The sequence below is a fragment of the Streptomyces gamaensis genome (genome assembly GCF_042656465.1).
In the GTDB taxonomy this organism is placed as follows: Bacteria; Actinomycetota; Actinomycetes; order Streptomycetales; family Streptomycetaceae; genus Streptomyces; species Streptomyces gamaensis.
The window spans coordinates 85,704-142,091 of the sequence record NZ_JBHSPB010000006.1 but is presented as its reverse complement, the minus strand read 5'-3'; the positions used below and the strand labels follow the sequence as shown (position 1 = coordinate 142,091).

50 protein-coding genes (2 of these 50 running past the window's edge) are annotated in these 56,388 nt (G+C 72.7%); 24 read left to right on the top strand and 26 right to left on the bottom strand.

All coding sequences use genetic code 11. From position 1 onward, the window contains the following. From ACFP1Z_RS11845 to ACFP1Z_RS11815, 7 genes are all read left to right on the top strand, one after another. Window positions 1–455: the 3' portion of a radical SAM protein gene (locus ACFP1Z_RS11845; RefSeq protein ID WP_390316045.1), read on the top strand. It extends 1,342 nt beyond the left edge of the window; 455 of the gene's 1,797 nt are visible here — the last part of the coding sequence; its start codon lies off the left edge, out of view; it ends in the stop codon at window positions 453–455. After that, a complete protein-coding gene (locus tag ACFP1Z_RS11840; RefSeq protein ID WP_390316044.1) occupies window positions 452–1,273 on the top strand; it encodes a nucleoside phosphorylase in 822 nt (273 codons plus the stop codon). The genes ACFP1Z_RS11845 and ACFP1Z_RS11840 overlap by 4 nt, the downstream gene beginning before the upstream one ends. A 77-nt stretch (window positions 1,274–1,350) precedes the next feature. Then, window positions 1,351–2,229 (top strand): glycosyltransferase family 2 protein, encoded by an 879-nt coding sequence (locus ACFP1Z_RS11835; RefSeq protein ID WP_390316302.1) that lies wholly within the window; start codon window positions 1,351–1,353, stop codon window positions 2,227–2,229. Between the two features lie 36 nt (window positions 2,230–2,265). Next, window positions 2,266–3,105 (top strand): class I SAM-dependent methyltransferase, encoded by an 840-nt coding sequence (locus ACFP1Z_RS11830; protein WP_390316043.1) that lies wholly within the window; start codon window positions 2,266–2,268, stop codon window positions 3,103–3,105. Between the two features lie 130 nt (window positions 3,106–3,235). After that, entirely contained in the window at window positions 3,236–5,080 is a 1,845-nt protein-coding gene (locus tag ACFP1Z_RS11825) for an ABC transporter ATP-binding protein (RefSeq protein ID WP_390316042.1), read from the top strand. Between the two features lie 9 nt (window positions 5,081–5,089). Next, entirely contained in the window at window positions 5,090–5,584 is a 495-nt protein-coding gene (locus ACFP1Z_RS11820) for an NUDIX domain-containing protein (protein ID WP_390316040.1), read from the top strand. A gap of 215 nt (window positions 5,585–5,799) precedes the next feature. Further along, a complete protein-coding gene (locus ACFP1Z_RS11815) occupies window positions 5,800–6,147 on the top strand; it encodes a hypothetical protein (protein WP_390316039.1) in 348 nt (115 codons plus the stop codon). A gap of 27 nt (window positions 6,148–6,174) precedes the next feature. On the opposite strand, the gene ACFP1Z_RS11810 is transcribed toward ACFP1Z_RS11815, so the two are convergent. Further along, the gene (locus ACFP1Z_RS11810; RefSeq protein ID WP_390316038.1) at window positions 6,175–6,420 is read right to left on the bottom strand and encodes a YbaK/EbsC family protein; all 246 of its coding nucleotides are present in this window, start codon (window positions 6,418–6,420) and stop codon (window positions 6,175–6,177) included. Window positions 6,421–6,594: 174 nt separating this feature from the next. Between ACFP1Z_RS11810 and ACFP1Z_RS11805 the strand changes: the two genes are divergently transcribed. Further along, on the top strand, window positions 6,595–7,194 hold the full coding sequence (locus ACFP1Z_RS11805) for an HAD-IA family hydrolase (RefSeq protein ID WP_390316037.1): 600 nt from the start codon (window positions 6,595–6,597) through the stop codon (window positions 7,192–7,194). Window positions 7,195–7,250: 56 nt separating this feature from the next. On the opposite strand, the gene narI is transcribed toward ACFP1Z_RS11805, so the two are convergent. From narI to ACFP1Z_RS11785, 4 genes are all read right to left on the bottom strand, one after another. Further along, window positions 7,251–7,946 carry a respiratory nitrate reductase subunit gamma gene (narI, locus tag ACFP1Z_RS11800; protein ID WP_390316036.1) on the bottom strand — a complete coding sequence of 232 codons (696 nt, stop codon included), beginning with the start codon at window positions 7,944–7,946 and terminating at the stop codon, window positions 7,251–7,253. Next, on the bottom strand, window positions 7,943–8,608 hold the full coding sequence (gene narJ, locus ACFP1Z_RS11795; RefSeq protein WP_390316035.1) for a nitrate reductase molybdenum cofactor assembly chaperone: 666 nt from the start codon (window positions 8,606–8,608) through the stop codon (window positions 7,943–7,945). The genes narI and narJ overlap by 4 nt, the downstream gene beginning before the upstream one ends. Beyond that, window positions 8,605–10,095: a nitrate reductase subunit beta gene (gene narH, locus ACFP1Z_RS11790; RefSeq protein WP_390316301.1), complete on the bottom strand. Its 1,491-nt coding sequence runs from the start codon at window positions 10,093–10,095 to the stop codon at window positions 8,605–8,607. Before narH ends, narJ begins: the two co-directional genes overlap by 4 nt. A gap of 61 nt (window positions 10,096–10,156) precedes the next feature. Continuing rightward, window positions 10,157–13,852, bottom strand: a complete 3,696-nt coding sequence (locus tag ACFP1Z_RS11785) for a nitrate reductase subunit alpha (protein WP_390316033.1) — start codon at window positions 13,850–13,852, stop codon at window positions 10,157–10,159. A 322-nt stretch (window positions 13,853–14,174) separates the two neighbouring features. On the opposite strand from ACFP1Z_RS11785, the gene ACFP1Z_RS11780 reads away from it, so the two are divergent. The 4 genes from ACFP1Z_RS11780 (at window position 14,175) to ACFP1Z_RS11765 (ending at window position 17,957) form a co-directional block, all read left to right on the top strand. Then, window positions 14,175–15,389: a TIGR04053 family radical SAM/SPASM domain-containing protein gene (locus ACFP1Z_RS11780; RefSeq protein ID WP_390316032.1), complete on the top strand. Its 1,215-nt coding sequence runs from the start codon at window positions 14,175–14,177 to the stop codon at window positions 15,387–15,389. Next, window positions 15,386–15,835 (top strand): hypothetical protein, encoded by a 450-nt coding sequence (locus ACFP1Z_RS11775; protein ID WP_390316030.1) that lies wholly within the window; start codon window positions 15,386–15,388, stop codon window positions 15,833–15,835. Before ACFP1Z_RS11780 ends, ACFP1Z_RS11775 begins: the two co-directional genes overlap by 4 nt. Window positions 15,836–15,933: 98 nt before the next feature. Further along, a complete protein-coding gene (gene hemG, locus ACFP1Z_RS11770) occupies window positions 15,934–17,334 on the top strand; it encodes a protoporphyrinogen oxidase (protein ID WP_390316029.1) in 1,401 nt (466 codons plus the stop codon). Further along, on the top strand, window positions 17,331–17,957 hold the full coding sequence (locus tag ACFP1Z_RS11765; RefSeq protein ID WP_390316028.1) for a vitamin K epoxide reductase family protein: 627 nt from the start codon (window positions 17,331–17,333) through the stop codon (window positions 17,955–17,957). The genes hemG and ACFP1Z_RS11765 overlap by 4 nt, the downstream gene beginning before the upstream one ends. A gap of 101 nt (window positions 17,958–18,058) precedes the next feature. Here ACFP1Z_RS11765 and ACFP1Z_RS11760 read toward each other — a convergent pair whose 3' ends face one another. The 5 genes from ACFP1Z_RS11760 to ACFP1Z_RS11740 all read right to left on the bottom strand — a co-directional run bounded on the left by ACFP1Z_RS11760 (window position 18,059) and on the right by ACFP1Z_RS11740 (window position 23,899). After that, window positions 18,059–19,576: a YfcC family protein gene (locus ACFP1Z_RS11760; protein ID WP_390316026.1), complete on the bottom strand. Its 1,518-nt coding sequence runs from the start codon at window positions 19,574–19,576 to the stop codon at window positions 18,059–18,061. Then, window positions 19,573–20,520, bottom strand: a complete 948-nt coding sequence (gene arcC, locus ACFP1Z_RS11755; RefSeq protein ID WP_390316025.1) for a carbamate kinase — start codon at window positions 20,518–20,520, stop codon at window positions 19,573–19,575. Before arcC ends, ACFP1Z_RS11760 begins: the two co-directional genes overlap by 4 nt. A 32-nt stretch (window positions 20,521–20,552) precedes the next feature. Continuing rightward, on the bottom strand, window positions 20,553–21,554 hold the full coding sequence (gene argF / locus ACFP1Z_RS11750; RefSeq protein ID WP_390316024.1) for an ornithine carbamoyltransferase: 1,002 nt from the start codon (window positions 21,552–21,554) through the stop codon (window positions 20,553–20,555). A 59-nt stretch (window positions 21,555–21,613) separates the two neighbouring features. Further along, window positions 21,614–22,837, bottom strand: a complete 1,224-nt coding sequence (locus tag ACFP1Z_RS11745; RefSeq protein WP_390316023.1) for an arginine deiminase — start codon at window positions 22,835–22,837, stop codon at window positions 21,614–21,616. A gap of 342 nt (window positions 22,838–23,179) precedes the next feature. Then, window positions 23,180–23,899 (bottom strand): response regulator, encoded by a 720-nt coding sequence (locus ACFP1Z_RS11740; RefSeq protein ID WP_390316022.1) that lies wholly within the window; start codon window positions 23,897–23,899, stop codon window positions 23,180–23,182. A 258-nt stretch (window positions 23,900–24,157) separates the two neighbouring features. Between ACFP1Z_RS11740 and ACFP1Z_RS11735 the strand changes: the two genes are divergently transcribed. Next, complete coding sequence (locus tag ACFP1Z_RS11735) at window positions 24,158–25,144, top strand: Acg family FMN-binding oxidoreductase (protein ID WP_390316021.1); 987 nt, start codon at window positions 24,158–24,160, stop codon at window positions 25,142–25,144. A gap of 63 nt (window positions 25,145–25,207) precedes the next feature. On the opposite strand, the gene adhE is transcribed toward ACFP1Z_RS11735, so the two are convergent. Next, window positions 25,208–27,880: a bifunctional acetaldehyde-CoA/alcohol dehydrogenase gene (gene adhE / locus ACFP1Z_RS11730; RefSeq protein WP_390316020.1), complete on the bottom strand. Its 2,673-nt coding sequence runs from the start codon at window positions 27,878–27,880 to the stop codon at window positions 25,208–25,210. Between the two features lie 313 nt (window positions 27,881–28,193). Here adhE and ACFP1Z_RS11725 point away from each other — a divergent pair, with 313 nt between their 5' ends. After that, complete coding sequence (locus tag ACFP1Z_RS11725; protein WP_390316019.1) at window positions 28,194–28,856, top strand: CBS domain-containing protein; 663 nt, start codon at window positions 28,194–28,196, stop codon at window positions 28,854–28,856. A 78-nt stretch (window positions 28,857–28,934) separates the two neighbouring features. Here ACFP1Z_RS11725 and pflA read toward each other — a convergent pair whose 3' ends face one another. From pflA to ACFP1Z_RS11710, 3 genes are all read right to left on the bottom strand, one after another. After that, window positions 28,935–29,711: a pyruvate formate-lyase-activating protein gene (gene pflA / locus ACFP1Z_RS11720; protein ID WP_390316300.1), complete on the bottom strand. Its 777-nt coding sequence runs from the start codon at window positions 29,709–29,711 to the stop codon at window positions 28,935–28,937. A 2-nt stretch (window positions 29,712–29,713) separates the two neighbouring features. After that, a complete protein-coding gene (gene pflB / locus ACFP1Z_RS11715; protein ID WP_390316017.1) occupies window positions 29,714–31,975 on the bottom strand; it encodes a formate C-acetyltransferase in 2,262 nt (753 codons plus the stop codon). Between the two features lie 229 nt (window positions 31,976–32,204). Further along, window positions 32,205–33,722, bottom strand: coding sequence for an IucA/IucC family protein (locus ACFP1Z_RS11710; protein WP_390316016.1), 1,518 nt, complete (start codon window positions 33,720–33,722; stop codon window positions 32,205–32,207). Window positions 33,723–33,770: 48 nt separating this feature from the next. Between ACFP1Z_RS11710 and ACFP1Z_RS11705 the strand changes: the two genes are divergently transcribed. Then, on the top strand, window positions 33,771–35,312 hold the full coding sequence (locus ACFP1Z_RS11705; protein WP_390316015.1) for an IucA/IucC family protein: 1,542 nt from the start codon (window positions 33,771–33,773) through the stop codon (window positions 35,310–35,312). Window positions 35,313–35,409: 97 nt separating this feature from the next. After that, entirely contained in the window at window positions 35,410–36,120 is a 711-nt protein-coding gene (locus ACFP1Z_RS11700; protein ID WP_390316014.1) for a response regulator, read from the top strand. Window positions 36,121–36,169: 49 nt separating this feature from the next. Here ACFP1Z_RS11700 and ACFP1Z_RS11695 read toward each other — a convergent pair whose 3' ends face one another. Continuing rightward, entirely contained in the window at window positions 36,170–37,882 is a 1,713-nt protein-coding gene (locus tag ACFP1Z_RS11695) for a sensor histidine kinase (protein WP_390316013.1), read from the bottom strand. Window positions 37,883–38,156: 274 nt separating this feature from the next. Here ACFP1Z_RS11695 and ACFP1Z_RS11690 point away from each other — a divergent pair, with 274 nt between their 5' ends. After that, window positions 38,157–38,987: a peptidoglycan recognition protein family protein gene (locus ACFP1Z_RS11690; RefSeq protein WP_390316012.1), complete on the top strand. Its 831-nt coding sequence runs from the start codon at window positions 38,157–38,159 to the stop codon at window positions 38,985–38,987. Between the two features lie 19 nt (window positions 38,988–39,006). Here the strand turns inward: ACFP1Z_RS11690 and ACFP1Z_RS11685 are convergent, their stop codons facing one another. From ACFP1Z_RS11685 to ACFP1Z_RS11645, 9 genes are all read right to left on the bottom strand, one after another. Continuing rightward, complete coding sequence (locus tag ACFP1Z_RS11685) at window positions 39,007–39,354, bottom strand: antibiotic biosynthesis monooxygenase family protein (protein WP_390316011.1); 348 nt, start codon at window positions 39,352–39,354, stop codon at window positions 39,007–39,009. 255 nt (window positions 39,355–39,609) lie between these two features. Then, window positions 39,610–39,903 carry a hypothetical protein gene (locus ACFP1Z_RS11680; RefSeq protein WP_390316009.1) on the bottom strand — a complete coding sequence of 98 codons (294 nt, stop codon included), beginning with the start codon at window positions 39,901–39,903 and terminating at the stop codon, window positions 39,610–39,612. A gap of 207 nt (window positions 39,904–40,110) precedes the next feature. After that, window positions 40,111–41,250, bottom strand: a complete 1,140-nt coding sequence (locus ACFP1Z_RS11675; protein WP_390316299.1) for an MFS transporter — start codon at window positions 41,248–41,250, stop codon at window positions 40,111–40,113. 83 nt (window positions 41,251–41,333) lie between these two features. After that, a complete protein-coding gene (locus ACFP1Z_RS11670) occupies window positions 41,334–41,891 on the bottom strand; it encodes a GNAT family N-acetyltransferase (RefSeq protein WP_390316008.1) in 558 nt (185 codons plus the stop codon). Beyond that, window positions 41,888–43,090, bottom strand: coding sequence for a type III PLP-dependent enzyme (locus ACFP1Z_RS11665; protein WP_390316006.1), 1,203 nt, complete (start codon window positions 43,088–43,090; stop codon window positions 41,888–41,890). Before ACFP1Z_RS11665 ends, ACFP1Z_RS11670 begins: the two co-directional genes overlap by 4 nt. Next, entirely contained in the window at window positions 43,087–44,409 is a 1,323-nt protein-coding gene (locus ACFP1Z_RS11660; protein WP_390316005.1) for a DUF6271 family protein, read from the bottom strand. Before ACFP1Z_RS11660 ends, ACFP1Z_RS11665 begins: the two co-directional genes overlap by 4 nt. Next, on the bottom strand, window positions 44,391–45,500 hold the full coding sequence (locus ACFP1Z_RS11655; RefSeq protein ID WP_390316004.1) for a phytanoyl-CoA dioxygenase family protein: 1,110 nt from the start codon (window positions 45,498–45,500) through the stop codon (window positions 44,391–44,393). Before ACFP1Z_RS11655 ends, ACFP1Z_RS11660 begins: the two co-directional genes overlap by 19 nt. A gap of 290 nt (window positions 45,501–45,790) precedes the next feature. Next, the gene (locus ACFP1Z_RS11650) at window positions 45,791–46,744 is read right to left on the bottom strand and encodes a carbohydrate kinase family protein (protein WP_390316003.1); all 954 of its coding nucleotides are present in this window, start codon (window positions 46,742–46,744) and stop codon (window positions 45,791–45,793) included. Then, window positions 46,741–47,667 carry a pseudouridine-5'-phosphate glycosidase gene (locus ACFP1Z_RS11645; protein ID WP_390316002.1) on the bottom strand — a complete coding sequence of 309 codons (927 nt, stop codon included), beginning with the start codon at window positions 47,665–47,667 and terminating at the stop codon, window positions 46,741–46,743. Before ACFP1Z_RS11645 ends, ACFP1Z_RS11650 begins: the two co-directional genes overlap by 4 nt. Window positions 47,668–47,838: 171 nt before the next feature. Here ACFP1Z_RS11645 and ACFP1Z_RS11640 point away from each other — a divergent pair, with 171 nt between their 5' ends. The 3 genes from ACFP1Z_RS11640 to ACFP1Z_RS11630 all read left to right on the top strand — a co-directional run bounded on the left by ACFP1Z_RS11640 (window position 47,839) and on the right by ACFP1Z_RS11630 (window position 51,452). Continuing rightward, complete coding sequence (locus ACFP1Z_RS11640; RefSeq protein WP_390316001.1) at window positions 47,839–49,002, top strand: AAA family ATPase; 1,164 nt, start codon at window positions 47,839–47,841, stop codon at window positions 49,000–49,002. Between the two features lie 65 nt (window positions 49,003–49,067). After that, a complete protein-coding gene (locus ACFP1Z_RS11635; RefSeq protein ID WP_390316000.1) occupies window positions 49,068–49,802 on the top strand; it encodes a class I SAM-dependent DNA methyltransferase in 735 nt (244 codons plus the stop codon). Window positions 49,803–49,877: 75 nt separating this feature from the next. Continuing rightward, the gene (locus tag ACFP1Z_RS11630; protein WP_390315999.1) at window positions 49,878–51,452 is read left to right on the top strand and encodes a TIGR03086 family metal-binding protein; all 1,575 of its coding nucleotides are present in this window, start codon (window positions 49,878–49,880) and stop codon (window positions 51,450–51,452) included. A gap of 21 nt (window positions 51,453–51,473) precedes the next feature. Here ACFP1Z_RS11630 and ACFP1Z_RS11625 read toward each other — a convergent pair whose 3' ends face one another. Continuing rightward, window positions 51,474–52,367: a LysR family transcriptional regulator gene (locus ACFP1Z_RS11625; protein WP_390315998.1), complete on the bottom strand. Its 894-nt coding sequence runs from the start codon at window positions 52,365–52,367 to the stop codon at window positions 51,474–51,476. Window positions 52,368–52,473: 106 nt separating this feature from the next. Here ACFP1Z_RS11625 and ACFP1Z_RS11620 point away from each other — a divergent pair, with 106 nt between their 5' ends. Both ACFP1Z_RS11620 and ACFP1Z_RS11615 read left to right on the top strand, forming a co-directional pair. Next, window positions 52,474–52,839, top strand: a complete 366-nt coding sequence (locus ACFP1Z_RS11620; protein WP_390315996.1) for a DoxX family protein — start codon at window positions 52,474–52,476, stop codon at window positions 52,837–52,839. A gap of 137 nt (window positions 52,840–52,976) precedes the next feature. Beyond that, window positions 52,977–53,186 carry a ferredoxin gene (locus ACFP1Z_RS11615; protein WP_390316298.1) on the top strand — a complete coding sequence of 70 codons (210 nt, stop codon included), beginning with the start codon at window positions 52,977–52,979 and terminating at the stop codon, window positions 53,184–53,186. 24 nt (window positions 53,187–53,210) lie between these two features. Here ACFP1Z_RS11615 and ACFP1Z_RS11610 read toward each other — a convergent pair whose 3' ends face one another. After that, the gene (locus tag ACFP1Z_RS11610) at window positions 53,211–54,377 is read right to left on the bottom strand and encodes a VIT1/CCC1 transporter family protein (RefSeq protein WP_390316297.1); all 1,167 of its coding nucleotides are present in this window, start codon (window positions 54,375–54,377) and stop codon (window positions 53,211–53,213) included. Between the two features lie 60 nt (window positions 54,378–54,437). On the opposite strand from ACFP1Z_RS11610, the gene ACFP1Z_RS11605 reads away from it, so the two are divergent. Both ACFP1Z_RS11605 and ACFP1Z_RS11600 read left to right on the top strand, forming a co-directional pair. Continuing rightward, complete coding sequence (locus tag ACFP1Z_RS11605; protein ID WP_390315995.1) at window positions 54,438–54,827, top strand: effector-associated constant component EACC1; 390 nt, start codon at window positions 54,438–54,440, stop codon at window positions 54,825–54,827. Next, window positions 54,824–56,388 carry the beginning of a caspase, EACC1-associated type gene (locus tag ACFP1Z_RS11600; protein WP_390315994.1) on the top strand. The gene runs 3,025 nt beyond the window's last position, so 1,565 of the gene's 4,590 nt are visible here — the first part of the coding sequence; the start codon lies at window positions 54,824–54,826; the stop codon falls past the right edge of the window. Before ACFP1Z_RS11605 ends, ACFP1Z_RS11600 begins: the two co-directional genes overlap by 4 nt.

Below are 56,388 nucleotides of genomic sequence, written 5' to 3'. Positions count from 1 at the left end.
CACCGGACGCGAACGTCATCGTCAAGCTCCACCAGTTCATGCCCAAGCCCGGCACCCCCACCCAGCGTCTTCGCATGATGGACCCCGACCTCGTCAGGGAGTACGGCAACGAGATCGGCGCACGGCTGCGCGGCCTCGTCGGGGAAGCGGAGTACCAGGCGCACTACCGGGTGGAGCAGTTCCCCACCAGCCGCATGCACCTCGAAGTCGTCTGCTCCCGTGGCGACCGCCGTATCGGCCACGTCCTGGAAGACCTCTATGACGCCGGCACCGACCTCTCGTCCCTCACCAAGGACGACCTCGTCCAGGCGCTGGCCAAGCGCGGCCTCGACTACGACCGGCACCTGCGGCACATGGACGACCGTGTTCTGCCATGGCAGGTCCTCAACCACGTCAACCCCGGGGCCGAGGAACAGCTCGCCCAGTCCCTCGCGAAACGCGAGGCCGACCAGTGATCGCCGCCTCGTTCCCGCTGTTCGGGGGCAAGCACGCCCTGCCGGCGGCCACTGACCCCGGTGAGCACGCCGCGTACCTGCGCACCCGGGAACCGGACGCCTCCCTCGACCACCTCGGCGGCGTGGTGCTCGTCTACCAGCGCTCGCTCCTGCGCGACGTGCTCGCCGCCGAGAAGGCGAGCCTCCTGGACGGCTGGGTCCGCGGGGACCTGTGGCTCGTCCAGCACGACGGCCGGTGGGTGGGCGTCTGCGGAGGCTTCGGCCCCGGGGCCCCGGCGGCAGCTCTCGTGCTGGAACAGCTCGTCAGCCTGGGCGTCGCGCACGTCATCACCGTCGGCACGGCAGGAGCGCTCCAGCCAGACCTGCACGCTGGTGACCTGGTCGTGTGCACCCGGGCCCTGCGCGACGAAGGACTCTCCCGCCACTACCTCGCCCCGGCCCGCTACGCTCGCCCCTCCACCGCGCTGACCGATCACCTCGTGCGGACCCTCCAGACGACCGGTCTCGCCGTGCGGCAAGGGCCGGGGTGGAGTACCGACGCGCCGTACCGGGAGACCCACGGTGAGGTCCTGCTGTACAGCTCGGACGGGATCCTCACCGCCGACATGGAGGCCGCCGGAGTCTTCGCGGTCGCCGAGCACCGCGGCGTCAACGCAGCGGCTCTCTTCGTCGTCGCCGATTCCCTCCTCGACCGCCGGCCTCGCCAGGACTCGCCGGACACCCGCACCAGCCTCCTTACCGCTGCGCGGGCCAGCCTCACGGCGCTCGCCGCCGATCCAAGATCACCCCCGACGGCCTCATCCGGTGCATTACGGTGAGGCATCCACCGGATGACGTGACGATGGCGGGCTCGCCTCCCACGACCATGATCCACACCAGCAGAGAGGCCCAGACCGTGAGCAGCGGAGCACCACGCCCCACGATCGGCGCCGTCGTCCTGACCATGAACGACAGGCCGACCGAGTTCCCCCGGGCCATGGACTCGCTCCTCGCCCAGGAAGGTGTGGACCTCGACGTGGTTGTGGTCGGAAACGGATGCGAGCCCGCCCAGGTACCGGACCGTGTCCGTGCCGTCGCGCTGCCTGAGAACGTGGGCATCCCCGAAGGACGGAACATCGGCGCCGACAACGTGAAGGGGGACTACGTGTTCTTCTTCGACAACGACGCCGTCCTCCCCGCCACTGACGCCCTCGCCCGCCTGGCCGCAGAACTGGACCGCGACACCCACCTGTCGTACGTCCAGCCCCGCATCGCCGACCCCGATACCGGCGTCACCCTGCGCCGCTGGGTGCCCCGCTTGCGCGCCGGCGACGCCACGCGGCCGGGCACGGTGACCGTCATGGCCGAAGGCGTCGTGATGGTCCGCCGCAGCGCCTTCGAACTCGCCGGGGGGTGGCCAGGACACTTCTTCCTCTTCCACGAGGGCATCGACCTCGCCTGGCGGCTGTGGAACCACGGACACACCGGCCTCTACAAGCCCGACATCCTCGTCCACCACCCCGCGACCAACCCGGCACGCCACGAGCGCTTCTACCGGCTCAACGCCCGCAACCGCGTCTGGCTCGCCCGCCGCAACCTCCCCGCGCCCCTGATCCCCTTCAACCTCGCCACCTGGACCCTGATCACCCTGTGGCGCTTCCGCGAGCGCACCGCTCTGCGTGCCTCTCTCGCCGGCTTCCGCGAAGGACTGCGCACCGATCCTGGTACGCGGTCGCCGATGAGCTGGCGCACGGTCGCCCGGCTCACCGCAGCCGGCAGGCCGCCGATCTTCTGACCCCTTCGTCGTCTCCCGAGCGAGAGGACAGCCCTGTTGTCCGCAGACGAAACCCCCACCATCTGCCCGGAGATCATCGACTACTACACCAACGGCTACGAGGAAGCCGACCGGTTCGCACCTGGCACCGCGAGTGGCGCGAGCATGCTCGAATTCACGCGCATCCAGGAGCTGTTGCGCGCACACCTGCCCCAGCCGCCCGCCAGCGTCCTGGACGTCGGCGGCGGACCGGGCGCACACGCCCGCTGGCTCACCGCCGACGGACATACCGTCCACCTCATCGACCCTGTGCCCAAGCATGTCGATCAGGGCCGAGCCGTCGGCATCGACGCCGTCCTCGGCGACGCCCGCCGGCTCAACTGTCCCAGCCACACTTACGATGCGGTGCTCCTCCTCGGTCCGCTCTATCACCTGACCCAGCGGGCCGAGAGAGTCCTTGCTCTCAAGGAAGCCGTCCGCGTCGCCCGACCCGGGGCACTCATCGCTGTAGCGGCGATGAACAGGTACTCGCGCTTCCTCGACCAGGCGGCCAAGCACGCCCTCACAGATCCCGCCGTCTGCGGTGATGTCGTCGGCACCACAGACAGCGGGATCTGTACTTCGAGCGGCGGGTTCACCACCTCGTACTTCCACACCGTCGACGAACTCCGCACCGAACTCACCGACGCCGGGCTGTTCGACGCGGTGATCCGTGGGGCAGAAGGGCCCGGCTACTGGATCATCAAGGGCATCGAGCAGCACAACTGCACGCGCATAAGCACCAGTTCACAGGAATTCTCTTCAGCTCTCGCGGCCGCGCGGCTCGCCGACGCACGACCGGCTCTCCTCGCGGCCAGCGCTCACCTTCTCGCCATCGCTCACGCCCCGCAGGCGTGACCCAGCGCGCATAGAGCCCGTTAAACACCGGGTGCCTTCAACCAGACGCCTATTACCCAAGGGGAGGGAGAACAGGACGGTGGAAGCCTCGTCAGGCGGCAAACGGACCCGGACCGTGGAACGGCCTCCCATGCCGGAGCCGGCGGCGATCGGATACCAGGGCACGAAGGCCCGCAACGTGATGGATGAGCACAGCCTGTGGCACCTGGCCCGGCATTCGCCCCGGTTGCTGGGCCGGTTCCTCGCGATGGCATGGCAGGCGGACCGGTGCGCAGTGATCGTGCTGCTGGTCGCGGAAGTCGTGGGTGGGGCCGCGTCCGGGGTGCTGCTGGCGATGACCGCACAGGCCATGGCCCCGCTCGTCGGCACCGGTACCGTCGCGCACCGAGTGCACGAGGCGATGCCGTATCTGATCGGCGCCGGGGTCAGTGCGGCAGTGTCGCGGGGATCGCATGCCTTCGGGCAGTGGGCCGAGGACCGGCTACGCCCCCAACTCCTCACAGCAGCTGACCAGTCGCTGCTCGATGCCGTGCTACGGGTGCGGCTGGAGGTCTACCAGAACCCGGAATTCACGCAGGACCAGGAGCGGGCCGAAGCCGGCGTCGTGCGCTCGGAGCGCCTGGTCACCGAGATCCAGGTGTTCCTCGGTTCACTGATCCGGCTGGTGGCGGCCGGCGGGGTCCTGGCGGGCCTGCACCCGCTCATGCTCGGGGTGCTGCTGCTGGCCGTGGTGCCCTCGGGGGTGGGAGCGGTGCTGCGGGCACGCATCGAATACCGCACGTCGTTGACGGTGACGGCGGGCAGGACGATCAAGTCGATGATGCGCGGCTACGCCACATCCAAGTGGGTCGGCGACGAAGTGCGGGGCAACAGCATGGGCCCGTACCTGCGGTTCTGGTACGCCAGGATCAGCGCCAGCGTGGATGAGAAGATCCTCGCCGAGACCCCGAAACAGCTCCGCGTGGATCTGCTGTCCTACGCCACGAGCGGACTATGCCTCGCCGGGGCGTACGGAGCGCTGGGATGGCTGACCGTCACCGGTCGCGTGTCACTCGCGGTGTCGGCGACGGTGATCGTCGCGGTGCGCCAGGCCCTCGCCTCCATCCGTGACCTGCTCGCGTACACCATCGGCCTGTTCCGGCACTGCCTCTACCTCGCCGACTGGGAGAAGTTCATCGACAACTCCCGCACCCAGGCCCCGCGCACCACAGGCCCAGTGGTGCCGGAAGCGGTGGAAACGGTGAGGGCGGAGAAGGTCTCCTACTGGTACCCGAACAAGACCGCCCCGGCCGTCGACGATGTGTCGCTCACGTTCAACCGGGGCGAGGTCGTGGCGATCGTCGGGGAGAACGGCTCGGGCAAGTCCACCCTGATCCGGCTCCTCCTCGGCCTGTACACCACGGAGAAGGGCACCGTCACCTGGGACGGCATCGACCTGCGCGACGCCGACCAGGTAGCCCTGCGGGACCGCACGGGCGTGGTGACGCAGGCATTCTGCTCGTGGCCTCTGTCGGTGCGGGAGAACGTCACCCTCGGCCAGCCCCGCACCCACGACGATGTTCCTGTCTGGGAGGCGCTGAACCAGGTCGGCATGGTCGAAGCCATCGAAGAACTCCCGAACCGGCTCGACACCCTGCTGGCGCGGGAACTGTACGGTGGGGTGCTGCTCTCCGGCGGCCAGTGGCAGCGCATCGCGTGCGCCCGCGCCATGTACCGCCAGCCCGCACTCCTGGTCATGGACGAACCGACATCGATGATGGACGCCCGGGGCGAGCACCAGATCTTCACCGAGCTCAAGAAGATGGCCCAAGGCCGCATCACGATCGTGGTGACCCACCGGCTGGAGAACACGAAGATCGCGGACCGGATCGTCGTCATGGAACACGGCAAGGTCATCGAACACGGCACCTTCGGCCAACTCGCCACGGCAGGCGGTCTGTTCCAGGAACTGTACGAACTCTCACAGGACCGATAGGGGGCGGGTATGCCCGACGAGGGCTGGATCAGAAACGCGGCTACCGGGATCGTCGTCAAGGACCGGCATCTGCTGATGATCCGTGAGAACTGGCCGCGCCCGGACACGTTCTTCATCCCCGGTGGCGGACAGAAGCCCGGGGAAACGCTCGCTGAGTGTGCCGAGCGCGAAGTGTTCGAGGAGACCGGCGTCAGGGTGAAGGCCGAGCGGCTGGTGGTGCTGCGGGAGTACATCCCCGCCCGGCACCAGGACAGCGTGGCGATGCTGTCCGGGGCCACGCACCGGCTGGAGGCGATGTTCTGGTGCGACATCGTCGAGGAGCCCGCAGTGCTGGGCGGCCATCACGAGGACGGGCCGCAGACCGGCACCGAGTGGATTCCCCTGTCCAAACTCGCGCATATCCGGCTGTTGCCGCCGTCGCTGCCGAGGATCGTTCACGCCGTCCTCGACGATCCGGCCGAGGGGGCCGTCTACCTCGGAGAGGACTATGGCTACTTGAGTTGACTCAACCTCGACCAGTTCCGTACCCCGGCGGGAATCTCTGCTGCTGCCCCCGCCTGCGGAGCCACGGCACAGCGTCGACGGCTGTGCCGTGGCGCGAAGAGCGCGTAGTGGCCATGTGACTCTTCGGTTCTCAAATCCGCAAAGCCTTCCCCGGCCCGGCCGGTGAGCCATAGGGTCGTTCCCGGACTGGCCACGCGGACCGGGGAGGCGGCGTCATGGAAGACTCGCAGACGAAGGCGGAGCAGGAGCCCCCTGCCGGCCCGAGCGTGCAGGAACTCAACCAGCGGATCATCAAGTTCATGCGCACGGCACTGGGCAACGAGGACGCCGAGGGCATCGCCGCTGCCGCGCAACAGCTGGCATGCGACGTCTACAACGAGCAGGCCGACCCGGAATCGGACGGGCCTGACGCGCTGGTGGGGTTGTTCACGGCGCTGGCGTGCTACTCCGTGGTCGCGATCGAGCACATCTCCGAGGCGAACGGGATGAAGACGGAGATGCTGCGGATGCTGCTGACGGCGGTGTTCGACGAGGAGGGCGAGTTCCGGGAGCCGGGGCCCTGAAGGCGGGCCACGCCCCTGCACACGGTTTCAAGCGCTCTTACCGATCGGAGCCAGGACGCGCTGGGGAGACAGAGCGACAATGTCGTCCACGTCCACCCACAGCGTGCGGTCCGCCCGGCCGCTGCCGCAGTACACCCGCCCCATGCCGGGCACCGAGGAGTCCACGACCACGGTGACATCAGCCCTTTCGGTGAACGGCATCACCCCGCCCCGCTGCGCACCCAGGCCGTCGAGGTCGTCTTCGCCGGCTGGGGCGAGCGCGCTGTGGGGCACCCCGACCGCGTCGGCGCAGCACCACGGCGCGCTCCACCCGCCTGCTTCGACGGTCTGGCCGATCGCTTAGGTGCCCGATGCCCGAGCAGTGAGACGCGCGTAGACCCTGCTGCAACTCCCCTTTAAGCCGTAGCCTTTGGGGATGGCGACGACCGAAGAACCGAGTACGACGGCTTGATCTTCGACTTCTTTGGGGTCCTGACCTTCAACATGGTCGAGGTGATCTCATTCTTCGAGGACAGGGAGAGGCTCGCCCGAGGAACCTTTCTTCGCGCCTGGGCCGACCCGCGAGGGCAGGAACTGTTCCGGCAGCTCGAACTCGGCCGGATCACCCAGACCGACTGGAACAACGGGTTCGCTCACCTGATCGGCGTCGCCTCCGACGACCTGATGGCCCGCTATCTCCACGACGCTTTCCCGGCCCACCAGGTTCTCAAAGTGGCCCGGCAGGCGCGGGCTGCCGGGATCAGGACCGCGGTGTTGTCCAACAGTCTCGGCCGGGAGCCGTACGACCCCTACGCGGGGTTCGACCTGCACGGCACCTTCGATGAGGTGGTGTTCTCCGCCGAGCATGGAGTGCGCAAACCCGACCCCGCCATCTTCCGCCTGGTGCTCGGCAAGCTCGGTGTGCCGGCCGAACGGTGTCTGTTCGTCGATGACAGCGAAGACAATCTCGCTGCCGCCCAGAGGCTGGGCATCACGCCGCTCCTCGCGCTGGACGAGAAGGTTGCGGCCGCCCGCCTCCGTAAAGTGCTTGGTCTACCCGAGCTGTAGGAACTCGCGTACGGCCGCGTGCGAGGCTCGACCCCGCGCCCAGGGACTGGGCAATCTCAGGCGTCCCCCCTCCCGCGATAAACAAGCGCCGGCCGCCTGAAATACCCCACCGGTGCGCTCCACACATGCACAAGCCGGGTGAACGGCCACACCGCGAAGAGCAAGAAGGCGCAGAGCACGTGGAGTTGGAACAGCAGGGGTGCCGAGGTCATGGCCTCGGGGTGGGGTTGCAGGGTGAACAGGCCACGGAACCATACCGAGATCGTGGCGCGGTAGTCGTAGCCGCCTCCGGTCACGTTGTGCACGAAGGTGGCGGCGACGCCCAGCAGGACGGTCGTGAACAGGACGGGGAAGAGGATCCGGTCGCTGCGGTCGGTGGTGCGGCGTATGCGCGCGGACAGCAGGCGGCGCGCGCTGAGCATGGCGAGTCCGGCGACCATGGCCGCCCCGGCAGCGGAGCCGAGGGTGACGGCCGTGGTGTGGTAGGTGTGTTCGCTGATTCCGGCGGCTTCGGTCCAGGAGGCGGGTACGGCGAGGCCGACGACGTGTCCGGCGATGACGGCGAAGGTCCCGAGGTGGAACAGGGGGCTGCCGAAGCGCAGCCAGCGGTGTTCGAGGAGTTGGGTGCTGCGGCAGGTCCAGCTGAAGCGGTCCCGCCGGTAGCGCCACACGTGTCCGGCGACGCACACCGCGAGGCAGGTGTAGGGGACGGCGACCCACAGCAGGACGGAGGTGGGGGTGAGGTGGTTCATCGGGGGGCTTCCGGGGTGGGGGGCGGCGTTCCGTAGGGGGTGAGGCCGACTTCCTCGACGGGCGGTCCGGCGGCGGCGAGGCGGCGTACGGCCTCCCGGTCGGCCGCCGTCGGCGGGGGCAGCAACGCGAGGAGGGCGGCGAGGAGATGGCGGTAGGGGGAGTCCAGGTCCCGCAGCGCGTGGTGGATGAGCTGGAGTCCGCGCCGGTGGCGGCGCAGGGGTGCCTCGCCGGGTCCCGGGCCGGCCACGGCCGCGAACTCCAGGGCGACCGGCAGGTGGTCGGGGAGTTCGCCGTCGGCCACCTCCCAGCCGAGGGCGCGGTAGGACTGGGCGAGGGCGAGCAGGGCCAGGCCCCGGCGGCGGGTGTCGCCGTGCAGGTAGTAGGTGAGGTGCAGGCCGGTTCTGCGGCGCAGGTCGAAGACGTCGACGTAGTGTTTCTCCCGCTCGTGCGCGGGCTCCTGGACGAACCAGTCGGTGAAGCGGGCCAGGTGCCGGGCCGCGGGCGTGGGCGGCAGTGCGGCGACGGCGCCGGCCAACTCGGCGGAGGCGGCGGAGAGTTCGGCGTCGGGGTACTGTAGCAGCAGGGACAGCAGCCGCAGCACCCGGGCGCGCTGCGCGTCCCGGTCGGCCCCGGCGGGCCGGATACGCGTGAACAGGCTCATGGTGTCTCTTCCTTGCGGCGTCGCGTCGGCATGCCGAGCAGGACGTGCCGCTGTCCCGGTGACGGTTCGTGCTCGCCGACCGGGCACTGGAAGCCGACGGTTCCCGGGCCGCGCGTGTCGGTCTCCCGGTGGGCGGCGGGGACGACGTAGCGGTCGGCGTACTTGGCGACGGCCAGCAGCCGGTGCAGGTCCACCGCCTGCTCGGGGGTGAGTCCCACGGGGCCGAGCGCGTCGGGGCCGCCGAGGGTGCGGGCCCGCATGTGGCTGCGCAGCGCGGTGAGTTTCATCAGGACGCCGGCGACGGCGTCGGTGTCCCCGGCGGTGAAGAGTTCGGCCAGGTATTCCAGGGGGATGCGCAGTCCGGTGACGGCGCCGAAGACGTGGTCGGGGCTGTCGGGGTCGCCGCCGGACGCGCTGACGGCGTCGAGGACCGGGGAGAGCGGGGGCACGTACCAGACCATGGGCAGGGTGCGGTACTCGGGGTGCAGGGGCAGGGCCACCTTGTACGTGCTGATCAGCGCGTGGACCGGGGAGCGCCGGGCCGCCTCCAGCCAGTCCTCCGGGATGCCCGATGCGCGTGCGGCGGCGGTGACTTGGGGGTCGTTGGGGTCGAGGAAGAGCGCGCGCTGGGCGTCCAGCAGGTCCTTCGGGTCGGGGACGGCGGCGGCTTCCCCGACGCGGTCGGCGTCGTAGAGGACGACGCCGAGGTAGCGCAGCCGGCCGACGCAGGTCTCGGAGCAGACGGTGGGCTGCCCGGCCTCGATGCGGGGGAAGCAGAAGGTGCACTTCTCGGCCTTGCCGGTGGCGTGGTTGAAGTAGATCTTCTTGTAGGGGCAGGCGGTCACGCACATGCGCCAGCCCCGGCAGCGGTCCTGGTCGGCGAGGACGATGCCGTCCTCGGCGCGCTTGTAGAGCGCTCCGGAGGGGCAGGCGGCCGCGCAGGCGGGGTTGAGGCAGTGTTCGCAGAGGCGCGGCAGGTGGAACAGGAAGGTCCGTTCGAACTCGAAGCGGACCTTCTCCGCGAGTCCGCCGGTGAGGTTGGGGTCGCCGGGTCCGTGTTCGGGGGTGCCGCCGAGGCCGTCCTCCCAGTTGGGTCCCCAGGTGACGGCGGTGGGGCGGCCGGTGAGGGCCGAGCGGGGGCGGGCGACGGGGGCGTCGCCGCCGGCGGGGGCGCTCAGGAGGGTGTCGTGGTCGTGGGTGACGGGCTCGTAGTAGTCGTCGAGCGTGGGGAGTTCGGGGTTGGCGAAGAGGCGGGAGAGCCGCTTGAGGCGGCCGCCGGAGCGCAGGGCCAGTCGGCCCTTGGCGTCGAGGACCCAGCCGCCCTTCCAGCGTTCCTGGTCCTCGTAGCGGTAGGGGTAGCCCACTCCCGGTTTGGTCTCGACGTTGTTGAACCAGGCGTACTCGACGCCGCTGCGGTTGGTCCAGGTCTGTTTGCAGGTGACGGAACAGGTGTGGCAGCCGATGCACTTGTCGAGGTTCATCACCATGGCGATCTGTGCCAGAACGCGTCCAGTAGTGACTTTGTCACGGGGCACGTCAGTACGCACGTCAGTACTCCACGTTCTGCGAGCGGCGGCGGATCACGGTGACCTCGTCGCGCTGGTTGCCGGTCGGTCCGTAGTAGTTGAAGCCGTAGGTGAACTGGGCGTGTCCGCCCGCGAGATGGGTGGGTTTGAGCAGCAGCCGGGTGAGGGAGTTGTGGGTGCCGCCGCGTCTGCCGCCGGTCTCGGTCTTCGGCACGTTCACGGTGCGGTCCTTGGCGTGGTACATGTACACGGTGCCCTCGGGCATGCGGTGGGTGACGACGGCGCGGGCGGTGACGACGCCGTTGCGGTTGTACGCCTCGATCCACTCGTTGTCCTTCACGCCGATGCGTGCGGCGTCGGCGGTGCTCATCCAGATGACGGGTCCGCCGCGGGAGAGCGCGAGCATGTAGGCGTTGTCCTGGTAGCTGGTGTGGACGGACCACTTCGAGTGCGGGGTGAGGTAGCGCACCGTCACCTCGGCGCGGCCGTCCTCGTGCAGGTGCTCGTCGCCGTGGTGGCGGCGGGCGTCCAGGGGCGGGCGGAACACCGGGAGCTGTTCGCCGAGTTCGGCGAGCCAGGCGTGGTCGGCGAAGAAGTGCTGCCGTCCGGTGAGGGTGTGCCAGGGCTTGCGGTGCTCGACGTTGATGACGAACGGGGAGTAGCGGCGTCCGCCGGTCTCGCTGCCGGACCATTCGTAGGAGGTCATGACGGCGCGGGGCTGGACGCGGGTGTCGGCGAAGGTGATGCGTTCTCCTTCGCGTTCGGTGGCGAGGTGGGCGAGCGGGGTGCCGGTGCGTTCTTCGAGGGCGTGGAAACCGGCGGTGGCGAGGCGGCCGTTGGTGGTGCCGGAGAGGGCGAGGATCGCCTCGCACATCTCGGTGGCTCCGGCGAGTGAGGGCCGTCCGGTGGCGATGCCTTCGCGGACGGTGCCGCAGCGGTGCCGCAGGTCCTCCAGTTCGGGGCCGACGCGGACGGTGACGCCCTTGGTGGTGGTGCCGAGTTCGTCGAGCAGGGGGCCGACGGCGCGCATCTTCTGTGCGACGGCCGGATAGTCGCGTTCGACGGTGACGAGTTTCGGCATGGTGCGGCCGGGTACGGGCGCGCATGCGCCGGTCCGCCAGTCGCCGACGGCCCCGTGGGGCTGGGCGAGTTCGTCGGGGGTGTCGTGCTGGAGGGGGACGGCCAGGACGTCGGTGCGGGTGCCCAGGTGGGTGGCCGCCAGTTCGCTGAAGCGGTCGGCGAGGGTGAGGAAGGTGTCGTAGTCGGTGCGGGCCTGCCAGGGCGGGGGGATGGCGGGGGTGAAGGCGTGGACGAAGGGGTGCATGTCCGTGCTGGAGAGGTCGTCCTTCTCGTACCAGGTGGCGGCGGGCAGGACGACGTCGGAGTACAGCCCGGTGGAGGTCATGCGGAAGTCGAGGGTGACGAGGAGGTCGAGCTTGCCCTCGGGGGCGTCCTCGCGCCAGTGGACGTCCCGGGGCCGGGCGTCGGGTGGTGATTCCTGTGAGCGGACGGCGGCGTCGGTGCCCAGGAGGTGGCGCAGGAAGTACTCGGTGCCCTTGCTGGAGGAGCCGAGGAGGTTGGCACGCCAGACGGTCAGGACGCGGGGGAAGTTGACGGGGTTGTCGGGGTCCTCGGCGGCGAACTTCAGGCGTCCTGCGGAGAGTTCGTCCGTGATGTGGTCGGCGACGGGCAGTCCCTTGGCGGCGGCCTCGTCGGCGAGGTCGAGGGGGTTGCGGTCGAAGCCGGGGTGGCCGGGGGTCCAGCCGGAGCGTACGGCCTGGGCGAGGCAGTCGGCGAAGGCCCGGCCGGTGAAGCGGCCTTCGCCGAGCGGTGAGGCGAGTTCGCCGGGGCCGAACGCCTCGTAGCGCCACTGGTCGGTGTTGAGGTACCAGAAGGAGGTGCCGGCCATGTGCCGGGTGGGGCGCTGCCAGTCGAAGGCGAAGGCCAGGTGCTGGAAGCCGGTGACGGGCCGGACCTTCTCCTGGCCGACGTAGTGGGCCCAGCCGCCGCCGTTGACGCCCTGGCAGCCGGTCATGGTGGTCAGTGCCAGGAACGCGCGGTAGATGGTGTCGGAGTGGTACCAGTGGTTGGTGCCGGCCCCCATGGCGATCATGGAGCGGCCGTGGGTGCGTTCGGCGTTGGCCGCGAACTCGCGGGCGATGCGCGCGGCCTGTCCGGCGGGGACGGAGGTGATGGTCTCCTGCCAGGCGGGGGTGTACGGGCGGGAGGCGTCGTCGTAGGAGGCGGGCCAGTCGCCGGGCAGTCCGGGGCGGCGCACCCCGTACTGGGCGAGCATCAGGTCGAAGACGGTGGTGACGAGGCGGCCGCCGACGCGTCGGGCGGGGACGCCGCGCACCATGACGGTGCCGCCCTCGGTGGGGCCGGTATCGAAGCGGGGCAGGGCGAGCTCGACGGTCTGCTCGGCGCGTTCCAGCAGGGTCAGTTCGGGGACGGTGTCGCCGAGTTCGAGGTTCCAGCGGCCCTCGCCGGTCTTGCCCCAGCGGAACCCGAGCGAGCCGTTGGGGACGACGGGCTCGCCGTCGTGCGCGTCGAGCAGGACGGTCTTGGACCCGGCGTGCTCCTCGTCCCGTCCGAGGTCGGCGGCGGTCAGGAAGCGGTCGGGCACGTACCGTCCGTCGTCGTGTTCGCGCAGGGCGACGAGGAAGGGGGCGTCGGTGAAGCGGCGCAGGTAGTCGGTGAAGTAGGGGGTCTGCTTCTCGACGAGGAACTCGCGCAGGATCACGTGGCCCATGGCCATCGCGAGGGCTCCGTCGGTGCCGGGGTGCGGGGCGAGCCACTCGTCGGCGTGCTTGACGTTGTCGGCGTAGTCGGGGCTGACGGCGACGGTCTTGGTGCCGTTGTAGCGGGTCTCGGTGAGGAAGTGGGCGTCGGGGGTGCGGGTGACGGGGATGTTGGAACCCCACATGATGAGGTATCCGGCGTTCCACCAGTCCGCCGCCTCGGGGACGTCGGTCTGATCGCCGAAGACCTGCGGCGAGGCGACGGGCAGGTCGGCGTACCAGTCGTAGAACGACAGCAGGGTGCCGCCGATCAGGGACAGGAAGCGCGAGCCGGCGGCGAAGGAGGCCATGGACATCGCGGGGATCGGGGAGAAGCCGGTGACGCGGTCGGGCCCGTAGGTCCTCACGGTGTGGACGTGGGCGGCGGCGACGAGTTCGGTCACCTCGTCCCAGTCCGCGCGCACCAGCCCGCCCTTGCCCCGGGCCCTCTTGTAGGCGCGGGCCTTGTCGGGGTCGCCGGTGATCTCGGCCCAGGCGGCCACCGGGTCGCCGAGCCGCGTCCGCGCCTCGCGCCACATCTGGAGCAGCGCGCCGCGTACGTAGGGGTGGCGGACGCGGCCGGGCGAGTAGGTGTACCAGGAGAACGAGGCGCCGCGCGGGCAGCCCCGGGGCTCGTACTCGGGGCACTCGGTGCCGATGGAGGGGTAGTCGGTGGCCTGGTGCTCCCAGGTGATGATGCCCTGCTTGACGTGGACCAGCCACGAGCAGGAGCCGGTGCAGTTCACGCCGTGGGTGGAGCGCACCACCTTGTCGTGCGACCAGCGGTCGCGGTAGAAGCCCTCCCAGGCGCGCTCGCCCTCGGTGAACGCGGCGCGGCCGTCGGGCGTCGCGTCCCGGCGCCGCAACAGCCGCCGGGAAGCGAGGAGTTCGCCCGGTTCCTCTCGGGCGGCGGGCTCGGCTGCGGTCTCGTTGTCCATGGTTCCGCACGCTAGACAAGAACGAAGCGGACAACTTGCTGCGAATAGGCCCGATCCGGGTGGCCGCCCGGTCCGGTCGACGAGGGACCATCGGCCCCGCACGAGGGCCGCTCGGCCGCCGCGCCCGCCGGGGGCGAGCGAGCATGCTGGGCACAACCGATCCGGAGGTGTTCGTGTACGACCGCACGCCGCGCCCGCCCAGCCGATCCCGTGCTCACCCGACCGGGCGGTCACGGCGCGCGGTTCCTCCGCTCGGTGACCGGCCGGTCCGCCCGGGCCACCCTGACGACTCCCGGGCGGCCGGTCCCGGCCGGGGCCGGCGGTGAGCCCCGCCCGCCCGGTGCGGGGCTGGCGCCAGGACGTGGCCGACCGCCCCTTCATCGTCATCTGGGAGTCGACCCGGGCCTGTCCACTGGCGTGCCGGCACTGCCGCGCCGAGGCCGTGCCCGACCGGGACCCGCGCGAGCTGGACACCGCCGCCGCCCGCGAGCTGCTGGACCAGGTGGCCGCCTTCGGCCGGCCCGCCCCCCTGTTCGTGATCACCGGCGGGGACCCGTTCCAGCGGCCCGACCTGCTGGAGCTGATCCGCTACGGCAGGCTGCGCGGCGTGCCCGTGGCGGTGGCGCCCTCCGGCACGCCGACCCTCACGCCCCAGAACCTGCGGGCCGTACGGGACGCCGGCGCGATCGGCCTTTCACTGAGCCTGGACGGCTCGACCGCCGCGCTGCACGACTCCTTCCGGGGGGTGCGCGGGGTGTACCGCTGGACCCTGGACGCCTGGGATGCCGCCCGTACGCTGGGCATGAAGGTCCAGATCAACACGACGGTCACCCGGCGGAACCTGCACGACCTGCCGGACCTCGTCGCCCTGGTGCGCGAGCGCGGGGCGATGCTGTGGAGCGCCTTCTTCCTCGTGCCCACGGGACGGGGCCGGCAGCTGGACCCGCTGACACCGGCGGAGGCGGAGGACGTGCTGAACTTCGTGCACGACGTGGGACTGGCCGTGCCCGCCAAGACCACCGAGGCGCACCACTTCCGCCGGGTCGCCCTGCAGCGGGCGATCCTGGGCGCCAAGGGCCAGGACCCGGTGCGGGTGCTGGGGCTGGGCCCGCTGTACGAGCGTCTGCGCGCGCGGTCCCGCGCGCTCGCCCTCGACGTCCCGGCCCGGCGTGCCCGCCGTCCTCCGCTGGACGTCAACGCGGGCCGGGGCTTCGCCTTCGTCTCGCACACCGGCAGCGTGCACCCCAGCGGCTTCCTGCCGCTGGGCGCGGGCAGCGTCCGTGAGCGTCCGCTGACCGAGATCTACCGCGACTCCGCCCTGTTCACCGGACTGCGCGAACCGGACCGGCTGCGCGGCCGGTGCGGGCACTGCGAATTCCGTACGGTGTGCGGGGGTTCGCGGTCCCGCGCCTACTGCGTCAGCGGCGACCCGTACGCGCAGGAGCCGTTGTGCGCGTACCGGCCCGGCTCGTTCCCGTACCAGGACGAGGTGGCGACCCTGCTGCACGCGGCGGCGGGCGCGGGGGGCCAGGAGTGAACAGCCTGGCCCAGCTGTGGACTTGGGTGCGCTTCGCGCACGTCACCGGCGCGGTCGTGTGGGTCGGCGGTCAGCTGGCGCTGTCGCTGGTGGTCCTTCCGCTGGCGCGCCGGCTGCTGCCCGAGGAGGACCGGGCGCGCTTCGCGGAGGCGGCCGGGCGCCGGTTCGGGATCCTCACGGGCGCGGTCTTCCTGCCCGTACAGGCCGTCACCGGCTGGGCGTTGGCCCGGCACCGGGGCGTCACCCTCGCCTCGCTGGCGGAGCCGGGGTACGGGCGCACGCTGGCGGCGAAGCTCGCGCTGTTCCTCGCGGTGCTGCTCGCGGCAGCGGGGCACGGCTGGGCGTACGCGCGGGGCCGGGCGGCGCTCGCCCGGGGGCTGGCGCTCGCCTCCCTCGTCGGCTCGGTGGGCGTCGTCCTGCTCGCCGCCGGGCTGACGGGCGGCTGACGCCCGTAGGCGTTCCACGGCGGAACGCCTCATCTGTCTTCGCGAGCACAACGGCTCGCAAGCACAACGTCTCCAAGCACAACGGCCGGGAGGCCCCCATGCGTTCAGTGATCATCATCGGCGGCGGCATCAGCGGGCTGGCCGCCGCCTGGCACCTGCGGTCACAGGCCGAGGTGACCGTGGTGGAGGCCGGTCCGCAGCCGGGCGGCATCCTGCGCACCGGCACCGTCGCCGGCATCCCTGTCGACGACGGCGCGGAAGCGATGCTCGCGCTGCGGCCCGAGGCCGTCGACCTCGCCAAGTCCGTCGGCCTCGGCGCGGACCTGGAGGTGCCCGCCCGGGCCCCCGTGACCGTGTGGACCCGCGACGCGCTGCGCCCGGTACCGGCGGGCCACGTCATGGGCATACCCACCGACCTGACGGCACTGCGGGAGACCGGGCTGCTGTCGGCCGAGGGGCTGGCCCGGCTCTCCCGCGAGGAGGAACTGCCCGCCCCGCCCGTCGAAGGCGACACGTCCGTCGCCGGCTACCTCGCCGAACGGCTCGGCCAGGAGGCCGTGGACCGGCTCGTGGAGCCGATGCTCGGCGGGATCTACGCGGGCCGCGCCGACCGGACCTCGCTGCGGGCCGCGCTGCCCGCCGTCGCCGACATCGCAGCCCGGGGCGGCTCCCTGCTCGCCGCGCTGCGCGACCGCGCACCGGCCGCGCCCGCCGCGCGGCCCGCTCCCCCTGTGATGCTCGGGCTGCGCGGCGGGCTGGCCCGGCTGCCCCGGGCGATCGCCAACACCTGCGGGGCGCGCGTCCTCACCAGCTGCCGGGTGCGCGAACTGCAGCGCACCGGCACCGGCTGGCGTGCCGTCCTCACCGGTGCCGGGCCCCGTGCCCTGGAGGCGGACGCCGTCGTCCTGGCCGTCCCCGCCTACGCCGCCGCCCCGCTGCTGCGGCCCCACGCCCTGGCCGCCGCCCGCGAGTTGGGCGCGATCGAGCACGCGACCACGGCGCTGGTGACGCTCGCCTTCGACCGTGCGCTGCTCCCCGAGGTGCCCGAGGGCAACGGCTTCCTGGTCCCGCCCGTCGAGGGCCGCGCCGTGAAGGCGGCCACGCTGCTGAGCAACAAGTGGGGCTGGCTCGCGGAGACCGCGCCCGACACGTTCGTGCTGCGGGCGTCGGTCGGCCGCCTGGGCGAGGAGTCCCTGCTCGGGCGGGAGGACGGTGAACTGGCCGCCGTGTGCCTGTCCGAACTGCGTGCGGTGCTGGGCCCGTTGCCGCGCCCGCTGGACTTCCACGTCTCCCGCTGGGCGCGCGGCCTGCCGCAGTACGCGGTCGGCCACCTCGACACCGTGCGGGCCGTCCGCACCGCCGTGGCCGGGCTGCCCGGCCTGGAGCTGTGCGGCTCCGCCTACGAGGGCGTCGGTGTCGCCGCCTGCGTCGCCGGGGGCCGCGACGCCGCCCAGCGGCTGTGCGCGGGTACGGAACCGGACGCGCGGGGGCGACGATGAACTCCCCGGCGGAGCACCCGAATTACGCGCGAAGCGCGCCGATCGGGGCCGGCCGCCCGCTGGCCTGGCTCGTCACCGTCACGGGCGGCCTGGGGCTGCTCGCCTCCTCGGTCCTGACCTGGGACCGGCTGCGCCTGGAGAGCGACCCCGGCTTCCGGCCCGCGTGCGACATCGGCTCCGTGCTGTCGTGCACCGACGTCATGCGCAGCGACCAGGCGTCGGCGTTCGGGGTGCACAACACCACGCTCGGGCTGGTGGCCTACGCGGTGGTGGTCGTCGTGGGCGTCGCCCTCGTCACGGGCGCCCGCCTGCCCCGGTGGGCGTGGGCGGCCCTGAACGCGGGGGCCTTCGCCGGTGCCGTCTTCTGCATGTGGCTGATGGGCCAGTCCCTTTACGTCCTGGGGGCGTTGTGCCTGTGGTGCTGCGTCACCTGGGCGGCGACGATCGCCCTGTTCTGGTACACGACGCTGTTCAGCATCGGCCACGGTGTGCTCCGCGCGCCGCGCCGACTGGCCGCGCCGCTGCGGGAGTTCCACTGGGCGGTGCCCGCCCTGTGGTACGCGGCCGTGGCGGGGCTGATCGCGGGGCGGTTCGCGGAGCAGTGGCAGGCCGTGCTCTTCTGACGCTGCGTCATCGCCGCCTTCTGCGCCGGCGCTGCCGGGCCGCACCCGTGGAACGGATGCGGCCCGGTGGTGTGTCCGGTACTGCCGGGGGCCGGCTGGGGTCAGTCGAGGACCGCCCCCAGTGCCATGAAGCCCGCGATCGCCACGAGCAGGACGCCCATCAGGGGTGCCATGAAGCGCAGATAGCGGTCGTAGCGGACCTTGGCCAGGGCCAGGCCGCCCATGACGACGGCGGAGGTCGGGGTGACCAGGTTGACCCACCCGGAGGCCGACTGGTAGGCGGTGACGACCAGGGCGCGGCCGACGCCGGCGAAGTCGGCGAGCGGGGCCAGGATGGGCATGGCCAGTGCGGCGTGGCCCGAGGAGGAGGGCACGAGGAAGGCCAGCGGCATGTTCACCAGGAACATCAGCACCGCGAACACGCCCGAGGAGGTGCCGGAGACCACGCTGTGCAGGCCGTTGAGGATGGTGTCGGTGACACTGGCGTTGTTCATGATGACGGTGACACCGCGGGCCAGCATGATGATCATGGCCGCGCCGATGAAGTCCCCGGCGCCCGCGACGATCGCGTCCGCCGTGCCCTTCTCGCCGAGACCGGCGACGAGGCCCACCACGATCGCGGCGACGACGAACAGGGCGGCGAGTTCGGGGAAGTACCAGCCCAGGGTCGGCAGGAACGGCACGTGCAGATCGGTCCAGGGGATCACCGCGAAGATCATGAACGCGAAGGTCGCGGCGAAGACGACGAGCACGACGCGCTGCCGCGCGGTGAGCGGAGCCGCTTCCTCCGCGTCCGGCCCGCCGTCGCCGTCGGCGGGCGGGACCAGGGAACGGGAGGGGTCGGCGTGGACGCGGTTGGCGTACCGCACCACGTACGCCGCGGCGAGCGCGGTCAGCACCGCCCACATCAGCAGCCGCAGCACGATGCCGTCGCCGGTGCCGATGCCGGCGCTGTCGGAAGCGACGCCGGTGGCAAAGGGGTTGACGGTGGAGGCGAGTGTGCCCACCCCGGCGCCGACCATGACGACGGTGGCGCCGACCATGCGGTCGTAGCCGAGGTTGAGCACGAGGGGCACGACGATCCCGTAGAAGCCGAGGGTCTCCTCGGCCATGCCGTAGGTGGTCCCGCCGAGGGAGAACAGGGTCAGCAGGACCACGAGCAGCAGGGTGCGGTGCCGGCGCAGCCGGGTCGCGAGCCGGCTCACCCCGCTGGTGAGGGCGCCGGTGCGCAGGGTGACGGTGATGAACGCGCCGACGGCGAGGACGAAGAGGAACACCCCGGCCGCGCCGAAGAACGCTCCGCTGCCGCCGGGGGCGGTGAGCCCGGAGTGCGCGTCGGTGACTCCGTAGAGGCCGTTGACGGGCGAGAGGAACAGGTCCTTCAGCCGGCTCCAGAAGTCCTGGACCGGCGCCACCGCGTGGTAGGTGCCGGGGACGGGGGCGCCGTCCTTGGTGTCGTAGCGGCCGGCGGGGATGACGAAGGTCAGGCCCCAGACGACGACGGTGACCGCGACGAGGACGGTGAAGGCGGAGGGGAAGCGGAAGCCGCGCCGTGGCCCGGCGGGTCCGGGTGCCGGGCCCGGGTCCGCGGGTGCCGGTGCGGGGGCTTCGGTGCTCATCTCGGCTCCCTGTGGGGCTCGTTGACGCTCCACCGGCCGCTGGGGGTCACCACGGTGCCGGCCGTGCCGTCGAGGAGGGCGGCGGCGTCGGCGAGGGCGCCGATGGCGGCCATGCCGCCGGTGAGTTCCACGAACCGGCACACGGCCTCCACCTTGGGGCCCATGGATCCGGCGGGGAACTCCTCGGCCCGCAGCCGGGCGGGGCTGGTGTGCCCGATCTCCTCGGCGTCCGGGGTCCCGAAGCCGCGCTGGACGCGGGGCACGTCGGTCAGGAGCAACAGGGCGTCGGCGTCGAGTGCTTCGGCGAGCAGGGCCGCGGTGAGGTCCTTGTCGACGACGGCCTCCACTCCTGTCAGCCGCCCTTGGTCGTCGCGGATCACGGGGACTCCGCCGCCTCCGGCGCACACGGCGACCGCGCCGGAGGTGAGCAGCAGCCGGATCAGCCGGGTCTCCACGACGCGCTGCGGGTGCGGGGAGGGGACGACCCGGCGCCAGTGCGTGCCGTCGGGTCCGACGGTCCAGCCGCGTGCGGCGGCGAGCCGTTCGGCTTCCTCGCGCGCGTAGACCGGGCCGACGAACTTGGCGGGTGCGGCGAAGGCGGGGTCGGCGGCGGAGACGAGGGTCTGGTTGAGCAGGGCGCACACCTGGCGGTCGGGCAGGGCGTTCTGCAGGGACTGCAGCAGCCAGTAGCCGATCATGCCCTGGGTCTCGGCCCCGAGGACGTCGAAGGGGTAAGGGGAGGTGAGGGATTTGTCGGCGGCGCTCTGCAGGGCGAGCAGGCCGACCTGGGGGCCGTTGCCGTGGGTGATGACGAGTTCGTGCCGGCGGGCCAGGGGGGCCAGGGCGGCGACGGCCGCCCTGACGTTGGCCTGCTGCACGGCGGCGTCCGGCCGGTCTCCCCTGCGGAGCAGGGCGTTTCCGCCGAGTGCGACGACGACGCGCATGATGTCTTCTCCTGGGTTCGCGGTCGGGGCGGTCAGTCGCCGAGGGTGGCCACGAGAACGGCCTTGATGGTGTGCATCCGGTTCTCCGCCTGGTCGAAGACGACCGAGTGCGGGGATTCGAAGACCTCGTCGGTGACTTCGAGGCCGGTCATGCCGGTGCGGGCCAGGATCTCGGCGCCCACGGTGGTGCCGCTGTCGTGGAAGGCGGGCAGGCAGTGCAGGAACTTCACCCGGGGGTTGCCGGTGGCTTCGAGGACGGCCGCGTTGACCTGGTAGGGGGCGAGGAGGGCGATGCGCTCGTCCCAGATCTCCTTCGGTTCGCCCATGGACACCCACACGTCGGTGTAGAGGAAGTCGACGCCGGCGACGCCTTCGGCGAGGTCCTCGGTGAGGGTGATGCGGGCCCCGGTGGTCTCGGCGACGCGCTGGGCCTCCTTGACGACATCGGGGTCGTTGCGCAGGCTCTCGGGTCCGACCATGCGCACGTCCATGCCGAACATGGCTCCCGCGACGAGCAGGGAGTTGCCGACGTTGTTGCGGGCGTCCCCGAGGTAGGCGAAGGAGACCTCGCGCAGGGGCTTGTCGGTGTGCTCCCACATGGTCAGCACGTCGGCGAGGGACTGGGTGGGGTGCCAGTCGTCGGTCAGGCCGTTCCACACCGGTACCCCGGCGTGGTCGGCGAGTTCCTCCACGACGGCCTGGCCGCTGCCCCGGTACTCGATGCCGTCGTACATCCGGCCGAGGACGCGGGCGGTGTCCTTGATGGACTCCTTGTGGCCGATCTGCGCGCCGGCCGGGTCGAGGTAGGTGACATGGGCGCCCTGCTGGTGGGCGGCGGTCTCGAAGGCGCAGCGGGTGCGGGTGGAGGTCTTCTCGAAGATGAGGGCGATGTTCCTGCCGCGCAGCCGCTGTTGTTCGGTGCCGGCGGTGCGGGCGGCCTTCAGCTGGGCGGCCAGGTCCAGCAGGAAGCGCAGTTCGGCGGGGGTGAAGTCGGTTTCCTTCAGGAAGCTTCGGTGACGCAGGTTGACGGCCATGACGGTATCTCCTGACAAATAGGGCAAGTTGGCCGAGTGGGGGTGGGGCGTAGGAGCGTTCAGGCGGCGTCGCGTTCGACGGGGCAGCTCATGCAGCGGGGTCCGCCGCGCCCGCGGCCGAGTTCGCTGCCGCGCACGGTGATGACCTCGATGCCGTTCCTGCGCAGGTGGGTGTTGGAGGTGACGTTGCGTTCGTAGGCGACGACGACGCCGGGCTCGACGGCGAGGACGTTGCAGCCGTCGTCCCACTGCTCGCGTTCGGCGGAGTGCACGTCCTGGGTGGCGGTGAGGACCTTGACCGAGGGCAGGCCGAGGGCGTCGGCGATGGCGTGGTGCATGTCCTGCGGGGCGTGGTCGGTGATGGACAACTCGCCCTCGTGCGCGCCGGGTTCGATCGTGCAGGAGGGCAGCATGCCCAGTCCGGCGTACTGGGTGAAGGTGTCGCCGCCGACCATCGTCATCACCGTGTCCAGGTGCATGAAGCTGCGTTTCTTGGGCATCTCCAGGGCCACGACGCGCCGTGCCGAGCCGGCGGCGAACAGCCGCAGGGCCAGGGCCTCGACGGCCTGCGGTGTGGTGCGTTCGCTCATGCCCACCAGGACCGCGGCGTTGCCGATGACCAGGACGTCGCCGCCCTCGATCGTCGCGGGGTGGTCGGCCTGGCCGCCGGTCCAGTGGTGGAACTCCTGCTTCTCGAACAGCGGGTGGTGCCGGTAGATGGCTTCGAAGTGCACGGTCTCGCGGCGGCGGGCCCGCTTCTTCATGGGGTTGACGCTGACGCCGTCGTAGACCCAGCAGGAGGTGTCGCGGGTGAACAGGTGGTTGGGCAGCGGCGGGAGGACGAAGTCGTCCGGGGCGAGGGTGTGCAGCCGCAGGCTGCGGGCGGTGCCGAGGTACGGGGTGGTCTCGCGCCGGGTGACGCCGCCGATGAGGCAGCCGGTCAGCTCCTCCGGCGGGAGCTTGTCGAAGGCGGTGCGCAGGGCGTCGACGGCCAGCGGCCCGAACTCCCGGGTGTCGAAGACGCGGTCGAGCACGAGCGTACGGGCGGCGGGGCGGGCGAGGGTCTCGGTGAGCAGGTCGCTGAGGTAGTGCACCTGCACCCCGCGGTCGCGCAGGGTGTCGGCGAAGGCGTCGTGCTCCTCGCGGGCCCGCTTGACCCACAGCACGTCGTCGAAGAGAAGGTCGTCCTTGTTGGTGGGGGTCAGCCGCTTGAGTTCCAAGTCCGGCCTGTGCAGGATGACGTGGCGCAGTCGGCCGGCCTCGGAATCGACGTGGAAGTTCATGGCTCTCCTGGAACAGGAGCGACGGGCGTCGGCTCCGGCGTGCCGGATGCGCTCGCCCTCCGGAGTCCGGTGTCCGCCTCCTTGGGGGACGTCACCGGCTGACACTTCAACCGTGTCACGCCCGCACCACGGGCAACGAGCGGCGAACGGGGCCCGGTCGGGGTCCGCGGGGCCCGCGTCGCCGGGCCCGCACGGCCGCCCGGGCCGGGACCTCCGGGACCGCGCCCGACGCGCCCGACGCGCCCGACGCGCCCGCCACGCCCGTACACGCCCGCCCCCGCCCGTACACGCGCGAAGAGGCGCACAGGGCGCCTCTTCGTCACCGACTACCGGTGCCGGCCGTCAGCCTCTGGGCCGGGGGATCACCACGCGTGCGGGCTGCTCGTCGCGCAGTTCCGGGAGCCGGGAGGCGATCACGGCGGCCTGCACCCGGCGTTCGACGCCGAGTTTGGCCAGCAGCCGGGAGACGTTGTTCTTGACGGTCTTCTCCGCGAGGTAGAGCCGTTCGCCGATCTCCCGGTTGGTCAGGCCCTCCCCGAGCAGTTCCAGCACCTGTAGCTCGCGCTCGCTGAGCTCGGGCAATTCCCGTTCCTCGTCGTGCTGTTGCCGCTCGCCCCGCAGCCGGGCCATCAGCAGGCTGGTGGTGCCGGGGTCGAGCATGGACTCGCCGGAGGCGACGACGCGTACGGCGCCGACGAGGTCGTTGCCGCTGATCTGCTTGAGGACGTAGCCCGAGGCTCCGGCGAGGATCGCGTCCAGCAGTGCTTCCTCGTCGTCGAACGAGGTGAGGATCAGGCAGGCCAGGCCGGGCAGTTGCGAGCGCAGTTCGCGGCAGACGGCGATGCCGTTGCCGTCGGGCAGCCGGACGTCGAGGACGGCCACGTCCGGGCGCAGGGCGGGGACGCGCACGAGCGCCTGCGCGGCCGTGGCCGCCTCCCCCACCACGGTGATGCCGGGTTCCGCGGACAGCAGGTCGTGGATGCCGCGCCGCACCACCTCGTGGTCGTCGAGGAGGAACACCGTGACGGTCTTCGGTGCTCCGGCCTTGTCGTGGTCGGTCATGACGTGCTCCGTACTCGGGTGCTCACCCCGCCGTGGCGGGGCCTGATCCATCCTGTCCGGGCCCGCCGCCCCGGGGCCAGGGGCCGAGCGGCCCCTTGTGCCCGCCGAGCGGCCCCGGGCGGGCCGCCCCGGCCCGGGGAGGAGGGCCGCTCTCCCGGCCGCCGGGGTCCCTGGTCCCTGGCCGCGGGGGTCTTCCGCGGCGGAGGCTGGGAGGCGCGCCCGGCCCGGTGACCGGGCCCCGGAGAGGAAGGACCGCCCATGCCCGTCCCGGACATCGACGCCGCCCGTGTCGAGAAGCTCCTGTGCGCGGCGGTGGCCGCGCCGTCGATCCACAACTCCCAGCCCTGGCGGTTCCGGCTCGATCCGCGCACCCCGGCCGTGGAGGTGCGGGCCGCGCCGCAGCGCCGGCTGCCGCTGGCGGATCCGGCGCTGCGCGCGGTCCATCTGTCCGTCGGGGCCGCGGTGTTCAATCTGCGGGTGGCGGCCGGGCACCTGGGCTGGGCGCCCGAGGTACGGCTGCTGCCGGACGCCCAGGACCCCGATCTGCTCGCCCGGGTCCTGCTGACCGACCCGGATGCCCAGGGTCCGGTGATGCCCGCCCTGTACGAGGCGATAGCGCGCCGCCGCACCAGCCGGCTGCCCTTCACGGGGCGCCCCGTGCCGGAGCAGATCATCGCGGAGATGGCGAGCGGGGTGCGCGTCGAGGGTGGCCGGCTGCATGTCCCCGACGTCGTCGAGACCAGGAGGATGCTGCGGCTGACCGCCGAGGCCGAGCAGCGCAACCAGGCCGACTGGCGGCGTACCGCCGAGAGCCGGGCCTGGGTCGTGCCCCGCGACTCCGGGCCCTTCGGTGTGCCCGTGGACGCGCTCGGGCCCGCCGACGCGGCACGGCGCATCCCGATGCGGGACTTCACCGGGATCCCCGTCCGTTTCCCGGCCCCGCGCCCGGTGCGCTTCGAACGCCACGCGCAGCTGGCCCTGCTGTGGACGCGGGAGGACGGGCCGGAGGACTGGCTGCGGGCCGGGCAGGGCCTGGAGCGCGCGCTGCTGCTGGCCACGGCGCGCGGCGTACGGACCTCCGCGCTGTACCAGGCCCTGGAATGGCCGGACCTGCGGGAGCAGTTGGTGCGCCGTCCGCGCCGCTGTCCGCAGTTCCTGATCCGCTTCGGCTACGGGCCCGAGGGCGCCCCGACGCCGCGGGCGCGGGCCCTCGTCGCGTCCGCCCGTGCCCGTCGCGCCTCGTAGCGCCCCGGCGCGCGGGTGGGCCCGACGCCCCGCTGCGGCGTCGGGCCCACCGGTGTGCGCGGTTCACCGCACGGGCTGTCCGTAGTAGGCGGCGCGCATGATGTCCTGCATGTCGTCGAGCATCGGCATGCGCGGGTTGGCGGGCGCGCACTGGTCCTCGTACGCGTTGAGGGCCTGGCGGGGCAGCGCGTCGGTGAACACCTTCTCGTCGATGCCGGCGGCGCGGAAGGAGGGCTCGATGCCGACGGCGTCCCGCAGCCGTTCCACGGCGGCCGCGTAGGAGGCCACGCCCTCGTCCGGGGTGTCCGCGGGCAGGCCCAGGGTGCGGGCGATGTCCTGGAAGCGTTCCGGGGCGCGGTAGTGCTCGTACTTGGGCCAGCCGGTGAGCTTGCCGGGGACGGTGCCGTTGTAGCGGATGACGTGCGGGAGCAGGATCGCGTTGGTGCGTCCGTGCGCGATGTGGAAGGTGGCGCCGAGCGTGTGGGCCATGGCGTGGACGATGCCGAGGAAGGCGTTGCCGAAGGCCATGCCGGCGATGGTGCTCGCGTTGTGCACCTTCTCGCGGGCCTCGGGCGAGGCGGCCCGGTCGCCCACCGCCCGCTCCAGGTTCTCGAAGATCAGCCGGATCGCGTGCAGGGCGAGCCCGTCGGTGAAGTCGCTGGCGTAGACGGACACATACGCCTCGGTGGCGTGGGTGAGGGCGTCGAAGCCGCTGTCGGCGGCGAGCGCGGGCGGCAGGTCCTTGGTCAGCAGCGGGTCGACGATGGCGACGCTGGGGGTGAGCGCGTAGTCGGCGAGCGGGTACTTGCGGCCGGTGGCCGGGTCGGAGATGACGGCGAACGGGGTGACCTCGGCGCCGGTGCCGGAGGTGGTGGGTACGCACACCAGCCGGGCCCGCTTGCCGAGTTCGGGGAAGCGGAAGGCGCGCTTGCGGATGTCGGAGAACTTCTGCCGCATGTCGTGGAAGTCGATGTCGGGCTGCTCGTACAGCAGCCACATCACCTTGGCCGCGTCCATGGGGGAGCCGCCGCCGAGGGCGATGATGGTGTCGGGGCGGAAGTCCCGCATCAGCCGCGCGCCGTGCCGCACGGAGTCGATGCTCGGCTCGGGCTCGACGTTGTCGATGATCTGGACGGTCACCGGCTGCTGCCGGTGCCGCAGGACGGCGGTGACGCGGTCGACGTAGCCGAGGCGGGTCATGGTGGCGTCGGTGACGACGGTGACCCGGTGCACGTCCGCCATGGCCGCGAGGTAGCGGATCGACTGCGGCTCGAAGTAGATCTTCGGGGGGACCTTGAACCACTGCAGGTTGTTGCGGCGGGCGCTGACCCGCTTGATGTTGAGCAGGTGGGCGGCGGAGACGTTGTCGGACACCGAGGTGCTGCCCCAGGAGCCGCAGCCGAGGGTCAGGGAGGGCAGCAGCTGGTTGTAGACGCCGCCGATGGCGCCCTGGGAGGAGGGGGAGTTGACGATGACGCGGACGGTCTTCATGCGCCGGCCGTACTCCTCGGCGAGCGCGGGGTCGGCGGTGTGGATGACGGCGCTGTGGCCCTGTCCGTGGAAGTCGACCATGGCGGCGGCGAGTTCGAAGCCCTCGGCCTGCGAGGAGGCGCGGAGGACGGTCAGGACGGGGCAGAGCTTCTCGCGGGTGAGGGGTTCGTCGGGGCCGACGTGCGCGGCCTCGGCGAGAATGACGGAGGTGTCGGCGGGCACGCCGAACCCGGCCTGTTCGGCGATCCACGCCGGGCTGCGGCCGACGGCCGCGGGGTTGACGCGGGTGCCGTCGGCGCCGTCCGGGCCGGCGGGGAAGAGGAACGCCTCCAGCTTGCGCTTCTCCTCGGGGGTGGCGAGGTGGGCGTGCAGGGTGCGGAACTCCCCCAGCGCGTCGTCGTAGATGTCCGCGTCGAGGATGACGGCCTGTTCGGAGGCGCAGATCATGCCGTTGTCGAAGGACTTGGAGAGCACGAGGTCGTTGACGGCGCGGCGCAGGTCGGCGCTGCGGTGGACGTAGGCGGGGACGTTTCCGGCGCCGACGCCGATCGCGGGCTTGCCCGCGGAGTAGGCGGCCTTGACCATGCTGTTGCCTCCGGTGGCGAGGATCAGTGCGACGCCGGGGTGGTTCATCAGTGCGCCGGTGGCCTCGACGGAGGGGGTCTCGATCCACTGCACGCAGTGCGCGGGGGCGCCCGCCGCGACGGCCGCGTCCCGTACGACGCGGGCGGCTTCGGCGCTGCAGCGCTGCGCGGAGGGGTGGAAGGCGAAGATCACCGGGTTGCGGGTCTTGAGCGCCAGCAGCGCCTTGAAGACGGTGGTGGAGGTGGGGTTGGTGACGGGGGTGACCGCGCACAGCACGCCGACGGGTTCGGCGATCTCGACGATGCCCTCGGTCTCGTCGCGGGCGACGACGCCGACGGTCTTCATGCGCGCCATGCTGTCGGTGACGTGCTCGCAGGCGAACATGTTCTTGGCCGCTTTGTCCTCGAAGACGCCCCGCCCGGTCTCCTCCACGGCCAGGCGGGCCAGTCCGGTGTGCTGGTCGAGGGCGGCGACCGAGGCCTTGGCGACGATGTGGTCCACTTGTTCCTGGGTCAGGGACGCGTAGTCGGCCAGGGCCTGCTGCCCGTTGGCCACCAGGCGGCCCACGGCGGTCGCGGTCCCGGAGGTCGCGGCCCCGGCGGGCTCGGCCTTCGCGGGCGCCTCGCCCGTGCTGCGGCGTGCGGCGTCGTGTCGTTTCATGAGGGGCTCCGTCATCGGAAGGTGCGGTGGCCCGGGCGTACGGCCCGTGGCCGGTGCGGGCGGCGGGGCGGGGACCGTTCACCGCCTCGCTCCCAGCCTCGCGCACGGGCCCGGCGCACCCGCTGGGCCGGTGGTCCCCGGCAACGGCCCGGTGGGCCATGATCCAGGGGCCGTTGCGGTCCGGTCGGCCCTGCGGACCGTCCCCCCCGGTTCGGGACGCCCGGCCCCTGTGCGGGAGCGGCTCGCGGGCCAAGCTGGAGGGGCGCGCCGCGAAGGGCGCCGCGCGCGGAACCGGCGAAGAGGAAGGCCAGCGGTGAAGTCCCGGACTGTCGGTGAGGTGATGACGCGCGACGTCGTCCACGCGTCCCGTGGCACCACGTTCGCGGATCTGATGCTGCTGCTGGACCGGCGGCGCGTGAGCGGGGTGCCCGTGGTGGACGACGACGACAAGGTGATCGGGGTCGTCTCCGAAGCGGACCTGATACGCCGTCAGGCCGCCGGGGTACGGGCGCGCCTGCGCTCCCGGCTGCCGCGGAGCTCCGCGCAGGCGGCACGCCGGGACCACGGCCGGCCGTGCACGGTGACGCTGGAGCGGCTGATGTCCTCGCCCGCCCTGACCGTGCACCCCGAGCAGCAGGTCGCGGCGGCGGCCCGGGTGATGGAACGCCACCGCGTCAACCGGCTGCCGGTCGTGGACGAGGAGGACCGCCTCATCGGCATCATCACCCGGCACGATCTGCTGCGGGTCTTCCTGCGCACGGACGAGGAGATCCGCGCGGAGGTCGCGGACGAGGTGCTCGGCCGCGCCCTGGGACTGCCGTCCGGCACCGTGACCGTGTGCGTCACCGACGGCATGGTGACCCTGGCCGGGCACGTCGGACACGCGGAGACGGTGGCCTCGGCGGTCCGGCGCGCGTGGCGGGTGGACGGGGTGATCGGAGTCGTCAACCGCCTGACGACGGACGGGTGTCAGTGACGCGGGGTCCCGGCGCACGGGACCGGCCTCCTTGCCCTTGCCCGGCCTCTTCGCCCGGCAAGGGCCTCCCGCCCGCGCTCAGTCCGCCCGCACCCCGTGTGCCCCGAACTGCCCGCGTACCCGCTCCACCAGTTCCCGGGACGGCGTGGGGGTGTCCCGCAGCGGGAAGGGGATGCCCAGCGCCTCGTACTTGGCGGCACCCAGCTTGTGGAACGGCAGCACGTCGACGCGCTCGACCACGGACAGTCCGGAGACGAACGCGGCCAGCGCGTCGACGTCGGCCTCGCCGTCGGTCCAGCCGGGGACGAGCACGTAGCGCACCCGCACCGGCACCCCGAGCCCGTCCAGCCGGCGGGCGAAGCGCAGGGTCGGGGCCAGGTCGCCGCCGGTGAGCCCGCGGTGGGTGGCGCTGTCGACGGACTTGATGTCGAGCAGCACCAGGTCCGTGGCCGCGAGCAGGGCGGAGTCGGCGCGGTCCCCGAGGTTCCCGGAGGTGTCGAGGGCCGTGTGCAGCCCGGCGTCCTTGCAGCGGCGCAGGATCTCGCCGGTGAACGCGGGTTGCAGCAGGGGCTCTCCCCCGCTGACGGTCACGCCGCCGCCCGAAGCGGTCAGGAACGTACGGCAGTTGCCGACCTTCTCCATGACCTCGTCGACGGTCATGGGACGGCCGTCGCGCCTGCGCCAGGTGTCGGGGTTCTGGCAGTACAGGCAGCGCAGCGGGCAGCCGCTGGTGAACAGCACGAAGCGGGTGCCGGGGCCGTCGACGCCCGTGGACAGGTCCCAGGAGTGGACCCTGCCCGTGTCCTGCCCGGCCCGGGCGGAGTGCGCTGCCGCCCGGGCCGGAGTGCGGTCGATGCTCACGCGGCACCGTGGAACGTACGGCTGATGACGTCCCGCTGCTGTTCGCGGGTGAGCCGCACGAAGTTGACGGCGTATCCGGAGACACGGATCGTCAGGTCCGGGTAGTTCTCGGGGTGTTCCATGGCGTCCTCCAAGGTGGCCCGGTCCAGGACGTTGACGTTCATGTGGAAGCCGCCGGCCGTCATGTAGCCGTCGAGGAGCCCCACCAGGTTCGTGATCCGGTCCTCGGGGGTGCGCCCCAGTCCGGCGGGGGTGATGGTCGAGGTCAGCGAGATGCCGTCGCGGGCCTGCTCGTAGGGGAGCTTGGCGACCGAGAGGGCGGAGGCGGCCATGCCGTGGTGGTCGCGGCCGTTCATGGGGTTGGCGCCCGGCGCGAACGGCTGCCCGGCGCGGCGCCCGTCGGGGGTGTTGCCGGTGTGCTTGCCGTAGACGACGTTGGAGGTGATGGTGAGCACGGACTGGGTGTGCTCGGCGTCCCGGTACGTGGGGTGCTTGCGGATCTTCTCCATGAAGGACCCGACCAGCCGGGCGGCGAGCTCGTCGGCGCGGTCGTCGTTGTTGCCGTACGCGGGGTACCCGCCCTCCACGGCGTAGTCGACGGCGAGCCCGCTCTCGTCGCGGATCACCTTCACCCGGGCGTGCTTGACGGCCGAGAGGCTGTCGGCGGCCACCGACAGGCCGGCGATGCCGCAGGCCATGGTGCGCCGCACCGGGTAGTCGTGCAGCGCCATCTCGATGCGCTCGTAGGCGTACTTGTCGTGCATGAAGTGGATGACGTTCAGCGCGTTGACGTACGTGGCCGCCAGCCAGTCCAGTACGCGGTCGTAGGCCTCCGCCAGCTCCTCGTAGTCGAGACAGTCGCCCTCCAACGGCGGCATGGGCGGGGTCACTTGCTCGCCGGTGAGCTCGTCGCGGCCGCCGTTGACGGCGTACAGCAGGGCCTTGGCGAGGTTGACGCGGGCGCCGAAGAACTGCATCTGCTTGCCGACGGCCATCGCGGAGACGCAGCAGGCGATCGCGGTGTCGTCGCCGGTGCACGGGCGCATCAGCTCGTCGGACTCGTACTGGATGGAGCTGGTGTCGATGGAGACCTGCGCGCAGTACCGCTTGAAGCCCTCGGGCAGCGCCGGCGACCACAGCACGGTCAGGTTCGGCTCGGGCGCCGGGCCCAGGTTGTACAGGGTCCGCAGGAAGCGGAACGAGGTGCGGGTCACCAGCGGGCGGCCGTCGGTGCCGATACCGCCGATGGACTCGGTGACCCAGGTCGGGTCGCCGGAGAACAGCTCGTCGTACTCGGGGGTGCGCAGGAAGCGCACGATGCGCAGCTTGATGACGAAGTCGTCGATCAGCTCCTGCGCGCGCTCCTCGTCGATACGGCCCTCGGCCAGGTCGCGCTCCAGATAGATGTCGAGGAACGTCGAGGTGCGGCCCAGCGACATCGCGGCGCCGTTCTGCTCCTTGACGGCCGCCAGGTAGCCCAGGTACAGCCACTGCACGGCCTCGTGGACGCTCGCGGCCGGGCGGGAGACGTCGCAGCCGTAGCCGGCCGCCATGCGCTTGAGTTCGTCCAACGCGCGCAGCTGCTCGGCGAGTTCCTCCCGGTCGCGGATCACGGACCCGGTGGAGGGCTGCCGGTCCAGGGCCGCCCGTTCGGCCCGCTTGGTCTCCATGAGCCGGTCGACGCCGTACAGGGCGACGCGACGGTAGTCGCCGATGATGCGGCCGCGGCCGTAGGCGTCGGGCAGGCCGGTGATGATGTGCGCCTTGCGGGCCTTGCGCATGTCGGGGGTGTAGGCGTCGAAGACGCCGTCGTTGTGGGTCTTGCGGTAGGTGCCGAAGACCTTGCTGACGAACGGGTCGGGTTCGTATCCGAAGGCGCGCAGCCCGTTCTCCACCGTGCGCAGGCCGCCGTTGGGCATGATGGCGCGCTTGAGCGGCGCGTCGGTCTGCAGGCCGACGACGAGTTCGCGGTCGCGGTCGATGTAGCCGGGGGCGTGCGAGGTGATCGTGGAGGGGGTGGCGGTGTCGACGTCGAGGACGCCCTTGCGGCGCTCCTCGGGGAAGAGGGCGGTGACCTTCTCCCAGACGGCCCGGGTGCGTCCGGTCGGCCCGGCGAGGAAGGCGGAATCCCCCTCGTAGGGCGTGTAGTTGGCCTGGATGAAGTCGCGTACGTCGATGTGCTCGCGCCAGCCCTGTCCGGCGAATCCGCGCCACGGCTGGGTGGAGGTGTCCACGGTCGGTTCGGCCACTGCGGTCATCACATGTCTCCGTATCGTCGGCGACGCCGGGCGCGGCGGTCGGGCCGGCGTCCACCATCGATGGTCGTCGCGCGGGTCCGCGCCGCACAGGGCCGCCGGGGTCCGCGGCGGCGCCGACCGGGTCCTCTTCGCGGCGTCTGCCGCAGGCCCCTGGTCCCGGCGTGGGCAGGACTTTCGTCCCGGCTGCGGGCCGCGTCCGGCTGCGGGCCGCGTCCGGGAGACGCGCGCGTCAGTTCCGCCGGTCGGCCGTGACGGGGTCGGCCACGACGGGGTTGGGCAGCAGCGCCCACTGCTCGCCGCCCGATGACATCCGCATCAACGTGAGAGCTTTGACCGGCAGTTCCTCGGTCCGCAGCGCCCGCAGGTCCGGGCTCGGGGGGAGGGCGCGGGTGGCGGTTTCGAGGAGGGTGCCCAGCGTCGTGGCGTTCCCGGCCAGGGGGCCCAGTGCGCCCGATATCAGACAGCCGAGCACCTTGCGGCGCAGGACGGTGGGGTCGTCGTCGAGGAGCCGGCCGGTCAGCGGCGGTGGCGGGAAGCCGTGCCGGACCAGCCGGGCCGGGCTGACGCGGATGTCGGCGAGGTCGCGGTAGACCAGCCGCCGGGGCCACCCGTGCGCGTCGACGACCGCGAGCAGGTTCTGCCCGTGCGCCTCCAGGGCCACTCCCAGGCCGAGCAGGTCGAGGCAGACACCGAGGGCCAGGCGCGCGAACGCGTGGATCCGTGCCAGGCGCTCGCGAGGGCTGTGGGAGGCGAAGTACGCGGGCAACTCGGCCACGGGTACGACCTGTTCGCCCGTTCCGGCGTAGACGTAGGGCGACTCCCGCAGCACCGCCGCCAGGTCCGGTGTGCCCGCCCCCGCCGCCGCCAGCGTCCTCGCGATGTGCAGCCGGCCGCCCAGGCGGTCCGCGACCCGCTCCACGAGCTCCGAGGTGGCCAGGGCCCAGTGCACCGAGTAGGCCGATATGTCCCGCACCGCCGAGGTGAGCTGGGTGGTCAGCGCCGTCTTGACGTGCAGCGTCCTGTCGAGCGCGAGCGTGCGCAATGACAGCAGCGGATGGGCCCGCGGCCCGTGGAGCAGGGTCCGGCCGCTCAGGACGTGCGCGCCCTGCCAGGGATGCACCGGGACGAGCACGGCGGTGCCGTCCCGCCATTCCGGGGGCCACGGGCCCCGTACCGTCGCCTCCGTCACGGGCGTGAGCCGCACACCCACCACGGGCCGGTGCTCGGGCGCGTAGGCCAGCTGCTCGGCGGCCGAGAAACCCGGCCGGGAGCGGCAGCCGGGATGGTACGGATGGCCGTCCGGTGACCGCTGCTCCCATTCCCAGGGCTCGACAGGGGGCCCGGCCGGACGCCGGGCCGTCCGGGACAGCGCCATGGACGCGACGCTGTGGTCGAGTTCGGCGGCGAACCGCGCGCCGCCCGGTACGCGCAGCGCTGCCATCAACCGGGCCGGATGGTCGTACGGGACACCGTCCAGCTCCAGGGCGGCGACCGCCGTTCCCGTCGCCCACGGATCCGACGGCGGACCGTGCAGCCGTCGCCCGTCGACCAGCCGCAGCGTGACACCGTCGCTCCCGGACACGCGGGCCACGATCCAGGGCAGCGGTTCATGGACCAGCCCGCGCCACAGCCGCGCCAGCACCGCCGGCCGCGCCCCGCGCAGGGCGGCCAGGTAGGCGGACGTCCGCTCGGGACGAACGCTCCGGAGTTCCTCGGCGATCTCCCGCTCGGCGGCTGTATGGGGCACGCGCTTGTCCTACCGCAGACAAACGTTCCCCACACATACTGGTGGCCGATGGATACCTTCGCCCGCGAAGCCGACGCCCTGGCCATGGCACCCTTGCTCAACTGCCTGCTGAGGGAAGCCGCCGCACCGGCCGGGGAACCGGCCGCCGGCCGCACCGTCCACCGCCTGCGCGTCACCGGCCGACTGCTGAGCGTCCGCACCGGCCACCGGCCCTCCGCTCCCGAGCTCTGGACCGGCGGCACCTGGCGGCCCCTGCGCCATCCCGGCCTCGTCGACCTCACCGTCCAGGAGATGCACGCGGTCACCGGACGCCGCAATGCCGCCCTGGCCGCCGAGATGGCCGCCGGCCGCGCGGTCGTCGAGGCCCTCCTCGCCGCCCGCGCCCGCACCACCGCGCCCGACGACCCTTGGCTGCGCTCCGAACAGGCCCTGGTCATGGGCCACCCCTACCACCCGGCCCCCAAGGCCCGCAGAGGCGGCGGCCCGCCCGGCACCTGGCTGCGCTACGCGCCCGAGGCCCGGGCCCGCTTCCCCCTCGTCCTGCTGGGCGTGCGCCAGGACGCGCTGCTCGACGACGGCGACACCCGCGCCCTCGACGCCCTGGGCCAAGCCCCTCCGGGCTACCGCCTGTTACCCGCCCACCCCTGGCAGTTCGGCCTCACCCACCGCCTGCCCGCCGTGCGCGCCGCCTTCGCCCAGGGCCGCCTCGTCCACCTGGGCCACACCCCCTGGAACGCCCGGGCCACGGCCTCGGTGCGCACCGTCCACGTCCCCGGAAGACCCGAACGCCCCGGAGCGGCCGGGGACTTGTTCCTGAAGTTCAGCCTCGAAGTGCGGATCACCAACGACGTCCGGCGGATCCGACGGCACGAACTGCGCCACGTGCGCCGCACCGACCCGCTGGTCACCGAGGCCTTCCGGGCCATGGACAGACCCGCGGCGTGGCTGAGCGAACGCGGGCACCGCACGGTCCGCGGCCTCGACGAGACCTTCCCCGTCCTCGTCCGCGACGGCCTGGACGACCACGTCCTGCCCGCCGCCACCCCGCTGCTGGCCGCCGCGCTCACCGAGGGCTTCGAGGGCAACCCCCTCGACCGCCTCACCGACCCGCTGCCGTGGTGGTCGGCCTATCTGGGCCGCGTCGTCCCGCCCGTCCTCGACGCCTACGCCCGGCACGGCGTCGCCGTCGAGTGCCACCTCCAGAACACCCTGATCGCCGTGGATCCGTCCGGCCACCCCGTCCAGGCCGTCTTCCGCGACACCGAGGGCGCCAAGGCCGTCCCCGCGACACCCCGCGAAGCCGCCTGGCGGCGCCTGGTGTACTGCCTCGTCGTCAACAACCTGACCGAGATCGCGCACGTCCTCGCCCACCGCTTCCCCCGGGCCGCCGAGTGCCTGTGGCCCGCGGCGCGACGGGAGTTCCGGCGGTGCGCCAAGGAGCACGGACTCCCGGAGATCGAGGCGCTGCTCGCCGCGGCGACGGTCCCGTGCAAGGCCAATCTCCTGTCCCGCTGGATCGACGCGGACGGCACCGACCCCCGCTACGTCCCCGTCCCCAACCCGCTGGCCGTCCCCGCGGGCTTCGAGTAGGGGCAGGGCCGGTCGGCCCATGGCGGTGCCGGGGGCTTTGGCCCATGATCGGAAGGAGGAGAAGCACGCGCGCGGTACGGACAGGGAGCCAGGAACGGTGGAGCAGTCAAGGGCGTTCTCGCCGGAGCATCCCGTCCGGGTGTTCCTGCTGGACGATCACGAAGTGGTACGCCGGGGCATCCGGGACCTGCTGGACGCCGAGGACGACATCACCGTCGTCGGCGAGGCCGGCACCATCGCGCACGCCCTCACCCGGGGGCCCGCGCTGCGGCCGGACGTGGCGGTGCTGGACATCCGGCTGCCCGACGGCGACGGCATCTCGGTCTGCCGGGAGCTGCGTTCGCGCATGCCGGACCTGGCGTGCCTGATGCTCACCTCGTTCGACGACGACGACGCCCTGCTCGACGCGATCATGGCGGGGGCTGCGGGCTACGTCCTCAAGCAGATCAAGGGCGCCGATCTCGTGGACGCCATCCGTACGGTCGCCGCCGGCCACTCCATGCTGGATCCCGCCACCACGTCGCGGCTGATGACCACGCTGCGCGGGGAGCAGGCCGAGAGCGAGCCCGAGGACCAGCGGCTGGCCGAGCTCTCCCCGCGCGAGCGCGACATCCTCGCGCTGATCGGCGACGGCCTGACCAACCGCCAGATCGGTGAGCGGCTGTTCCTGTCGGAGAAGACGGTCAAGAACCACATCTCCCGGCTGCTGGCCAAGCTCGGTGTCGAGCGCCGTATCCAGGCCGCCGTGATCGCCACGGAGGCGACGCGGGCGGAGGGCGCGGAGGGCCGGCGGCGGGAGCACCGCTAGCCGCAATCGGCAGAGGGGCTTCCCCCCGGGCCCCACCCCGGCCCTCCGCTCAGCTCAGCGGAACGCACCAGGTCAGGACGGTGCCTCCGCCGGGCGCCGCGGTCAGGTCGAGGCTGCCGCCGTGCTGCGCGGCCCGCTCGGCGAGGTTGCGCAGGCCGCTGCGGCGGCCGTCGCCCCCGGGTATGCCGACGCCGTTGTCGGCGACGGTCAGGGTCAGGCACGTGCCGTCGTTGACGACGGCGACGTCGACGGAGCTCGCCCGGGCGTGCCGTGCCACGTTGGCGAGGGCCTCCTCCAGGACGGCCGCCGCGTCGTCGACGACCGCGCGCGGCACCTGGGTGTCGAGCAGGCCCTCCATCCGCAGGCTCGGGGCGAAGCCCAGCACCCGGGCGGCCTCGTCGGTCTTCTGTACGGCGCGGGTGCGCAGTCCGTGCTGGGGGGCGGCCTCGCGGGCGCGCAGGCCGAAGATCGTCGACCTGATGATCTTGATGGTCTCGTCGAGGTCGTCGATGGCCCGCCGTACCCGTTCCGACGCCTGGTCGTGCTCGATGAAGCGGTCGGCGCTCTGCAGGGTCATGCCGGTCGCGAACAGCCGCTGGATCGCCAGGTCGTGCAGGTCGCGGGCGATGCGGTCGCGGTCCTCCAGCAGCGCCAGTTGCTCGGCGTCCGCGCGCCGCTCGGCCAGCTCCAGCGCCAGCGCGGCCTGCCCCGCGAACCGCAGCAGCGGCTCGGTCTCCTCCTCGGAGAACTCCGGGCGGCCGCCGGCCCGCACGAGGAAGAGCACGCCCCGCACCACGTCACCGGTCTTCACGGGCACGGCCACGGCCGGTCCAGGACGGGTGAGGGCCGTGGGGGACGCGCTGTCGCGCGGGTCCGTGGCGAGGTCCCGGCTGTGGACCGGCTCCCCCTGCCCGTACGCCGCTCCCACCAGCGTGCCCTCGGCCGGCAGCACCCGGCCCCGCAGGGCGTCGGCCCCGGCACCGACCGCGACCTCGACGGACAGCGCCGCGTCCCCGTCCACGGGCAGCGAGAACGTGGCCAGCTCGGCGCCCGTGATCTCCCTGGCCTGCTCGGCGATCACCACCAGCACATCGGCCTGCGGGCTGCCGGACATCAGCCGCGTGGTGACCTGCCCGCCGGCCCGCAGCCACCGTTCGCGGCGCGTCGCCTCCTCGTACAGCCGGGCGTTGTCGATGGCGACTCCGGCGGCCACCGCGAGAGTGGCGAGGACCGACTCGTCCTCGTCCTCGAAGTCCGCGCCGCCGCGCTTCTCGGTCAGGTAGAGGTTGCCGAAGACCTCGTCGCGCACCCGGATCGGCACGCCCAGGAAGCTGTGCATCGGCGGATGGTTGGGCGGGATGCCGTAGGACGCCGGGTGCTCGGAGAGCTTGGCCAGGCGCAGTGGCACGGGGTGGCGGATCAGCTCGCCGAGGATGCCGTGTCCCTGCGGGAACGGGCCGATCGCCTCGATCTGCTCTGCGCTCACGCCCACGGTCAGGAACTCCGAGAGGGTGCGGCCGTCGGGGCCGATCACCCCCAGGGCCCCGTACTGGGCGTCCACCAGGACCGTCGCGGCCTCCACGATGCGCCGCAGCACATGCTCCAGATCCAGCTCGCGCCCGACCGAGAGCACCGCCTCCAGGAGGCTGTGGACCCGGTCCCCGGTCCGGCGTGCCGCGTCCAGCCGCGACTGGAGCTCCTCCAGCAGCTCGTCCAGCTTGAGCTGCGGCAGCCGCACAGGCTCGTCCCCGGCGTTGTTCAACGCGCCTCCTCACCACCCGCGTCGGGCTCCCGAACAGCCGACTCGATGAGGCCACCGTACCGAGCTCCGGCGCCGGGAACGCCCCGGTGTACCCGAGATCTTCGCAATGCCCGCCTCCGGGCGGGATCCGGACGGCTCGCCCGGCCCCGCCCGGCAGTGGGCGGCAACCAGGACCGACCGGGGGCCGCGGTTTTCCCCAGGGGCTGTTCCGGGCACCGACAACGCAAAGGAGCGCCGTCCGGGACCACCGGTGTGCTCAGGAAGGGGTCGAGTGGTGACCGAACAGTCCGACGTACGACAGGTGGGGCGCCGTGGTCTGCTGAGCGGGGCGCTCGCCGGCGGGGCCGCCGTGGTGGCCGGGGGTGTGCTGTCCGCGCCGGGGGCGCAGGCGGCGCCGAGACCGGCGGTCGCCTGTCCCTTCCCCCGCCCCACCCTGTACACCCGCGAGCAGTGGAAGGCCGTTCCGCCGCAGGACCCCGCCGGTGTCAGGGTGGAGCCGTTCCGGCCCGCGCTGATCGTGGTGCATCACATGGCCTACCCGAACAGCACCGACTATTCGCTGGAGCACGCCTTCCAGTTGTCCCGGGACTGCCAGGACGACCACATGCGCCACAACGGCTGGAACGACATCGGTCAGCAACTGACCCTCAGCCGGGGCGGGTTCCTCATGGAAGGGCGGTACCGCTCCGCCGAGGCGATCCGCCGCCGCAAGCAGGTCGTCGGGGCGCAGGTCGCCAACTGGAACAGCGTGTGCCTGGGCATCGAGAACGAGGGCACGTACGTCACCGAGCTGCCGCCCGCCGCACAGTGGCGGGCCCTCGTCGCGACCTGCGCGTGGCTGTGCCACGGGTACGGGCTCGATCCGATGACGGCGCTCGTCGGGCACCGTGACCTCAACCAGCCGGGCACCCCGCTCGCCACCGAGTGCCCGGGCAACGCCCTCTACAAGCGGCTGCCCGGGCTGCGTGCGGAGGTCGCCCGGGCCATGGGCCTGCCGGTGGGCGGCGGTTCCCCCAACCATGTGGCGGAGGACGTCCCGGGCACGAGGGCGGGGCGGACCGGGGACCACGGGCCGGCGGTCGGGCCCCTGGATCCGACGCGCTGAGCGCGCTGCCCGGGCGGGGTCAGTCGGCCTTCGGTGCCGCCTGCTGCACGACCTCGAAGGACCACAGGGTGGAGTCGGTGGCGGCGGGCCTGGGCCGGCCGGCACCCTCCCCGCCGCCCTGGCCCTGTCCCTGGCCCTGGTGGGCGGCGCGCATCGGGCCGTTCATCCAGGCCTGGAAGTCCTCCTCGCTGCGCCAGCGCGTGTAGACGAGGTACTGGTCGGTGCCCTCCACCGGGCGCAGCAGCTCGAACCACTCGAAGCCGTCGGAGCTCTCCACCACGCCGGCGCGGGCGGCGAACCGCTGCTCCAGCACCTCGCGCTGCTCGGCCGGGACGGTCAGGACGTTGATCTTCACCACACTGGGCACATGACACCTCTCGTCAGAAGGGCGCCTGATCGGCGCCTCAATCTCGATCAAGTGCCAGCAGTTTCCTACATGCGCCAGTCAAAGCGGCGTGAAGACGATTCCCGCTCTCGCTCACCGTGGTCGGACTCGTCACCGGGCCGGAACGGGCGGTGGTGATGAGGCTGCCTGATGGCCGACCGACGCGGCGCACTGCTGTGGCACGTCGGAACGGCCATCAGTGTGCAGCTGTGCTGATGACCGGCGATCGTTCGAAGGTCAGCTGGTGAGGGTCATCGCATTCCTGATGTGGTCCTGGAGAAATCCCGGAAGGCTCTCCATCTTGAGATTCTTGAGCATCGGGTAGAACGGGTTGCTCTGGGTCTCCTGCCGAAGTGCGGTCGGCATCAGCTCGACGACATCTTCCAGAGAACGACCCTTGATCTGGTCCCAGGTGAGCATGGGACGGACTGCGACGGGAGCAGCGTCCATGGTGGAACCGGCGGCGTGAGCGGGCATCACGCCGGTGCTGAGAATGGCGGCGAAGAGGACGACGGCGGCGGTGCGGCGCATGAACTGTCCCTTCTGGAGCGAGTGTTGCCGTGGGACGTGCTGCCCGCACTCGGGTGGCCGCACCCGCCATGTCCCCCGTGTGGGTCCTGCCGTATCGATCCCCCGCCTCCTTGTTCGGAGGTGCCCCCCAGCCACTCTCCACCGCAGGCTGCGGCCTGCGGACGAATGGTGCCCCGGCCGCCGCCGGGCGGCGCGCAGGCCGTACCGTCAGCCGGTCACGGCCGTCCACCGGATACGCGTACCGCACAGCGCCACGACGCAGGCCGCGCCGGCGACGACCGCCATCCCCCACGTCAGGCCGCTCGCGTTGGCCACGAAGCCGATGAGGGGCGGGCCGGCCAGCAGGCCGGTCGTGCCCATCGCGGCGACGAGTGCCAGCGCGTCCGGTCCCTGGCGTGCCGCGGCCACGTACACGCACGGGGTGACGGCCGCGATGCCCAGTCCGACGCAGGCGAAGCCGATGAGGGCCGGGGCGACGCCGCCGCTCGCGAGGGCGAGGGCCAGTCCGGTGCCGGCGAGGGCGCTGCCGAGGAGGACGACGCGCCGGTCTCCCCACCGGGCGCGCCAGTGGTCGGCGAAGAGCCGGGCCAGGACCATCATTCCCGAGACGACGGCGATGCCGAGGGGGGCGAGTTCCGCCGGCGCCCGGGCGACGTCCTTGAGGTAGAGGCTGGACCAGTCGTTCATGGCGCCCTCGGTGACGGTGCCGAAGGCCATCGCGCAGCACATCCACCATGTCGTGCGGGAGAGGGCGGTCCATCGGGTCCGGGGTTTCTTCGGCCCGGGGCCGGGTGCCGCCGGGGCGTCGTCGGGCAGCAGTCCGGTGCGGGCGTAGGCGATCAGCAGGACGAGGACGGCGGCGGCCGCGCAGAAGTGCGCCGTGACCGACGGGGTCACGGCGGTGGTGCCGGAGGCCAGGAGCGCCGCGAGGAGGGAGCCGCCGCTGAAGGTCGCGTGCAGGCGGGCCATGGCGTTGCGTCCGAACCCGGCCTCCAGGGCGGCGCCTTGGGCGTTCATCGCGGTGTTCAGGCAGCCGACGAGGACGCCGTCGACGCACACGACCAGCAGGGCAGCCGGATAGCCGGGCGCCGCCGCGAGCGCCGGGAGCAGCGCGGTCAGGCCGAGGGCCGACAGCAGGGCGAGCCGCCGCGAGCCCAGGCGCCGCATGAGGACCGCGACGAGGGGGAAGGACACGCTCGCGCCGATTCCCGCCGCCATCAGCAGCACGCCGACCTCGGCGGCGCTCAGCCCGAGGTCCGTTTTGATCGCGGGGATCCGTGCGGCCCAGGTGGCGTACTGGAATCCGAGGGAGCAGAACAGCGCGGCGACGGCCGTCTGTCCTCGCAGGAAGCCCTGCGGGAAGGGTTTTTGGCCGGTGTCCGGGCGGACAAGCTTGTCTTCGTGAGTGGATCGACCGCGGGACACGCGCATCAGCTCTTTTCGTCGTGCGGGTGCGAGCCGCGCTGGTGCGCGCCGCCGCCCCGGGCGGGCGGCAGCGCTCTGGACATGGGGACGGCGTCCGCTCCGTAGCCGTCGGGGGCGGGGCCCGGGTGGGCGGTGAAGCCGTGTCGCGCCCAGTACGTGTCGCTGCCGCCGACGGCGATCAGGGACATGCGCCGGTAGCCGTTCTCCCGCGCCGTCAGGGTGAGATGGCGCAGCAGGTGCCGCGCCAGTCCCGCGCGGCGCAGGCCCGGTGCGATGACGAGGTCGTGCAGGTGCAGGTTGCGTGAGGGAGGGACGGTGGTCTGCGGCCGCCGCAGGTCCGGGTGGTGGAACGGCGGGTACGGCAGGGCCAGTACGTAACCCGCGAGCCGGCCGCCCGCGTCGAGGACGAAGCACGTGCCCGGTGAGGCGTCCGCCCGGGACTTGAGGACGGTCCGCTCCTCCGACAGGCCGAGCGGGGTGTAGGCGCGGGACTCCAGGGCCACGATGCCGTCCCAGTCCTGCTCGGCGATGGGGCGTATGCGCAGGGGTGGTTGGCCGGTCATCGGGCCGTCTCGCTGTCGGTGCCGCCGGTGCACTCGTACGGCAGTGGTGCGAAGCCGTTGAAGCCCCGGGTGGTGTAACTGGTGGTGTACGCGCCGCAGGACAGCACCCACACCGGATCGCCCGACGCCAGGTTCTCCGGTACCCGGACCGGGGCGTGGTCCGGGGAGTGGGCGTCGTCGCTGTCGCAGGTGGGTCCGGCGACGGTGGCCGATACGTACCGGGCGTGGGGGTGGGTGGGGAAGACGAGCCGGTACTGCAACGCGTCTGTCTCGTACAGGCCGTTGAACCTGCCGCAGCTCAGGTAGAGCCAGCGCCGGTCCTCACCGTCGTGCCCCGGCCGCCGGGTGAGGCGGACGGCGTGTGCGCGTACGGCCCCGTGGTCGGCGACGAGATGGCGTCCGGGTTCCATGAGGAACGCGAGGCGGCCGCCGTGGACGCGTCGGAGGTACCGGATTCCGTCCCGGATCACGGCGAAGATCTTCTCCAGGGGCGGGTCCAGCGGTCTGCCGTGCTTGTCGAGGTAGCCGAGGGCCGGGAGGCCGCCGCCGAGGTTGATGTGGTCCAGGTGTGTTCCGCGCCGGCGCAGGGTGGTGAGGACGTCGGCGAGGGTGTCGATCGCGGCGCTCCAGGCGTCCGCCGTCATCTGCTGGGAGCCGACGTGCACGGACAGGCCCGAGGGGGTCAGTCCGCTGTCGCGGGCGGACTCCAGGACCCGTACGGCGTGGGCGGGCGGGCAGCCGAACTTGCGGCCGAGGCCCCACAGGGCTCCCTCCCCGCTGGTGGCGATCCGGCAGAAGACCCGGGCGCCGGGGGCGTGGCGCGCGATTGCGGCCACGTCCTCCAGGCTGTCGGTGGCGAAGTCCCTGACGCCCAGCCGGTGGGCCTCGGCGATGTTCCGGTCGGACTTGACGGTGTTGCCGTAGTGCATGCTGCCGACGGCTGCGCCCGCGCGGAGGGCCTGCCGCATTTCGCGGGGGCCGGCCGCGTCGATTCCGGCGCCCTTGCGGACGAGGCAGGCGAGGACCTCGTCCACCGGGCAGGCTTTCATGGCGAAACGGACGGAGACGTCGGGGAGTTCGCGGCGCAGCCGCTCGTAGCCGGTTTCGATGCCGGTCAGGTCGAAGACGATCCGGTCCTCGTCGGCGGCCGCCAGCGCCGTGAACAGGGGGGTGGTGTCGTGGGGTATCGCTGTGGTCATCGCGGCTGTCCCGGGGAGTGGTACAGGGGGGTGGTCGCGGCCGTACGGACGAGCGGCTGCCAGGCGTCGACGAGCAGGGCGAAGTGCTCGATGTCGCGCCACGCCTCCTCCAGGAGGGCCTCGCGGCGCGCCGTGAGGAGGTCGGCGAAGTCGGCGTATTTGCCGCCCAGTTTCCGGTAGGCGAGATCGAGGGTGTCCAGCCGCCGGACGTTCTCCGTGCGGTCGAGCCGCGCGCTGTCCCGGGCGAGGGCGGCGACGGCGGACGCGCGAACGCGTCCTCGTCCGTCGAGGAGGGCCTCGCCCGCCTCGGCCATCCCGTCGTAGACGAAGTGGAAGTAGAGCATCGACAGCAGGAATTTGACGAAGCGCGTCTGGTAGGCGAGGAACCCTTGGTCCGTTCTGCGTTCGCCCGTGTAGTAGTTGACGATGTTCCGGTTGTGCAGGACGCCCGGCAGGGCGGCGTCGTGGACGAGGTGGATGAGGAAGTAGTCGCTGCCGATGGTGTCGGTGGCGGGCGGCAGGGGGACCTGTTCGTGCACTCCGTGGAAGGCGATGTTGCACATGTCCACGCGCATCGGGTCGACCAGGGTCAGCGTGGCGTGGTCGCGGGTGAACGCCTCGGTGCCGGCTCCGCGGAAGGATTCCCCGACGAGGTGCCTCTTCTCCTCGTCGGGCGCCTCCAGGGGTGCCCAGAGGCCGACGACCTCGTGGTAGATCCCGGGGTCGAGGGCGAGGATCTCGCCGATGTCCACGGACAGTTCGCCGATGAAGGAGCCGCCGGCCATCGCCACGCGCCGGTCCATGAGCCGCGCGGGGAGCGCGGTCGCGGTGACCGTGGACGCGGCGTCGGCCGCGCGCCGGCCGAGCGCGAGGAGTTCGTGGTGGACGGGGAAGACGGCTTCGCCGTCGGCGGTCTGCTGGTAGCGGCTGTCGGAGTCCCTGCGGTGGACGGACTCGCAGCCCAGTGCGGCGGCGACGAGGAACGCCCGGTTGGTGCAGGCCCCGTAGGACAGGGCGTCGGGAAGCATCAGGTCCAGCAGCGTGCCGGAGGGCGTGAGTCCGGAGTGGTCGACGACCCGCTGGAGGAAGTCCCGCTGCCGCGCCTCGTCGAGGTGGTGGACGACGACCCGGGGGTGCCCGGGGAGGCGGCGCAGAGCCCGTGCGTGTTCCGTCCGGGCGGGCGCGTCGCAGGAGTCGAGGATCACCAGGTGGACCTCGATGTCGAAGTGATCGGCGGCGTGGGCCGCTTCCTCGCCGAGGGCGGTGATCGTGGCGGGGCAGGGCCGGTTGGTGGGAAGGGTCAGGCAGATTCGGCGCATGTCTCTTCCCGTATGGGCTCGTGCGGGTGCTGTGTACGCGGGTGCTGTGTGTGGCGGGACCGTGAGTGCCGGGGCCGTGTGTGCCAGGGGTTCAGGCCGAGCAGTCGGGCGCCGAGTTCGTCGAGTTCGGCCCTGTCGTAGCGCAGGGCTTCGGGTTGTCGGGCGTCCCCGAGGAGGGTCGCGTTCCAGTCCGGTGTGGTGAGCCGGTGCCAGGAGTCGATCCGTGACCGCCGTAAGGTCCGGTGTGTCTCCAGCGCGGGCATCATCGCCAGGTACTGCACGGCCCGCACTCCCTGCCGTGAGGTGTTGGGGGCCACGCCGTGGGCCAGGAGCCCGTTGAAGATCAGGAGGTCCCCGGCCCGCAGTTCCGGCCGGACGACGGGCAGGGCGCCGCGGTCGACGGCGGGACGGATCGGGTCGCGGTCGTCCGGCTGGAGGGCCTTCCAGCGGTCGAACTGCCGGAACAGCTCGGGGCAGCACTGGAATCCGCCGCATTCCGGCGCGGTGTCGTTGAGGGCGATGATTCCCTGGACCCGCTGGGGCGGTACGCCCTGCGAGGTGTCGACGTCCCAGTGGAGTTCGATGTCGAACCCCTTCTCCCGGGTACCGATCAGGGCCCGGTCGCGGTTGCCGACGTTGGGCGGGTTGAGGTTGAGCCGGTCCAGGGTCACCCACAGTTCCTCGCAGTCCCACACGTCGACGAACGCGTCGTAGACCCGCCGCGTCTGCCGGCTGTCCCACAGGAGCTGGTGGTGGTAGGCCTCCACGAAGCCGTAGATGTACAGCTCCTGTTCCAGCTCGGAGCGGAACGGGCGCTCCTGGTACCAGGTGTCCGGGCGGGCGGGGTCGAGGCCCTGGAACTCCCAGGCGAAATCGAGCAGTTCACGGGCGGATTCGGCGGGGATCGCCTGTTTCACCACGATATAGCCGTAGGTCTGCCAGAAAGCGAAGTCCTCTTCGGTCAGGACGCGCAGCGGAAGCGTTTTGCGCAGGTCCCGCAGGGGTGTTCGCGCCAGGTAGGTCTCGCCGTCCGCGCTGAAGTAGGGGACGGGCGAGGCGGCGCGATGGAGATAGGGGTCGGGTAGGGTCACAGGGCTGCTCCAGGGCTCGGTTCTCTTTCCGCTCCCGGGAGGACGCGGGTGACCGCGGTGCGTGCGGTGCTCGGGCGTCCTTGCTCCCCGGGTGCGCGGCGGCGCCGGGCGACGGGGCAGCGGGCCCGCGCCGAGTTCCCCCGGGGCTGCCTGGCTCCCCCGTCCCCCGTGGAACTCGCGCCCCACCAAAGTGGACTAGACCAACCTCCGCTGTCAACAGCGAAGTTGTGCGCGCGCCGTCCCTCTCGGTGACGGCGCGCGCGAAGAAGTCCCGCTCCGGGGCGCCCCGCTCAGGCCGGGCGGTACGGCCGTCCGCCCACCCGTCCCACCGCCTCCGCGCCCGCCCGGCACCCCCGGTACGCCGCCCCGGCCGCGTCGAGACCGGACAGCAGTGCCGCGAGGAAGGCCCCGCTGAACGCGTCGCCCGCGCCCGTGGTGTCCACGACGGAGGCGGGCCCGGCCGGCACGTGGACGACGGCAGCGCCGGAGCGGGCCACCACGGCGCCCCGCGCGCCCTGGGTGACGGCCACGAGCGGGAACAGACGGCTCAACTTCGCGGCCGCGTCGGCCGGTTCCGGCAGACCGGTGAGGAGGGCGGCCTCGTCACGGCTGGGCAGCAGGACGTCCGCGCCCGCCACGGCCGCAAGGAAGCGGTCCACCCCGAAGCCGGCGAGGAAGCCCGCCGAGGCCGGATCGACGCTCACGGGGACGCCCCGGGCCCGGGCCGCCTCCAGCGCGGTCCGGGCGGCCTCGCGGCTCGTACCGGCGAAGAAGAGGTAGCCGGACAGGTGCAGCCGGCCGACGCCGTCGAGGAGTTCATCACGCCAGTCGGCGGCAGACAGGCGTACGACCGCGCCGCTGTCGGTCAGGAACGTCCGCTCCCCGTCCGCGCCGACCAGGCACACGACTGTGCCGGTGGGGGCGTCCCGGTCGACGACCAGGTACGGGCGCACACCGGCGGCGCGCAGCGCGCGTGCGTGCCACTCGGCGGCGTCGGCGCCGACCCGGGCCAGGATCCGTACGTCGGGGGCTCCCGAACGTGCCGCCCAGCAGGCCACGTTGGCGCCCGCGCCGCCCGGGAGGGTGGAGATCCGGGCGGCCGTGTCGGTCGCGGGGGCGAGCGGGGCGCGGTGGCGGGCGACGACGTCGGTGACCACGTCGCCGACGACGAGCAGGGCGCCGCCGGAACCGCCCGTACCGCCCGTACTGCCTTGACCGCCCGTACGACCCGTGCCGCCCGTCATGAGGCGTAGGCCGCGGCGATCTCGGCGGCCAGCCGCACATTGCCCCGTACCGCCGCCACGTTGGCCTCCAGGGACGCGCCGCCGGTGTGCCGGACGAGGTGGTCGAGGAGGAAGGGGGTGACCGCCTGGCCCGTGATCCGCTCCCGCGCGCACGCCGTCAGCGCCTCGCTGAGCGCGCGGTCGTGCAGGGCCGGGTCCAGCTGCTCCGCCTCGGGCACGGGGTTGGCGACGATCAGCGCCGAGGGCGGGCCGCCGAGCGCGTCCTGGGCGCGCAGGACGTCGGCGGCCTCCGTCGCGGACCGGACCGTCCAGTCCAGGGGTTCGCCGGAACTGCTGAGGTAGAAGCCCGGGAACTCGGCGGTGCGGTAGCCCAGGACGCCCACGCCCAGGGACTCCAGGCGCTGCAGCGTGGCCGGTACGTCCAGCACCGACTTCACGCCCGCGCACACCACCGCGATCCGTTCCCGCGCCAGGAGCCGCAGGTCCGCCGACTCGTCCTGGGTCTGCGCCCACTCACGGTGGACCCCGCCGAGCCCTCCCGTCGCGAAGAGGCGGATCCCGGCCCGGGCCGCGAGGAAGGCCGTCGCGGACACGGTGGTCGCCCCGCTCGCCCGCGCCGCGACCGCCGGCGCCAGGTCCCGGTGCCCCAGTTTGCGGATGCCGTCCTCGCCCGCCACGCGCGTCAACTGCGCCTGGTCCAGCCCGATGCGGGGGCGGCCGTCCAGGACGGCGATCGTCGCGGGGACGGCGCCGGCGGTCCGTACGATCTCCTCCAGCTCCCGCGCCACGGCCAGATTCCGGGGTCTCGGCAGGCCGTGCGCGATGATCGTCGATTCGAGGGCGACCACCGGGCGGCCCGCGCCGAGCGCCGCGCGGACCTCGTCGGCGACGATCAGCGGCCGCTCACCCGACACCTGTGACATCACGGGTTCCCTTCCGTCACGCACTGCAATGCGTTGCTCACTGGATCCCTGTCGCATACAGCAGTTCCCCACGCCGAGGCGGCGGACACCTGGGAGCCGCTCCCGCCCGGTTGTCACACCCCCTCGGCACACTGGAGGGAAAGATTCCGCCGCGCTCCCCGGAAGGGCACGATGCTCACCACCCTCGCCGTCGAGAACTACCGTTCCCTGCGCCGTCTGATCCTCCCGCTGGGCCGCCTCAACGTGGTCACGGGCGCGAACGGCACGGGCAAGTCCAGCCTCTACCGCGCGCTGCGGCTGCTGGCCGACGCGGCCGACGGCGGCGCGGTCGCGGCGCTCGCGCGCGAGGGCGGGCTGCCCTCCACGCTGTGGGCGGGCAAGAAGGAAGGGACGGCCCGCGGCGTCGCGCCGACGAGCCTGCGGCTCGGCTTCGCCGGGGACGAGTTCGGTTACGCGGTCGACTTCGGGCATCCGATACCGACGGGCGCCCCGGGAGGGGCCTCCCTGTTCAACCTCGATCCGGAGATCAAGCGCGAGTGCACGTGGGCCGGCCCCGTGCTGCGTCCGGCCGCGCTGCTCTCGGACCGCTCGGGCCCGGCGGTCCGCACGCGCGCCGCCGACGGCATCTGGCACCGTTCGACGGGCACCCTCCTCCCCCACGACAGCATGATCGGCCAGTTCGCCGACCCCCAGCTGGCGCCCGATCTGCTGCGCCTGCGCGAGCACCTGCGGTCCTGGCGGTTCTACGACCACGTCCGCACCGACGCCGAAGCGCCCGCCCGCGCCGCCCGGATCGGCACGCGCACCCCGGTCCTCGCCCACGACGGAGCCGACCTCGCGGCCGCGCTCCAGACGATCCGCGAGATCGGCGACCACGAGCGGCTGGCCGCCGCCGTGGACGCGGCGTTCCCCGGCAGCGGGATCGAAGTCGTCTGCGAGGGCGGCCGGTTCGAGCTGCTGCTGCACCAGAGCGGACTGCTGCGCCCCCTGAGCGCCGCCGAGCTCTCCGACGGCACCCTGCGCTATCTGCTGTGGACGGCGGCCCTGCTCACGCCTCGCCCGCCCGCGCTGCTCGTCCTCAACGAGCCGGAGTCCAGCCTCCACCCGGAGCTGCTGCCGCCCCTGGCCGACCTCGTCCTCACCGCGGCCCGCGACACCCAGATCGTGGTGGTCACGCACGCGCCCGAGCTGGCCGAGGCCCTCGGCCGGGGCGCCCCGCGCCACCGCCTCGACGTCAACGCGGTCACGCTGGTCAAGGACGACCTCGGCCGGACGCAAGTCGCGGGGCGCGAAGGCCCGTTGGACGAGCCTGCTTGGCACTGGCCCAAGCGCTGAGAGCGCCTGTGGAGGCCATGGAAATTCGCGCGCGACGGCCCGCCCCCGAGCGGTACGGTCCCGGCATGCTCGATGACGACGGCTGGTTCGGGGAAAGCGTCGCGGCGACCTACGACGAGTCCGAGGCGGAGATGTTCCGCCCGGACGCCGTCGGTCCCGCGGTCGACGTGCTGGCCGGGCTCGCCGGGGACGGGCCCGCGCTCGAATTCGGTGTCGGCACGGGGCGGATCGCGCTGCCGCTGGCCGCGCGCGGCGTGCCGGTGCACGGGATCGACATGTCGCGGGCCATGGTGGCGCGGCTGCGCGCGAAGCCCGGCGGCGACGGCGTCGGGGTGACGATCGGCGACTTCGCGACGACCCGCGTGCCGGGGGAGTTCGCGGTCGCGTATCTCGTCTTCAACACGATCAACAACCTGACGACGCAGGACGCCCAGGTGGACTGCTTCCGCAACGCCGCGGCCCATCTGCGGCCCGGCGGACGCTTCGTGGTCGAGGTGGGGGTGCCGCAGCTGCGGCTGCTGCCGCCGGGGCAGAGCGCCGTGCCGTTCCGGATCGGCCCGGAGCAGTGGGCGTTCGACACCTACGACGTGGTCACGCAGGCGATGAGCTCGCACTACGTCACGATCGTCGACGGCCGCGCCGAGCACACGTCCACGCCGTTCCGCTACGTGTGGCCGTCCGAGCTCGACCTGATGGCACGGCTCGCGGGCCTGCGGCCGCTCGACCGGTGGGAGGGATGGTCGCGGGCCCCGTTCACCAGCGGGAGCCGCGGGCACGTCTCGGTCTGGGAGAAGCCTTGAGAGGTCGCGCGGACAGGCGTACGGACGTCGGACCTGGTTGACTCTCCCACCGTGGGAGAGTCGAAGGTGGGGTGCATGCACGTCGGCGACGCGGGTTTGTGGGGTATCGGGGAGATCGCGCGGAAGACCGGGCTGTCGGTGAAGCTCGTCCGGCACTGGTCCGACGTCGGGGTGGTGCCGCCTGCCGGGCGGACCGCCGCCGGATACCGCCTGTACGACTCCGGGTCCCTGGCCCGTCTGCAACTGGCACAGACCCTGCGGGACCTTGGGCTGGGACTGCCGCAGATCCGTGATGTCCTCGACCGCGAGCACACGCTCGCGGACGTGGCCACGGCCCATGCCGACGCGCTGGAGGCGCAGATCCGCGCGCTGCGTACGCAGCAGGCGGTGCTGCGCTCCGTCACCCGCCGTTCCACCACTGCCGAAGGACTCGCCTTCATGACCCGTACCGCCCGCCTGTCCGCCGCCGAACGGCGCGCGCTCATCCAGGAGTTCGTGACCGGGACGCTCACGGACCTGGATGTGCCGGCCTACCGCCGCGGGCTGCTGGCCGCCACCCCGGACCTGCCCGACCACCCCACCGACGAGCAGGTCGACGCCTGGATCGAGCTGAGCGAACTGGTCACGGACCCGGCCCTGCGCACCGGGATGCGGCGCATGGCCCGGTACGCCGCCGAGCACGCCCCCGGCGACCACGACGAGAGCACGCTGCGGGACGCCCAACAGCTCACCGACGACTGGACGCAGCGGGTGAACACGGCGATACAGGAAGGGATCGCCCCGGACTCCCCCGCGGCCGACCACGTGGTCGCCGCCGTCGTCACCGCCTGGATCCCCACACAGACGCGCACCCGCAACGCCGTGCACACCGACGGGGAACACGCCCGCCGCGTGCTGCTGGAACAGCTTGAGGTCGTCTGCGACGTCAAGGTCGAGCGGTACTGGCAGCTGATGTGCGTCATCAACGGCCGGCCGGTGCGGACCGGCATGGCGGCGGCCGGGGACTGGCTGAAGACCGCGCTGCGCACCAACCCCGCTCCCGGTGCCCGGGCCGAGGAGCTCGGCACCCTGTACGACACGGGGGCCGACGCGTGGCAGCCCGCGGGAGTGCTCGATGCCTGCGCCAGGGTTCTCGCCGCTGTGGACGGTCTCGTCCGATCCGTCGGTCCGGACCAGTTCGGCCTGCCGACGCCCTGCGCACAGTGGGATGTGCGCACCCTGCTCGATCATCTGGTCTGGGAGAACCTGCTGTGGGCCGGCCTGGCCGACGGCGCCCCTCGCTCCGACGTCACCGCCGACCACCTCGGCGAGGACCACGTGGCAGCGTTCCATGCCGCCGCTCAGGCTTCGCTGACCGCCTTCCGCCGCCCCGGCATGCTCGATCAGCGGTACGGGCCCGCGCCGGGCCGACGGCTCGTCGAGCAGCTGGTCATCGAGATGCTGGTGCACGGCTGGGACCTGGCCACGGCCATCGGACACCCGCGTGACCTCGTCCCGGACCTCGCCGCATCGGCCCTCCCCGTAGTACGGGAGATCTACGGCGGCCTGCCGCGGACACCGGGCGGCTCCTTCGCCCCGGCCCGGCCCGTGTCCCACGACGCGTCCGCCCTCGACCGCCTCGCCGGCTGCCTCGGCCGCACCGTCCGCTGACCCCTCAGGGGGCCGTAGGGCTCATCGGGGGACGCTGTCCACGCAGCAGCGCACGAAGTCCTGGACGACCGGGTCGGCGTCGGCGGCGGGCGCCCACGCGACGCCCACCCGGCTGGGGCTGACGCCGCTGACGGGACGGTAGGTGACGCCGGGGCGCGCGTAGTAGCGGGCGGCGGACTCGGGGGCGAGGGCGATGCCGTGGCCGTGGGCGACGGCGCTGAGCCACTCGTCGGGCTGGTCGGTGACGGCGCCGATACGGACCGGGTGTCCCTCGCGTTCGTCGGCGGCCAGCCAGTAGTCGCGCCAGGCGCCGGTCGCGGCCGGTGCCGCCACGAACGGCTCGTCCCACAGCTCCCGGAAGGCGAGGGCGGCCCGTGCGGCGAGGGGGTGTGCCGAGGGCAGCGCGACCCAGCGGGGCTCGGCGAACAACTCCCTTGTGCGCAGCGCCTCCTGCCCGGGGAAGGGCAGCCGCAGCAGGGCGACGTCCACCTCGCCTCCCACGAGCCCGGCGGTCGGGTCCGACCAGGAGGACTGCCGCATCTCGGCCCGCCGTCCCGGCCGCCGGCGGGCGAACTCCGTGACGATGGCCTGGGTCGCCTCGTTCGCGGCGCTGGCGAGGAAACCGACCCGCAGGACGCGGGACGCCCGGTCGGCCGCGCTCCTGGTCTCCCGCAGCGCCCGGTCCCACTCGGCCAGCAGTCCGGGTGCCCGCCGCGCGAGGGCCCGGCCCGCCGCGGTGGGCGTCATGCCCGCCCGGGACCGGGTGAACAGCGGCACCCCGATCCGGGCCTCCAGTTGTCTGATCTGTTTGCTCAACGCGGGCTGCGACACGAAGAGGTGCTCCGCGGCGCGCGTCAGGTTCCCCGCGTCCGCCACGGCGACGAAGGAGCGCAGCAGCCGGATGTCGACGTCCATGCCCACACGTTATGGATGCAGGTATTGGACGCCGGGGCCGGGTCCCCTTGAGGCTGGTCGCGCCGGGATGTTCTCGGGGGAACTCCCGGGGAAAGGGGAGAGCCTCATGTCCACTGCCGATCTGTCCACTGCCGGTACGGCCGTCGTGGTCCTGGCGATCGTGGCCAACGCCGCGATCGCCGTCGCGGACCTCGCCGGAGCACGCTTCGTCCTCGCCAACTCGGCCGAAGTCGGTGTTCCCCGGTCGTGGCTCCCGTGGCTCGCCGCGCTCAAGGCGGCCGGTGCCGCCGGTCTCCTGCTCGGGCTGCTCGGGGCCCCGCCGGTCGGCCTCGCGGCGGCGTCGGGGCTGGTCCTGTTCTACGTGGGCGCCGTCATGGCCCACGTCCGTGCGCGCGTCTACCACAACATCGCTTTTCCCGCAGGTTACTTGGCGCTGGCCGTGGCGGCGGCTCTCGTTCTCTCCGCAGTATGACGGGCACGCCGGGAGGGAAGGGGGAAGCAGCCGTTCGGGCGTGCGCTGCCCCGGTCGGCGCACTCCCGGCCGCGCGGCTCCCCGGCAGGGGGTAGGACGGAGGCGGGGGACGGCAGGACAGGAGGAGAGAGAGCGTGATGCGGGTCGTCGTCGATCTCAATCGCTGCCAGGGCTACGCGCAGTGCGCGTTCCTCGCCCCCGAGGTGTTCGAACTGCACGGCGAGGAGGCCCTGATGTACGCGCCGGCCGTCCCCGAGGAGCAGCGTGAGCGTGTGCTGCGGGCGGTGGCGGCCTGCCCCGTGCAGGCCATTCTCGCGGGGGAACGGGCGGGCGACGGGGAGCGGTGACCGTACGGTCGGCCGGTCACCGGCTCACGCCGCCCCGGTCCCGATCGCGTGCCCGATCCCGAAGACGGCGGCCGCGGCGCCCGCGCCGACCAGGAACTGGCGGGCGCCGGAGCGCAGCGGCGAGCGGCCGTTGAGCAGGCCGAGGACGGCGCCGACGGTGAACAGCGCGGCGGCGGCCAGGGCGACGGCGGTGACGAGGGCCGCCGTGCCGGAGCCGAACAGGTAGGGCAGGACGACGACCACGGCGCCGGCCGCGAAGGCGAAGAGGCTGGAGACGGCCGCCGACCACGGCGAGCCGAGTTCGCCCGGGTCGAGCCCGAGTTCCTCGCGGGCCATGGTGTCCAGGGCCGCGCGGTCGTCCTTCATGATGGTCCTCGCGACGCGTTCCGCCTCGGTGCGGTCCAGGCCCTTCGCCCGGTAGATCAGGGCGAGTTCCTCGGCCTCCGCCTCGGGGTCCTCCCGCAGTTCGTCGGCCTCCAGCGCGATCTCCCGCTCGTAGGCCTCGCGTTGGCTGCGCATGGAGATGTACTCGCCGGCGGCCATCGAGAACGCTCCGGCCAGCAGTCCGGCCACTCCGGCGAACAGGATGGTGGTGGCGGCGGCCCCGGATCCGGCGAATCCCATGACGAGCGCGGAGTTGGAGACCAGGCCGTCGTTGACGCCGAAGACGGCGGCCCGCAGGGCGCCGGAGCGGTCGCCGCGGTGCCGGCGTTCGCGGCGGGCGATGCCCCGCCCGCCCTCGTCGGGCCCGGCGGCCGTCTGCCCGCGCAGCCGGGTCAGGACGCGGGCGTGCGAGCGTTCGTCGACGGCCATGCCCGGCGCGGCGTCCGGGTCGTCCTCGTACATGCCGGCGTCGGCGTGCTCGGCGCGCTCCACCATCGGCAGCACCGCGTCCACGGAGAACCGGCGTGCCAGCCAGCACAGCACCCGGGCCCGGAGCCCGGGGCTCCCCGGCTCGGGGACGTCCTCGCCGAGGGCGGTGAGCTTGTCCGCCCAGTGCCGGGCGTGCCGCTCCTCGACGGCGGACAGCTCCAGGAAGACCCGCTGCCGCTCCCCCGTGGCGCCGGCGGCCAGCCCCCGGTACAGGGCCGCGCTGCGCCGCTCGGCCTCCAGCACGGCCCGGAACCGGGCGGCCGTCCGCCGGTCCGCGGGGGTGGCGGAGGCGCGGGGTCCGGGGTTCTCGGCGTTCATGGGCACATCACCCACCGTAAGGCGCTCCCGCACGCCCCACATCTTCACTACGCTCGCACCATGCATCTCACCATCACCGTGGAGAGCCCCAACGGGCGCGGCGGGACCGACGACTTGAGGCGCTGGCTCGGCGAGCATCACGAACTGCGGGGCAGAGTCAGCAGGCAGACGCGCGTGACGACACCCGGGACCATGGGGGCGTCCGGGGACGCGTTGCTGGCGGTGCTCGAACCCGGGGGCGTGGCCGCGGCGTTCGCCGGGGCCGTGGTCGCCTGGATACGCGCACGCCGCGGCACCCAGACGGTGACGGTCACCCGGCCCGACGGCTCCGGGTTCACGGTCACGACCACCCAGGTCGGCGGTCTCGACGCCCGGCAAGTGGCCGAGCTGACCCGGCAGCTGGCCGCCACCCTGGACGGCGCGACACCCTCCGGCCCCGCACGGTCGTGACCGGCCCTTACCCGCGGGCGGACGGAACCGACGAGAGCCAGCGGACGGAGCGGGCCGACAGCGACGGGGAGGCCGGCGCGACCGGCCTGGCGGCGCCCGGCACCCGGGCCGTCCTCGTCGGCACGGGCCGGCACGCCCCCGGCTCCGCCCTGCCCGGCCTGCCCGGTGTCGACACGACGCTCGACGACCTGCACCGCGCCCTGCGCGAGGTGTGCGGAATGCCGGAGGAGCACATCCACCGGGTGCCCGCCGACGCCACCGCCCCCGACGTGCAGGCCGCCGTCGAGCAGGCCGTCGCCGAGGCCACGGGCACGGTCCTGTTCTGCTACACGGGCCACGGCCTGCTGGGGCCCGACGACGAGCTCTATCTCGCCACCCACGCCGTCATGGCCGAGGACCGGGTCTCCCACGGCGTGCCCTACCACGTCGTCAAGGGCTTCCTCGGCCGGGCCGTCGGCGGCAGCGTGGTGATCCTCGACTGCTGTTTCTCCGGGCGCGCCGCGGCACCGGGCCCGCACGGGCCGCGCGGCGTCTTCGACTCGGCCCTGCCGGACGGCAGTTTCCTGCTCACCTCCGCCTCCGGTTTCGCCGTGTCCTACGCGCCCGAAGGCGAACGGCACACGCTCTTCGGCGGCCGGCTGCTGCGCCTGCTCCGGGAAGGCGATCCGTCGGGACCGCCGCTGCTGACGATGGACGGCGTCCACGCGTTCCTCGACCGGTCCTTCAGGGACGGGCCCGTGCGCCCCCACCGGCAGAGCGCGGGCACCCTCGGCACCCTGATCGTCGCGCCGAACCGCGCCTACCGGCCGCAGCGCGCTCCCACCGCCCTGCCGCCGGCCGACGTCCCCTGCCCGTACCCCGGCATGGAGCCGTTCCGGACCGAGGACCACGCGCACTTCTTCGGCCGCGAGAAGCTCACCGAGCGATTACTGGACGCCGTGTGCGGCGACGACCACGGTCCGCTGGTGCTCGTCGGCGCCTCCGGAGCGGGCAAGTCCTCGCTGCTGCGCGCCGGAGTGCTGGCAGGTCTGGACCGTCGGCGCGGGTCCGGCCGGCCGGGCACCCCGTGGCCCGCCGTGCTGCTGCCCGCTCCCGGACCCCATCCGCTGCGCGCGCTCGCCGAACGCTGGGCCCGGGCCACCGGCCGCACGGCGGACGAGGTGCACCGTGCCCTGGCCGCCGGGGAGCGGCTGCCCGCTCCCCGGCCCGGCTTCGAGCCCTGCCGGCTGCTGGTGGTGGACCAGTTCGAGGAGGTCTTCACCCGGTGCGCGGACCCGGAGGAGCGCGCACGGTTCGTCCGTCTGCTGTGCGCGCCGGACGACGGTACGGCCGTACGCCCCCGGACCGTTCTCGCGCTGCGCGCCGACCACTACGGCGACTGCCTGGCCCAGCCCGAGCTCGTACAGGCCCTGGAGCACGGGCAGTTCACCGTCCCGCCCATGGGCGGGAGGGGGCTGCGGTCCGCCGTCGAACGGCCCGCGCTGCGCGTCGGGCTCACGCTGGAGGACGGTCTGACCGACCGGCTCCTGGCCGACGTGCGGCAGGATTCCGGCCCGGAGGA

Coding starts and splice junctions, on each gene's coding strand:
- ACFP1Z_RS11605 (WP_390315995.1), top strand. CDS start 54,438: ATGCATCTCACCATCACCGTGGAGAGCCCCAACGGGCGCGGCGGGACC.
- ACFP1Z_RS11670 (WP_390316008.1), bottom strand. CDS start 41,891: ATGACCGGCCAACCACCCCTGCGCATACGCCCCATCGCCGAGCAGGAC.
- narJ (WP_390316035.1), bottom strand. CDS start 8,608: ATGAGCCTGTTCACGCGTATCCGGCCCGCCGGGGCCGACCGGGACGCG.
- ACFP1Z_RS11815 (WP_390316039.1), top strand. CDS start 5,800: ATGGAAGACTCGCAGACGAAGGCGGAGCAGGAGCCCCCTGCCGGCCCG.
- ACFP1Z_RS11645 (WP_390316002.1), bottom strand. CDS start 47,667: ATGTCACAGGTGTCGGGTGAGCGGCCGCTGATCGTCGCCGACGAGGTC.
- narH (WP_390316301.1), bottom strand. CDS start 10,095: ATGGTGATGAACCTCGACAAGTGCATCGGCTGCCACACCTGTTCCGTC.
- ACFP1Z_RS11635 (WP_390316000.1), top strand. CDS start 49,068: ATGCTCGATGACGACGGCTGGTTCGGGGAAAGCGTCGCGGCGACCTAC.
- ACFP1Z_RS11705 (WP_390316015.1), top strand. CDS start 33,771: ATGGATACCTTCGCCCGCGAAGCCGACGCCCTGGCCATGGCACCCTTG.
- narI (WP_390316036.1), bottom strand. CDS start 7,946: ATGAACCACCTCACCCCCACCTCCGTCCTGCTGTGGGTCGCCGTCCCC.
- ACFP1Z_RS11640 (WP_390316001.1), top strand. CDS start 47,839: ATGCTCACCACCCTCGCCGTCGAGAACTACCGTTCCCTGCGCCGTCTG.
- pflB (WP_390316017.1), bottom strand. CDS start 31,975: ATGACCGCAGTGGCCGAACCGACCGTGGACACCTCCACCCAGCCGTGG.
- ACFP1Z_RS11630 (WP_390315999.1), top strand. CDS start 49,878: ATGCACGTCGGCGACGCGGGTTTGTGGGGTATCGGGGAGATCGCGCGG.
- ACFP1Z_RS11620 (WP_390315996.1), top strand. CDS start 52,474: ATGTCCACTGCCGATCTGTCCACTGCCGGTACGGCCGTCGTGGTCCTG.
- ACFP1Z_RS11625 (WP_390315998.1), bottom strand. CDS start 52,367: ATGGACGTCGACATCCGGCTGCTGCGCTCCTTCGTCGCCGTGGCGGAC.
- ACFP1Z_RS11825 (WP_390316042.1), top strand. CDS start 3,236: ATGCCGGAGCCGGCGGCGATCGGATACCAGGGCACGAAGGCCCGCAAC.
- ACFP1Z_RS11615 (WP_390316298.1), top strand. CDS start 52,977: ATGCGGGTCGTCGTCGATCTCAATCGCTGCCAGGGCTACGCGCAGTGC.
- hemG (WP_390316029.1), top strand. CDS start 15,934: ATGCGTTCAGTGATCATCATCGGCGGCGGCATCAGCGGGCTGGCCGCC.
- ACFP1Z_RS11650 (WP_390316003.1), bottom strand. CDS start 46,744: ATGACGGGCGGCACGGGTCGTACGGGCGGTCAAGGCAGTACGGGCGGT.
- ACFP1Z_RS11610 (WP_390316297.1), bottom strand. CDS start 54,377: ATGAACGCCGAGAACCCCGGACCCCGCGCCTCCGCCACCCCCGCGGAC.
- arcC (WP_390316025.1), bottom strand. CDS start 20,520: ATGCGCGTCGTCGTCGCACTCGGCGGAAACGCCCTGCTCCGCAGGGGA.
- ACFP1Z_RS11785 (WP_390316033.1), bottom strand. CDS start 13,852: ATGGACAACGAGACCGCAGCCGAGCCCGCCGCCCGAGAGGAACCGGGC.
- argF (WP_390316024.1), bottom strand. CDS start 21,554: ATGGCCGTCAACCTGCGTCACCGAAGCTTCCTGAAGGAAACCGACTTC.
- ACFP1Z_RS11735 (WP_390316021.1), top strand. CDS start 24,158: ATGCCCGTCCCGGACATCGACGCCGCCCGTGTCGAGAAGCTCCTGTGC.
- ACFP1Z_RS11820 (WP_390316040.1), top strand. CDS start 5,090: ATGCCCGACGAGGGCTGGATCAGAAACGCGGCTACCGGGATCGTCGTC.
- ACFP1Z_RS11660 (WP_390316005.1), bottom strand. CDS start 44,409: ATGCGCCGAATCTGCCTGACCCTTCCCACCAACCGGCCCTGCCCCGCC.
- ACFP1Z_RS11665 (WP_390316006.1), bottom strand. CDS start 43,090: ATGACCACAGCGATACCCCACGACACCACCCCCCTGTTCACGGCGCTG.
- ACFP1Z_RS11760 (WP_390316026.1), bottom strand. CDS start 19,576: ATGAGCACCGAAGCCCCCGCACCGGCACCCGCGGACCCGGGCCCGGCA.
- ACFP1Z_RS11680 (WP_390316009.1), bottom strand. CDS start 39,903: ATGCGCCGCACCGCCGCCGTCGTCCTCTTCGCCGCCATTCTCAGCACC.
- ACFP1Z_RS11740 (WP_390316022.1), bottom strand. CDS start 23,899: ATGACCGACCACGACAAGGCCGGAGCACCGAAGACCGTCACGGTGTTC.
- adhE (WP_390316020.1), bottom strand. CDS start 27,880: ATGAAACGACACGACGCCGCACGCCGCAGCACGGGCGAGGCGCCCGCG.
- ACFP1Z_RS11745 (WP_390316023.1), bottom strand. CDS start 22,837: ATGAACTTCCACGTCGATTCCGAGGCCGGCCGACTGCGCCACGTCATC.
- ACFP1Z_RS11765 (WP_390316028.1), top strand. CDS start 17,331: ATGAACTCCCCGGCGGAGCACCCGAATTACGCGCGAAGCGCGCCGATC.